At 71.9% G+C, this 57,671-nt stretch carries 47 protein-coding genes and 2 pseudogenes (2 of these 49 cut by a window edge); 20 read left to right on the forward strand and 29 right to left on the reverse strand.

Annotation, left to right across the window (positions count from 1 at the left end):
* From tal to pgl, 5 genes are all read left to right on the forward strand, one after another.
* Nucleotides 1-498, forward strand: partial view of a transaldolase gene (tal, locus tag ACN28G_RS15900; protein WP_091440729.1) — the 3' end only. It extends 681 nt beyond the left edge of the window; 498 of the gene's 1,179 nt are visible here — the last part of the coding sequence; its start codon lies beyond the left edge, outside the window; the stop codon is at nucleotides 496-498.
* Nucleotides 499-609: 111 nt separating this feature from the next.
* Complete coding sequence (locus ACN28G_RS15905; protein ID WP_421479538.1) at nucleotides 610-2,259, forward strand: glucose-6-phosphate isomerase; 1,650 nt, start codon at nucleotides 610-612, stop codon at nucleotides 2,257-2,259.
* 2 nt (nucleotides 2,260-2,261) lie between these two features.
* A complete protein-coding gene (gene zwf, locus ACN28G_RS15910; protein ID WP_091440735.1) occupies nucleotides 2,262-3,812 on the forward strand; it encodes a glucose-6-phosphate dehydrogenase in 1,551 nt (516 codons plus the stop codon).
* A 31-nt stretch (nucleotides 3,813-3,843) separates the two neighbouring features.
* Nucleotides 3,844-4,857 carry a glucose-6-phosphate dehydrogenase assembly protein OpcA gene (locus ACN28G_RS15915; RefSeq protein ID WP_091440739.1) on the forward strand — a complete coding sequence of 338 codons (1,014 nt, stop codon included), beginning with the start codon at nucleotides 3,844-3,846 and terminating at the stop codon, nucleotides 4,855-4,857.
* 36 nt (nucleotides 4,858-4,893) lie between these two features.
* The gene (pgl, locus tag ACN28G_RS15920) at nucleotides 4,894-5,664 is read left to right on the forward strand and encodes a 6-phosphogluconolactonase (protein WP_091440742.1); all 771 of its coding nucleotides are present in this window, start codon (nucleotides 4,894-4,896) and stop codon (nucleotides 5,662-5,664) included.
* Between the two features lie 393 nt (nucleotides 5,665-6,057).
* On the opposite strand, the gene secG is transcribed toward pgl, so the two are convergent.
* The 8 genes from secG to ACN28G_RS15960 form a co-directional block, all read right to left on the reverse strand.
* The gene (secG, locus tag ACN28G_RS15925; RefSeq protein WP_091440745.1) at nucleotides 6,058-6,315 is read right to left on the reverse strand and encodes a preprotein translocase subunit SecG; all 258 of its coding nucleotides are present in this window, start codon (nucleotides 6,313-6,315) and stop codon (nucleotides 6,058-6,060) included.
* Nucleotides 6,316-6,410: 95 nt separating this feature from the next.
* Nucleotides 6,411-7,202 (reverse strand): triose-phosphate isomerase, encoded by a 792-nt coding sequence (gene tpiA, locus ACN28G_RS15930; protein WP_091440748.1) that lies wholly within the window; start codon nucleotides 7,200-7,202, stop codon nucleotides 6,411-6,413.
* Nucleotides 7,202-8,401 (reverse strand): phosphoglycerate kinase, encoded by a 1,200-nt coding sequence (locus ACN28G_RS15935; protein ID WP_421479539.1) that lies wholly within the window; start codon nucleotides 8,399-8,401, stop codon nucleotides 7,202-7,204. Before ACN28G_RS15935 ends, tpiA begins: the two co-directional genes overlap by 1 nt.
* 37 nt (nucleotides 8,402-8,438) lie before the next feature.
* Nucleotides 8,439-9,443, reverse strand: coding sequence for a type I glyceraldehyde-3-phosphate dehydrogenase (gene gap / locus ACN28G_RS15940; RefSeq protein ID WP_091440754.1), 1,005 nt, complete (start codon nucleotides 9,441-9,443; stop codon nucleotides 8,439-8,441).
* A 284-nt stretch (nucleotides 9,444-9,727) separates the two neighbouring features.
* On the reverse strand, nucleotides 9,728-10,708 hold the full coding sequence (whiA, locus tag ACN28G_RS15945) for a DNA-binding protein WhiA (RefSeq protein WP_091440759.1): 981 nt from the start codon (nucleotides 10,706-10,708) through the stop codon (nucleotides 9,728-9,730).
* A 54-nt stretch (nucleotides 10,709-10,762) separates the two neighbouring features.
* Nucleotides 10,763-11,725, reverse strand: coding sequence for a gluconeogenesis factor YvcK family protein (locus tag ACN28G_RS15950; protein ID WP_091440763.1), 963 nt, complete (start codon nucleotides 11,723-11,725; stop codon nucleotides 10,763-10,765).
* Nucleotides 11,722-12,636: an RNase adapter RapZ gene (rapZ, locus tag ACN28G_RS15955; protein ID WP_421479540.1), complete on the reverse strand. Its 915-nt coding sequence runs from the start codon at nucleotides 12,634-12,636 to the stop codon at nucleotides 11,722-11,724. The genes ACN28G_RS15950 and rapZ overlap by 4 nt, the downstream gene beginning before the upstream one ends.
* A gap of 373 nt (nucleotides 12,637-13,009) precedes the next feature.
* The gene (locus tag ACN28G_RS15960) at nucleotides 13,010-13,702 is read right to left on the reverse strand and encodes an NADPH-dependent F420 reductase (protein WP_091440770.1); all 693 of its coding nucleotides are present in this window, start codon (nucleotides 13,700-13,702) and stop codon (nucleotides 13,010-13,012) included.
* A gap of 199 nt (nucleotides 13,703-13,901) precedes the next feature.
* Here ACN28G_RS15960 and ACN28G_RS15965 point away from each other — a divergent pair, with 199 nt between their 5' ends.
* Complete coding sequence (locus tag ACN28G_RS15965; protein WP_139135720.1) at nucleotides 13,902-14,762, forward strand: hypothetical protein; 861 nt, start codon at nucleotides 13,902-13,904, stop codon at nucleotides 14,760-14,762.
* Here ACN28G_RS15965 and ACN28G_RS15970 read toward each other — a convergent pair.
* The 7 genes from ACN28G_RS15970 to ACN28G_RS16000 all read right to left on the reverse strand — a co-directional run bounded on the left by ACN28G_RS15970 (nucleotide 14,746) and on the right by ACN28G_RS16000 (nucleotide 22,522).
* The gene (locus tag ACN28G_RS15970; RefSeq protein ID WP_421479541.1) at nucleotides 14,746-16,470 is read right to left on the reverse strand and encodes an ABC-F family ATP-binding cassette domain-containing protein; all 1,725 of its coding nucleotides are present in this window, start codon (nucleotides 16,468-16,470) and stop codon (nucleotides 14,746-14,748) included. The genes ACN28G_RS15965 and ACN28G_RS15970 overlap by 17 nt on opposite strands.
* Nucleotides 16,471-16,657: 187 nt before the next feature.
* On the reverse strand, nucleotides 16,658-17,575 hold the full coding sequence (locus tag ACN28G_RS15975) for a hypothetical protein (RefSeq protein ID WP_421479542.1): 918 nt from the start codon (nucleotides 17,573-17,575) through the stop codon (nucleotides 16,658-16,660).
* A gap of 518 nt (nucleotides 17,576-18,093) precedes the next feature.
* A complete protein-coding gene (locus ACN28G_RS15980; protein ID WP_421479543.1) occupies nucleotides 18,094-20,484 on the reverse strand; it encodes an ATP-binding cassette domain-containing protein in 2,391 nt (796 codons plus the stop codon).
* Between the two features lie 63 nt (nucleotides 20,485-20,547).
* A complete protein-coding gene (locus ACN28G_RS15985) occupies nucleotides 20,548-20,958 on the reverse strand; it encodes a VOC family protein (RefSeq protein ID WP_175440593.1) in 411 nt (136 codons plus the stop codon).
* Between the two features lie 5 nt (nucleotides 20,959-20,963).
* Entirely contained in the window at nucleotides 20,964-21,410 is a 447-nt protein-coding gene (locus ACN28G_RS15990) for a helix-turn-helix transcriptional regulator (RefSeq protein WP_091440786.1), read from the reverse strand.
* Between the two features lie 49 nt (nucleotides 21,411-21,459).
* A complete protein-coding gene (locus ACN28G_RS15995; protein ID WP_091446726.1) occupies nucleotides 21,460-21,645 on the reverse strand; it encodes a DUF397 domain-containing protein in 186 nt (61 codons plus the stop codon).
* Nucleotides 21,646-21,667: 22 nt separating this feature from the next.
* The gene (locus ACN28G_RS16000) at nucleotides 21,668-22,522 is read right to left on the reverse strand and encodes a DUF5753 domain-containing protein (RefSeq protein WP_091446727.1); all 855 of its coding nucleotides are present in this window, start codon (nucleotides 22,520-22,522) and stop codon (nucleotides 21,668-21,670) included.
* Between the two features lie 179 nt (nucleotides 22,523-22,701).
* Between ACN28G_RS16000 and ACN28G_RS16005 the strand changes: the two genes are divergently transcribed.
* From ACN28G_RS16005 to ACN28G_RS16020, 4 genes are read left to right on the forward strand one after another with little or no spacing between them, the layout of a single operon-like run.
* On the forward strand, nucleotides 22,702-23,196 hold the full coding sequence (locus ACN28G_RS16005) for a hypothetical protein (protein ID WP_229688201.1): 495 nt from the start codon (nucleotides 22,702-22,704) through the stop codon (nucleotides 23,194-23,196).
* Between the two features lie 9 nt (nucleotides 23,197-23,205).
* A complete protein-coding gene (locus ACN28G_RS16010) occupies nucleotides 23,206-23,694 on the forward strand; it encodes a Uma2 family endonuclease (RefSeq protein ID WP_229688240.1) in 489 nt (162 codons plus the stop codon).
* 37 nt (nucleotides 23,695-23,731) lie between these two features.
* Nucleotides 23,732-25,642, forward strand: coding sequence for a DNA helicase RecQ (gene recQ / locus ACN28G_RS16015; protein WP_421479544.1), 1,911 nt, complete (start codon nucleotides 23,732-23,734; stop codon nucleotides 25,640-25,642).
* 34 nt (nucleotides 25,643-25,676) lie between these two features.
* The gene (locus ACN28G_RS16020) at nucleotides 25,677-26,777 is read left to right on the forward strand and encodes a hypothetical protein (protein WP_091440799.1); all 1,101 of its coding nucleotides are present in this window, start codon (nucleotides 25,677-25,679) and stop codon (nucleotides 26,775-26,777) included.
* A gap of 12 nt (nucleotides 26,778-26,789) precedes the next feature.
* On the opposite strand, the gene uvrC is transcribed toward ACN28G_RS16020, so the two are convergent.
* Entirely contained in the window at nucleotides 26,790-28,721 is a 1,932-nt protein-coding gene (gene uvrC, locus ACN28G_RS16025; RefSeq protein ID WP_091440802.1) for an excinuclease ABC subunit UvrC, read from the reverse strand.
* A gap of 166 nt (nucleotides 28,722-28,887) precedes the next feature.
* Here uvrC and ACN28G_RS16030 point away from each other — a divergent pair, with 166 nt between their 5' ends.
* Nucleotides 28,888-31,737: a penicillin acylase family protein gene (locus tag ACN28G_RS16030; protein ID WP_421480922.1), complete on the forward strand. Its 2,850-nt coding sequence runs from the start codon at nucleotides 28,888-28,890 to the stop codon at nucleotides 31,735-31,737.
* Between the two features lie 76 nt (nucleotides 31,738-31,813).
* On the opposite strand, the gene ACN28G_RS16035 is transcribed toward ACN28G_RS16030, so the two are convergent.
* The 3 genes and pseudogenes from ACN28G_RS16035 to rsgA all read right to left on the reverse strand — a co-directional run bounded on the left by ACN28G_RS16035 (nucleotide 31,814) and on the right by rsgA (nucleotide 36,876).
* Entirely contained in the window at nucleotides 31,814-32,287 is a 474-nt protein-coding gene (locus tag ACN28G_RS16035; protein ID WP_091440806.1) for a Rieske (2Fe-2S) protein, read from the reverse strand.
* Between the two features lie 347 nt (nucleotides 32,288-32,634).
* A pseudogene (gene uvrA / locus ACN28G_RS16040) lies at nucleotides 32,635-35,589 on the reverse strand (excinuclease ABC subunit UvrA); the annotation flags it as partial.
* A gap of 216 nt (nucleotides 35,590-35,805) precedes the next feature.
* Nucleotides 35,806-36,876: a ribosome small subunit-dependent GTPase A gene (rsgA, locus tag ACN28G_RS16045; protein WP_091440808.1), complete on the reverse strand. Its 1,071-nt coding sequence runs from the start codon at nucleotides 36,874-36,876 to the stop codon at nucleotides 35,806-35,808.
* A gap of 179 nt (nucleotides 36,877-37,055) precedes the next feature.
* Between rsgA and ACN28G_RS16050 the strand changes: the two genes are divergently transcribed.
* On the forward strand, nucleotides 37,056-37,772 hold the full coding sequence (locus ACN28G_RS16050; RefSeq protein WP_091440811.1) for a maleylpyruvate isomerase family mycothiol-dependent enzyme: 717 nt from the start codon (nucleotides 37,056-37,058) through the stop codon (nucleotides 37,770-37,772).
* A gap of 8 nt (nucleotides 37,773-37,780) precedes the next feature.
* Nucleotides 37,781-38,434, forward strand: coding sequence for an MBL fold metallo-hydrolase (locus tag ACN28G_RS16055; RefSeq protein WP_091446736.1), 654 nt, complete (start codon nucleotides 37,781-37,783; stop codon nucleotides 38,432-38,434).
* Between the two features lie 40 nt (nucleotides 38,435-38,474).
* On the opposite strand, the gene ACN28G_RS16060 is transcribed toward ACN28G_RS16055, so the two are convergent.
* Nucleotides 38,475-39,164, reverse strand: a complete 690-nt coding sequence (locus tag ACN28G_RS16060; RefSeq protein ID WP_091440814.1) for a class I SAM-dependent methyltransferase — start codon at nucleotides 39,162-39,164, stop codon at nucleotides 38,475-38,477.
* A 159-nt stretch (nucleotides 39,165-39,323) separates the two neighbouring features.
* Between ACN28G_RS16060 and ACN28G_RS16065 the strand changes: the two genes are divergently transcribed.
* Complete coding sequence (locus ACN28G_RS16065) at nucleotides 39,324-39,527, forward strand: cold-shock protein (protein WP_091440819.1); 204 nt, start codon at nucleotides 39,324-39,326, stop codon at nucleotides 39,525-39,527.
* Between the two features lie 215 nt (nucleotides 39,528-39,742).
* On the opposite strand, the gene ACN28G_RS16070 is transcribed toward ACN28G_RS16065, so the two are convergent.
* From ACN28G_RS16070 to ACN28G_RS16080, 3 genes and pseudogenes are all read right to left on the reverse strand, one after another.
* On the reverse strand, nucleotides 39,743-40,603 hold the full coding sequence (locus ACN28G_RS16070) for a hypothetical protein (RefSeq protein WP_091440823.1): 861 nt from the start codon (nucleotides 40,601-40,603) through the stop codon (nucleotides 39,743-39,745).
* A 261-nt stretch (nucleotides 40,604-40,864) separates the two neighbouring features.
* Nucleotides 40,865-41,365, reverse strand: a pseudogene (locus tag ACN28G_RS16075) (MarR family transcriptional regulator); the annotation flags it as partial.
* 162 nt (nucleotides 41,366-41,527) lie between these two features.
* On the reverse strand, nucleotides 41,528-42,043 hold the full coding sequence (locus ACN28G_RS16080; RefSeq protein WP_091440828.1) for a MarR family winged helix-turn-helix transcriptional regulator: 516 nt from the start codon (nucleotides 42,041-42,043) through the stop codon (nucleotides 41,528-41,530).
* 135 nt (nucleotides 42,044-42,178) lie between these two features.
* On the opposite strand from ACN28G_RS16080, the gene ACN28G_RS16085 reads away from it, so the two are divergent.
* Nucleotides 42,179-44,350 carry an MMPL family transporter gene (locus tag ACN28G_RS16085; RefSeq protein WP_091440833.1) on the forward strand — a complete coding sequence of 724 codons (2,172 nt, stop codon included), beginning with the start codon at nucleotides 42,179-42,181 and terminating at the stop codon, nucleotides 44,348-44,350.
* A gap of 31 nt (nucleotides 44,351-44,381) precedes the next feature.
* On the opposite strand, the gene ACN28G_RS16090 is transcribed toward ACN28G_RS16085, so the two are convergent.
* Nucleotides 44,382-45,797 (reverse strand): VTT domain-containing protein, encoded by a 1,416-nt coding sequence (locus ACN28G_RS16090; protein WP_091440835.1) that lies wholly within the window; start codon nucleotides 45,795-45,797, stop codon nucleotides 44,382-44,384.
* A 132-nt stretch (nucleotides 45,798-45,929) separates the two neighbouring features.
* On the opposite strand from ACN28G_RS16090, the gene typA reads away from it, so the two are divergent.
* Nucleotides 45,930-47,798, forward strand: a complete 1,869-nt coding sequence (typA, locus tag ACN28G_RS16095; RefSeq protein WP_091440838.1) for a translational GTPase TypA — start codon at nucleotides 45,930-45,932, stop codon at nucleotides 47,796-47,798.
* Nucleotides 47,799-47,865: 67 nt separating this feature from the next.
* Nucleotides 47,866-48,711, forward strand: a complete 846-nt coding sequence (locus ACN28G_RS16100) for a serine hydrolase (RefSeq protein ID WP_421480923.1) — start codon at nucleotides 47,866-47,868, stop codon at nucleotides 48,709-48,711.
* 17 nt (nucleotides 48,712-48,728) lie between these two features.
* Here ACN28G_RS16100 and ACN28G_RS16105 read toward each other — a convergent pair whose 3' ends face one another.
* The 3 genes from ACN28G_RS16105 to pnuC all read right to left on the reverse strand — a co-directional run bounded on the left by ACN28G_RS16105 (nucleotide 48,729) and on the right by pnuC (nucleotide 51,950).
* Nucleotides 48,729-49,727: a TerC family protein gene (locus ACN28G_RS16105; RefSeq protein ID WP_091446747.1), complete on the reverse strand. Its 999-nt coding sequence runs from the start codon at nucleotides 49,725-49,727 to the stop codon at nucleotides 48,729-48,731.
* Nucleotides 49,728-50,145: 418 nt separating this feature from the next.
* The gene (locus ACN28G_RS16110; RefSeq protein WP_421479545.1) at nucleotides 50,146-51,300 is read right to left on the reverse strand and encodes an AAA family ATPase; all 1,155 of its coding nucleotides are present in this window, start codon (nucleotides 51,298-51,300) and stop codon (nucleotides 50,146-50,148) included.
* A complete protein-coding gene (gene pnuC, locus ACN28G_RS16115) occupies nucleotides 51,297-51,950 on the reverse strand; it encodes a nicotinamide riboside transporter PnuC (RefSeq protein ID WP_091440842.1) in 654 nt (217 codons plus the stop codon). The genes ACN28G_RS16110 and pnuC overlap by 4 nt, the downstream gene beginning before the upstream one ends.
* A 156-nt stretch (nucleotides 51,951-52,106) precedes the next feature.
* Between pnuC and ACN28G_RS16120 the strand changes: the two genes are divergently transcribed.
* Together ACN28G_RS16120 and ACN28G_RS16125 are read left to right on the forward strand one after the other, a co-directional pair.
* Nucleotides 52,107-52,400 carry an antibiotic biosynthesis monooxygenase family protein gene (locus ACN28G_RS16120; protein WP_091440845.1) on the forward strand — a complete coding sequence of 98 codons (294 nt, stop codon included), beginning with the start codon at nucleotides 52,107-52,109 and terminating at the stop codon, nucleotides 52,398-52,400.
* 181 nt (nucleotides 52,401-52,581) lie between these two features.
* The gene (locus ACN28G_RS16125; RefSeq protein ID WP_091440849.1) at nucleotides 52,582-53,343 is read left to right on the forward strand and encodes an SDR family oxidoreductase; all 762 of its coding nucleotides are present in this window, start codon (nucleotides 52,582-52,584) and stop codon (nucleotides 53,341-53,343) included.
* A 12-nt stretch (nucleotides 53,344-53,355) separates the two neighbouring features.
* On the opposite strand, the gene ACN28G_RS16130 is transcribed toward ACN28G_RS16125, so the two are convergent.
* Both ACN28G_RS16130 and uvrB read right to left on the reverse strand, forming a co-directional pair.
* Nucleotides 53,356-54,249, reverse strand: coding sequence for a helix-turn-helix domain-containing protein (locus ACN28G_RS16130; protein WP_091440852.1), 894 nt, complete (start codon nucleotides 54,247-54,249; stop codon nucleotides 53,356-53,358).
* 171 nt (nucleotides 54,250-54,420) lie between these two features.
* Nucleotides 54,421-56,526, reverse strand: a complete 2,106-nt coding sequence (gene uvrB / locus ACN28G_RS16135) for an excinuclease ABC subunit UvrB (protein ID WP_091440853.1) — start codon at nucleotides 56,524-56,526, stop codon at nucleotides 54,421-54,423.
* 300 nt (nucleotides 56,527-56,826) lie between these two features.
* On the opposite strand from uvrB, the gene ACN28G_RS16140 reads away from it, so the two are divergent.
* Nucleotides 56,827-57,671: the 5' portion of a hypothetical protein gene (locus ACN28G_RS16140; protein WP_091440856.1), read on the forward strand. It continues 775 nt past the right edge of the window; 845 of the gene's 1,620 nt are visible here — the first part of the coding sequence; its start codon is at nucleotides 56,827-56,829; the stop codon falls past the right edge of the window.

Here is a 57,671-nt window from a genome sequence, read left to right on the forward strand (position 1 = left end):
GGCAAGGCCGCCGTGGCCAACGCCCAGCTCGCCTACGAGCGCTACGGCGAGGTCTTCTCCTCCGACCGGTGGCAGGCCCTGGCCGACGCCGGCGCCCACCCGCAGCGCCCGCTCTGGGCATCCACCTCGACGAAGAACCCGGACTACCGGGACGTCATCTATGTCGAGGAGTTGATCGCCCCGGGCACCGTCAACACCATGCCCGAGTCGGTGGTGCAGGCGTACGCCGAGCACGGCGAGACCCAGGCGGACACCATCACCGGCTCGTACGACGCGGCCCGGCAGGTCTTCGACGACCTCGCGTCGGTCGGCGTCGACATGTCGGACGTGATCGCCACCCTGGAGCGCGAGGGGGTGGAGAAGTTCGAGGCGAGCTGGCAGGAGCTGCTCGACGGGGTCCGCAAGTCGCTGACCGCCGCGGCCCAGGGCACCGGTGCGCCGAACCAGGCCGCCCAGGACAACGCCGCCGCCGCCCAGCAGGCCGGAGGCAACGCATGAGCGAGCGCAGCGAGCGAATCATCAACGTCGCCTTCGATGTGGACGCCGAGCGAAGCGAGGTGGCCGCATGAGCGAGCGCAGCGAGCGAATCATCAGGGCCGGAGGCAACGCATGAGTGACCTGCTCGACGGGCCGGTCGAGGCCGCCGCGGGGCTGTCCGTGCACGGCGCCGACACGGTCGACCGGTCCGCCCCGGCCTCCACCCGGGACGCGCTGGTCTCGGCCGGGGTGCCGGCGAAGCTGGCCGCCAAGGACCCGACGCTGTGGGGTCCGGACGCCCAGGCCGAGGCGCAGGTCCGGCTGGGCTGGGTGGACACCTGGCGGCAGAGCCGGGAGCTGCTCCCCCAGCTCGCCGAGCTGCGGGCCGAGCTGGCCGACCTGGACCACGTGGTGCTGGCCGGGATGGGCGGTTCGTCGCTGGCCCCCGAGGTCATCGCGCGGACCCTCGGCAAGTCGCTGACGGTGCTGGACACCACCGACCCCGGGCAGGTCCGGGCGGCGCTGGCCGACCGGCTGGAACGTACGGTCGTGGTGGTGGCCAGCAAGTCCGGCTCCACGGTCGAGACGGACAGCCACCGCCGGGCGTACTGGCAGGCGTTCCTGGACGCGGGGCTGAGCGAGGCGGAGGCCGGCCGGCACTTCGTCATCGTCACCGACCCGGGCTCGCCGTTGGCCGACACCGCGGCCGAGATGGGCGCCTTCACGGTGCTCGCCGACCCGAACGTGGGCGGCCGGTACTCCGCGTTGACCGCGTTCGGGATGGTGCCCGCCGCCCTGATCGGCGTCGAGGTGGCCGAGCTGCTCGACGAGGCCGAGGCGCTCGCCGGTTCCTTCGGCGCCGACCGGGACAACCCCGGGCTGGCCCTGGGCGCGGCGCTGGGCGCGGCGGCCACCATGGGCCGGGACAAGGTCGCGCTGGTCTCCGACGGCACCGGCATCGAGGGCCTGGGTGACTGGGCCGAGCAGCTGATCGCCGAGTCGACAGGCAAGGCCGGAATCGGGATCCTGCCGGTCGTGGTGGAGTCGCCGCAGAGCCCCGGCGCCACCGGCGCGGACGTGCTGACCGTGAGCTACGGCGGCGCGCTGACCGCCGGTGCGGTGCCCGGCGGCGGGGCCACCCCGGACGTCGCGGTCAACGGTTCGCTCGGCGCCCAGTTCATGACCTGGGAGTACGCCACCGCGATCGCGGGCGTGGTGCTCGGCATCGATCCGTTCAACCAGCCGAACGTGACCGAGAGCAAGGAGAACACCAACAAGATCCTCGCCTCGGGTCCGCCGGCCGAGCGGCCGTCGTTCACCGACGGCGCGATCGAGGTGTACGCACCGGACGGCGCCCCGGGTGACCTGGTAGGCGCGCTGCGCTGGCTGCTGGACGGGCTGGGCGCGGAGGGCTACCTGGCCGCGATGGCGTACCTGGACCGGTTCGCCGATGCCGAGGCGGCCCGGCTGCGACCGCTGCTGGCCGCGGCGGGCGGACGTCCGGTGACCTTCGGCTGGGGGCCGCGCTTCCTGCACTCCACCGGCCAGTACCACAAGGGTGGTCCGCAGGTGGGCAGCTACCTGCAGCTGACCGGCTCGGTCGGCGACGACCTGCCGGTGCCCGGCAAGCCGTACACCTTCGGGCAGTTGCAGGCGGCGCAGGCCGCCGGTGACCGGCAGGCGCTCGCCGGCCGGCAGCGGCCGGTGCTGCGGCTGCACCTGACCGACCGGGCGGCGGGCGTCGCCCAGCTGCTGGATGCGGCCGGACGGCTGTCGACGTGACGATGAACGACGTGGACCGAGCGGAGCGAGGAGGCGGCGTGAACCCCCTACGCGACGCCCAGGACCGGCGGCTGCCGAGGATCCCGGAGCCGTGCGCTCTGGTGATCTTCGGCGTCACCGGTGACCTGGCTCGCAAGAAGCTGTTACCCGCGGTGTACGACCTGGCCAACCGGGGGCTGCTGCCCCCGGGCTTCGTGGTGCTGGGCTTCGCCCGGCGCGACTGGGCCGACGGCGACTTCGAGTCGCTGGCCCACGAGGCGGCCAAGGAGCACTGCCGGACCCCGTGGCGGGAGGAGGTCTGGGCCCGGCTGGCCGGCAACATCAAGTTCGTCGGCGGCTCGTTCGACGATGACGCGGCCTTCGACCGGCTCGCCCGGACCCTGGACGACCTGCGCGACAGCCACGGCATCCACGGCAACGCCGCGTTCTACTTCTCCATCCCCCCGGCGGCGTTCCCGGTGGTGCTCAAGCAGCTCGCCCGCACCGGCATGGCCGACAACGAGAAGTGCGGCGGCTGGCGTCGGGTGGTGGTGGAGAAGCCGTTCGGGCACGACCTGCCCTCGGCCAAGGAGCTCAACGACCTGGTCGACGACGTCTTCACCGGCCAGGACGTCTTCCGCATCGACCACTACCTGGGCAAGGAGACGGTCCAGAACATCCTCGCCCTGCGGTTCGCCAACAACCTGTTCGAGCCGCTGTGGAACTCGCACTACGTCGACTCGGTGCAGATCACCATGGCCGAGGACGTCGGGATCGGCAGCCGGGCCGGCTTCTACGACTCGGTGGGCACCGCCCGGGACGTGGTGCAGAACCACCTGCTCCAGCTGCTCGCCCTGGTCGCGATGGAGGAGCCGACCAGCTTCGACGCCGACGAGATCCGGGCCGAGAAGCTCAAGGTGCTGCGGGCCATCACCATCCCGGCCGACGTGGCCCGGGACACCGTCCGGGGTCAGTACCTGCCCGGCTGGGTGGGCGGTCAGCGGGCTGTCGGCTACCGGGACGAGGACGGTGTCCCGGCGGACTCCACCACCGAGACGTACGTGGCGGTCAAGCTCGGCATCCAGAACCGCCGCTGGGCCGAGGTGCCGTTCTACATCCGGGCCGGCAAGCGGTTGCCCCGCCGGGTGACCGAGGTCGCCATCATGTTCAAGAAGGCGCCCCACCTGCCGTTCAACGACGCCGACATGGAGATGCTCGGCAACAACCAGCTCGTCATCCGGGTCCAGCCGGACGAGGGCGTGGTGCTCAAGTTCGGCTCCAAGGTACCGGGCACCACCATGGAGGTCCGCGACATCGCGATGGACTTCCAGTACGGCGAGGCGTTCACCGAGTCCAGCCCCGAGGCGTACGAGCGGTTGGTGCTGGACGTCCTCATCGGTGACCGGACGCTCTTCCCCGACGCCGCCGAGGTCGAGCAGAGCTGGGCGGTGGTCGACCCCCTGGTGCACGCCTGGGAGGACACCAAGCCGAAGCCGTACCGCTCCGGCGAGTGGGGCCCCCGGGCCGCCGACGAGATGCTGGCCCGCGAGGGCCGGGCGTGGCGGCGGGCGTGACCAGGCGCAGCGAGCAGACCAGGAGGCTCCATTGATCGGCCTGTGGGACACCACCGGTAACGAGGTGGTCAAGGCGCTGGCCGCCGAGCGGCGCAGCGCCGGCGGAGTGGCCAGTGGGATGGCACTCACGCTGATCGTGGTGACGGACGAGAAGCGGGTCCGCGACGCGGAGGCGGCGGCGACGGTGGCCGCCGCCGCCCACCCGTGCCGGCTGCTGGTGGTGGTCCGCGCCGACGTGGAACGCAACCGGGACCGGCTGGACGCGGAGATCGTCGTCGGCGGGCGGCTCGGCCCGTGCGAGGCGGTGGTGATGCGGATGTACGGGCGGCTCGCCCTGCACGCCGAGTCGGTGGTGATGCCGCTGCTGGTGCCGGACGTACCGGTGGTGACCTGGTGGCACGGCGAGCCGCCGACGGAGATCGCCACCGACTTCCTCGGGGTGGTGGCCGACCGGCGGATCACCGACACCGCCCAGGCTCCCGACCCGCTCGCGGCACTGCGCCTGCGGGCCGAGGACTACGCACCGGGTGACACCGATCTGGCGTGGACCCGGATCACCCCGTGGCGCACCCTGGTCGCGGGGGCGTTCGACACCACCCAGGCGCAGGTCACCGAGGCGACGATCGTGGCGCCGCCGAAGGATCCGACCGCGGCGCTGATGTCCGGCTGGTTGAGCAGCCGGCTGGGCATCACCCCGCGGTGGGAGGCCACCGAGGAGTTCCCCCGGATGCGTCAGGTGCAGCTGCGCTGCGCCAACGGTGACGAGTTGACCCTGACCCGGGACGACAGCCGGGCCACCTTCCGCCGTACCGGGCAGCAGGACCGGACCCTGCCGTTGGTCCGTCGGCCGCTCGGCGACGAGCTGGCCGAGGAGCTGCGCCGGCTCGACGCCGACCAGGTGTACGCCGAGGCGCTGGGTGCCTCGGCCGGCCTGGCCGACCTGGACCGGCGGCCCGCTCAGCGGGTGCACATCTGGAAGGACCCGACCACCGCCGAACGGACCCGGGCCGGCGCCACCGCGCACGCCGGCCCGGCCGACAACTGATGGCCCCGACTGTGACCGCAGAGACGAAGGCAATCCATGAGTGAGGCGAGTGTCGCCGTACACGCCGACGCCGACCTGCTGGCGCAGGCGGTGGCGGCCAGGTTGGTGGTGAAGCTGCTCGACGCCCAGGCCGAACGGGGTCAGGCGTCGGTGGTGTTGACCGGTGGGCGGATCGCCGCCGCGGTGTACCGGGCGGTGGGCGCGCTGCCGGCCCGGGACGCCATCGACTGGTCCCGGGTCGACGTGTGGTGGGGCGACGAGCGGTTCCTGCCCGCCGGTGACCCGGACCGCAACGAGACCCAGGCCCGGGCGGCCCTGCTCGACCAGGTGCCGCTGGACCCGGCCCGGGTGCACCCGATGCCGGCCTCCGACGGCCCCGACGGCGCCGACCCGGAGGCCGGTGCCGCCCGGTACGCCGAGGAGCTGGCGGCGGCGGCCCGACCGGGGCACGCCGCCCTGCCCCACTTCGACGTCCTGATGTTGGGCGTCGGCGAGGACGGGCACGTCGCGTCGGTCTTCCCGGAACATCCGGTGCACCACGACAACCGACCGGTGAGCGCCGTGCGGGGCAGCCCCAAGCCGCCGCCGGTGCGGACCACCCTCACCCTGCCGACGATCAACACGGCGGAAGAGGTGTGGCTGGTGGCCGGCGGGGCGGACAAGGCCCAGGCGGTGGGCATGGCGCTGGCCGGGGCAGGTCCGCAGCAGCTGCCGGCGGCCGGGGTGCACGGCGTGAGCCGTACCCTCTGGTTGCTGGACCGGGCGGCGGCGGCCAACGTGCCACCCCGCTTCCGCAGCCTCCGCTAACCCCGGTAAGGAAGGGCCCCCTCTTAACGCCTGGGGTAGAGAAGGGAACCCTTCTCACCGCCTCTCACGGGAGGCGGCGCAGCTGGTGAACGTCGAGGGCCCCCGCCGTCCATGGACGGCGGGGGCCCTCGAACCTTCGGTACACCGGACGCGCGCCGGCCGTGGAGACGACGGCACCCGGCGACCGCGCCCGCACGGACCTACGGCGACCACGCACCCGCGACGGCCGTGGGAGACGACGCCCGGCGACCGCGCCCGCAACGGACGCGCCGCAGCGGGTAGGCGACCGCACCCCGCGGCCGGGCCCGCAACGGACGCGGGGCGGCGGGTAGACGACGACGCGCGCGGCCCGTCTGAGGACGGGCCGCGCGCGGTCTGGTCAGGTACGGCTACTCAGGCGCTGTTCATCGCGAGCCGGAGCCAGAGCCCCAGCCCGACGATGCAGGCGAACCAGACGATCCCCACCAGGACGGTGTACCGGTCGAGGTTCTTCTCGGCCACCGACGAACCGGCGAGGCTGGAGCTGACCCCACCGCCGAACATGCTGGACAACCCGCCACCCTTACCTCGGTGCAGCAGGATCAGCATGACGAGCAACACGCTCGTGATGACCAGCAACACGATCAACGTGTATGCGAATGCGATCGGCATGGCTGGGGTCAGTCCTCTCGTTACGATCCTCGCCCGGACAGCTCGGGCACGGGGGCACCGGCCGGTGGACGGGCGGGATCCAGGATAGCGAGCCTTCAGCGGGCGATGTGCTCCGGGAACCGACAGATCTGAGAAAACTCGTCGGCGTCCAGGCTCGCCCCGCCCACCAGCGCGCCGTCCACGTCCGGCTGGGCCATGATCGCGGCGACGTTCGAGGACTTGACCGACCCGCCGTAGAGGATCCGTACCTGGTCGGCGGTGGTCGGGTCGAACCGCTCGGCCAGCCGCCTACGGACCGCCCCGCACACCTCCTGGGCGTCCTCGGGGGTCGCGGTCTTGCCGGTGCCGATCGCCCAGACCGGCTCGTACGCCACGACGACCTTGGTCACCTGCTCGGCGGTGAGCCCGGCCAGGGCCGCGTCGAGCTGGTCGCAGCAGTGCGGCACGTGCCGCAGCTCCTCGCGGACCTCCAGTCCCTCCCCCACGCAGAGGATCGGCGTCAGGCCGTTGGCCAGCGCCGCGCCCACCTTGGCGTTGACCAGGGCGTCGTCCTCGTGGTGGTACGCCCGCCGCTCGGAGTGCCCGACGGTGACGTACGAGCAGCCGAGCTTGGCCAGCATCGCCCCGGAGATGTCCCCGGTGTACGCCCCCGACTGGTACGGCGACAGGTCCTGTGCGCCGTACCGGATGAGCAGTTTGTCCCCGTCGACGAGGGTCTGCACGCTGCGCAGGTCGACGAAGGGTGGCAGTACCACCGTCTCCACCGCGGTGAGCTGGTCCTCGTTGAGGCTGAACGCCAGCTTCTGGACCAGTGCGATGGCTTCCAGGTGGTTCAGGTTCATCTTCCAGTTGCCGGCCATCAACGGCCGGCGTTGCGTTGCCGCCATCAGTCCTCCAGCGCCGCGATGCCGGGGAGGGTCTTGCCCTCCAGGTACTCCAGCGAGGCTCCCCCGCCGGTGGAGATGTGTCCGAACGACGACTCGTCGAGCCCGAGGGCCCGCACCGCCGCGGCGGAGTCCCCGCCGCCGACCACGGTGAACGCGTCGGCCTTGGTGATGGCCTCGGCCACCCCCCGGGTGCCGGCGGCGAACGCCGGCATCTCGAACACACCCATCGGGCCGTTCCAGAAAACCGTCCGGGCCGTCCCGATCACCTCGGCGAACGCCGCGACCGTACGCGGCCCGACGTCCAGGCCGAGCCGCTTGCTCGGGATGGCGTCGGCCGGCACCGTGTCGTGCGCGGCGTCCGGGGCGAACGCGTCGGCGGCCACCACGTCGACCGGGAGCAGGATCTTGCCGTCGGCCCGCGCCAGCAGATCGGCACAGGTGCCGACCATCTCCTCCTCCAGCAGCGAGGTGCCCACCTCGTGGCCCTGGGCCTTGAGGAAGGTGAAGCACATCCCGCCGCCGATGAGCAGCTTGTCGACCTTCGGCAGCAGCGCCTCGATCACGGCCAGCTTGTCGGAGACCTTCGAGCCGCCGAGGACCACCACGTACGGCCGCTCCGGCTCGCCGGTCAGCCGGGACAGCACCTCGACCTCGCGCAGCACCAGCCGGCCGGCCACGTGCGGCAGCCGGGCCGGTACGTCGTGGACGCTCGCGTGCTTGCGGTGCACCGCACCGAACGCGTCGTCGACGTACGCCTCGCCGAGGGCGCCGAGCTGGTCGGCGAAGGCACCCCGCTCGGCGTCGTCCTTGCTGGTCTCGCCCTTGTTGAAGCGCAGGTTCTCCAGCAGGGCCAGCTCGCCGTCGGCGAGCGCGTCCACGGTGGAGCGCGCCGAGTCACCGACGGTGTCCTCGGCGAAGCTCACCGGGACCCCGAGCAGCTCACCGAGGCGCCCGGCGACCGGACGCAGGCTGTACTGCGGGTCCGGGGCGCCCTTGGGGCGGCCCAGGTGGGAGAAGACCACGACCTTCGCGCCGGCCTCGGTCAGCGCCCGCAGCGTCGGCAGCACCGCCCGGATCCGGCCGTCGTCGGTGATCGCACCGGTCTGCTTGTCGAGTGGGACGTTCAGGTCGGCGCGCACCAGCACGCGCCGACCCGACACCCCCTCGGCGAGCAGGTCGTCGAGGGTACGGATGCTCACCGAGCCAGCCCTCCATTCATGACCACGGGGCTCGCGATCACAGGGACTTACCCACCAGCTTGACCAGGTCGACCAGGCGGTTGGAGTAGCCCCACTCGTTGTCGTACCAGCCGACGACCTTGACCTGGTTGCCGATCACCTTGGTCAGCGGCGCGTCGAAGATGCACGACGCCGGGTCGGTGACGATGTCCGAGGAGACGATCGGGTCCTCGTTGTAGACCAGGATGCCCTTGAGCGGGCCCTCGGCGGCGGCCTTGATGGCGGCGTTGACCTCGTCCACGGTGGTCTCCCGGCCGACCTCGACGCTGAGGTCGGTGGCCGAGCCGGTCGGGATCGGCACCCGCAGCGCGTACCCGTCGAGCTTGCCCTTGAGCTCCGGCAGGACCAGGCCGATGGCCTTCGCGGCGCCGGTGGAGGTCGGCACGATGTTCAGCGCGGCGGCGCGGGCCCGACGCAGGTCGGAGTGCGGCGCGTCCTGCAGGTTCTGGTCCTGGGTGTACGCGTGGATGGTGGTCATCAGACCCTTGTTGATGCCGAACGTGTCCTGCAGCACCTTGGCCATCGGGGCGAGGCAGTTGGTGGTGCAGGAGGCGTTCGAGATGATCGTGTGCTTGGCCGGGTCGTACTGGTCCTGGTTGACGCCCATGACGACCGTGACGTCCTCGTTCTTCGCCGGAGCGGAGATGATGACCTTCTTGGCCCCGCCGTCGACGTGCGCCTTGGCCTTGGTGGCGTCGGTGAAGAAACCGGTCGACTCGATGACCACGTCGACACCCAGGTCGCCCCAGGGCAGCTTGCCCGGGTCCCGCTCGGCGTACGCCTTGATGGTCTTACCGCCCACGGTGATCTCGTCGGCGGTCGCCTTGACCTCGTGCGGCAGACGACCCAGGATGCTGTCGTACTTGAGCAGGTGGGCGAGCGTCGCGTTGTCGGTCAGGTCGTTGACCGCTACTACCTCGACGTCCGCTCCGGACGCCAGGACGGCCCGGAAGAAGTTACGGCCGATGCGGCCGAAGCCGTTGATGCCAACCCGGATGGTCACAGGTCCCATCTCCTCGCGTTGTGATCCGCCGGCGTCGGTGTCGGACCGGCGGGATGGTGTGCGCCGACCGTTGGGCCGGCCGCTGACAGTTCATCTCGGCCGCCCCGCCGCGGTCCCCGAGGGACCTGACCGCCAAGGGCGGTGAATGCGGCGAGATGGGCCGGTTGTCGGCCCCCTTGCCGTACGCTTCGAGCCTATCCGAGCGGGCGACACGCCGCTGCGCCGGGGCGTGAACCCGCCCCCGCACCGCTGTCCCGCAGGTCGCTCCGGCCCTCACCGTCTCATCAGACCACGAGCATGTCGGGCGTGACGGCCGCTTCCGTATCCGGGATGCCCAGGTCGCGGGCCCGCTTGTCGGCCAGGGCGAGCAGTCGCCTTATCCGGCCGGCGATGGCGTCCTTGGTAAGCGGCGGGTTGGCCAGCGCGCCCAGCTCCTCCAGCGAGGCCTGCCGGTGCTCCAGGCGCAACCGGCCGGCGTCGGTCAGGTGGTTCGGCGCGTCGTCGGCCAGTATCTCCAGCGCCCGGGTGACCCGGGCGGCGGCGGCCACCGCGGCCCGCGCTGAGCGGCGCAGGTTCGCGTCGTCGAAGTTGGCCAGCCGGTTCGCGGTGGCCCGCACCTCACGGCGTACCCGACGCTCCTCCCAGGCCAGCACGCTGGAGTGCGCGCCGACCCGGGTGAGCAGCGCGGCGATCGCGTCGCCGTCCTTGACCACCACCCGGTCCACCCCCCGCACCTCGCGGTTCTTGGCGGTGATGCCGATCCGTCGGGCGGCACCAACCAGGGCCAGCGCCGACTCCGGGCCTGGACAGGTGATCTCCAGCGCGCTGGAGCGGCCCGGCTCGGTGAGCGAGCCGTGCGCCATGAACGCGCCCCGCCAGGCCGACACCGCGCAGCAGACGTTGGCGGCCACCACGTGCGGCGGCAGACCCCGCACCGGCCGGCCCCGGACGTCCAGCAGGCCGGTCTGGCGGGCCAGCATCTCACCGTCCTTGACCACCCGGACGATGAAGTGGCTGCCCTTGCGCAGGCCACCGGAGGCGAGGACGTGGATCTCACTGGGGTAGCCGTAGACCTCGGCGACCTCCCGCCGCAGCCGACGGGCCACCGAGCCGGTGTCGAGTTCGGCCTCGACCACCACCCGGCCGGAGACGATGTGCAGCCCCCCGGCGAAGCGCAGCAGGGCCGCCATCTCCGCTCGCCGGCAGCAGGGCTTGGGCACGTCGACCCGACTCAGCTCGTCCTTCACCGCAGCCGTCATCGCCATTGTGCGTCCCCTCACGGACCGGTTCCGGCGTGTCGCCGGTGATTACGTACGTGTCTAACGATCGGCGCCCAGGACAGGCACCAGTGCGGCGCCCAGGGCGTCTGGATCATGGCGAGGTGTGCCGTCGGCGACGGCGACCGGGGCGAGGACCAGCCGGGCCCCCAGGGATTCTGCCGCACCCTCGACCGGTCCCGGATCGCCCACCGCCTTGGCGTCGGCCAGCACCAGGTCCACCGACAGTTCGGGCAGGTACCAGCGCAGCGCGGCGAGGTGGTCGGCGAGGGAGAGCCCGAGCGTCTCCTGCTCGGTGGCGAGGTTGAGGGTGACCAGTCGCCGGGCCCGGCAGGACACGATCGCCTCGGCCAGCCCCGGCACCAGCAGGTGCGGCAGCACGCTGGTGTACCAGCTGCCGGGGCCGAAGATCAGCCAGTCCGCCTCGTGGATCGCCCGGACCGCCTGCGGGCAGGCCGTCGGGGCGGTCGGGGTGAGCCGCAGCGCCTCCACCCGGCCACCGGTCACCGCGACCTGGTGCTGACCCCGCAGGGTCTGCACCTCGTCCGGTCGGGCCGGGTCGACGCCGCGTACCCGGGCCTCGATGTCGACCGGCTGGCAGGACATCGGCAGCACCCGGCCGACCGCGCCGAGCATCGACCCGGCGTGTTCCAGGGCGGCGACCGGGTCGCCGAGCAGCTCGATCAGGCCGGCCAGGACCAGGTTGCCGACCGCGTGCCCGTCCAGGCCGTGCGGGGAGTCCCCGGCGAAGCGGTGCTGGAACAGGCCGGCGCTGCGCCGGGCGGCCGGCTCGTCGGCGGCCAACGCGACCAGCGCCTGCCGCAGGTCACCGGGGGGCAGGCCGCCGCGCTGGGCGCGCAGCCGGCCGCTGGAGCCGCCGTCGTCGCCGACGGTCACCACCGCGGTGATGTCCAATGCCAGATCGGGTACGCACCGCCGCAGCGCCCGCAGCGACGCCGCCAGCCCGTGTCCCCCGCCGAAGGCGACGACCCGGGTCGGCGTCATTCCCGCCCCAGGTCGCGGTGCTGGGCGTTGGCGGCGAGACCGGACCGACGCAGCCGGTCGGCCAGCTCCTCGGTGATCGCCACGCTGCGGTGCTTGCCGCCGGTGCACCCCACTGCCACGGTCAGGTACCGCTTGCCCTCCCGCTCGAACCCGCCGGTGGTGGCGTTCACCAGGTCGGCGTAGGAGGACACGAAGGCGTCCGCGCCCTCCTGACCGAGCACGTACGCGCTCACCGCCTCCTCACGACCTGTGTGTTCCCGCAGTTCGGGCACCCAGTACGGGTTGGGCAGGAACCGGGCGTCGAGCACGAAGTCGGCGTCCGGCGGCAGGCCGTACTTGAAGCCGAAGGAGAGCACGGTCACCCGCAGCCGCCGGGCGTCCTCGGCGCCGAACAGCTCCTCGATGCGCCGCCGGAGCTGGTTGACGTTGAGGTGGCTGGTGTCGATGATCACGTCGGCCTGGTCGCGGGCCTCCTCCAGCAGGCCACGCTCGACGGCGATGCCGTCGGCCAGCCGCCCGTCGCCCTGCAACGGGTGCGAGCGGCGCACGCTCTCGAACCGCCGGATCAGCACCTCGTCGTCGGCGTCGACGAAGACCACCCGGGGCGAGAAGCCCCGGTCCTTGAGCTCCCGGATCGCCCCGGCCAGGTCGGTGGAGAAGGCCCGGGAGCGCACGTCCAGCACCATCGCCGTACGCCGGGCCGCGCCGCCGGCCTTGACGGCCAGCTCGGCCATGTCCAGCATCAGCGCCTGGGGCAGGTTGTCGACGACGTAGAAGCCGACGTTCTCCAGGGCCCGGGCGACCGTGCTGCGCCCCCCGCCGGACAACCCGGTGACCACCACCAACGTGGTGTCCGGCTCGGCCGGGTGGCCGGTCTGCGGTGTCGTCTCGACTCTTCGCGCCTCGCTCAATCCGCTACCCCCAAGCCGTGGCGCGCGGCCGTTGCCGACCGCCGATGGTCAGTCAGCGACTCTATCCCGCCGGAGGAGGTCGATCGGTGCGCGGCCACGGGCAGCGCGGCCCCGGTACCGCAGCGCGACCGGCCGGACCGCGTTTTCGGACCTTCCGTCATATTCCCGATAGATCAACCACTTGCTGACGATCAGTGATCGTACCTAACCTCTCGGCGACAACCGCAGGTGGAGGCGGTACGAACGCGGTGGGTGCGAGGCACGAGCTGGCCGCCCGCGGCACCGTGACAGCCGACCGGGCGACCCGTCCAGGCCGCCCGGTCGTGTCCCGGTCACGCCCGCCAGCAGCCGGGCGCCGGGTGCGGTCCGGCGGTCAGGCGTCGGCGTACCGGCGGGCGGCGGCCAGGGCGGCGCGTAGCTTCTCCGCGTCGACCGGCGCGGGTCCCGCCTCGAAGAAGTTCGCCGGGTCCGTGGCGTAGAGGCCCGCGTACGCGGTGGTGTCGCGCTGGAACCGCCAGCCCTCGGCCAGCGGACCGGCGTCCACGGTGTCGTACCCGATGCTGTCGAGAAAGGCGGTCACGGCGGCCTTCGCGGCGGCGTCGTCCCCGGCGATGGCCAGGACGCTGCGGTCGGCGGCCCCGGCCGGGCGGGCCAGCGCCCGCAGGTGCGCGAAGTAGATGTTGTTGAACCCCTTGACCACGTACGCCTCCGGCAGGTGCGCCTGGAGCAGCTCACTGGTGGTCGTGGACTCGTCGTCCAGCTCCGCGATCCGCCCGTCGCGGTCCGGGTAGTAGTTGTTGGTGTCGATCACGATCTTGCCGGCCAGCTCCTTGACCGGCACCTGCCGGTAGGCGTGCAGCGGCACGGTCACCACCACGATGTCCCCGGCCGCTGCGGCCTCCGCCGGGGTGGCCGCCCGCGCCCGCGGCCCCAGCTCGGCCACCAGTTCCGCGAGCGTCTCCGGACCACGCGAGTTGCTCAGCACCACGTCGTGACCGGCGGCGACCGCCAGCCGGGCCACGGTGCCGCCGATGTTGCCGCTTCCGATGAGTCCCACAGTCGTCATGCCCGGTGCCAACCCCATCGACCCCGCCCGAATTCCCGGACCGGTGCGCCCCCGTCGACTCCCTGCGGGCGGCGCCACAATCGCGCGGTGCGGTCGAACCGGACCGGGGCGTCCCGCGTAATACGGTCCGGCGCGGGCCGACCACATCTGGGCGGACAGCGCCGACCCGACCACCGGATCCACGCGGGAGGAAACCGACATGTCGCCAGTTCCCACGGACCAGAAGAGACCGACACAGGTACGGCACACATTTTCCACGGCAGAGGTCAAGGAGGGCCTGGAAAAAGCGGCGGAGCTGAGCGTGTTTCCCGGTTTCAGGATCAATCATCCGATCGACCTTCAGAACGGGAAGTCGTTCAATCCGAAAATCTGGCTGAGCAACAAGATGACCCAGCAAGCCCCAATCGACGAGAGCCTGTGGACCGTGGTGGGAAAATTCCGCCACCTGGAGCACCTCCCGGACGGAACGGCAATCATCGTCGCCAAGCCCGGCCCGGACAGCAGCAAGACCCCCTATCAGAAGTTACCGCACCCCGGTCCGCTCCGGTCAAGGCACCCACTCTCGGATACCGACATCCGGGAGGGTCTCGAAAAGGCCCATGAGAAAAGGCAGACGAAGCCCAATTTCAGGTTGGCCGAGGACATCCTGCTCCAGAACGGCAGGAGATTCAATCCTGAGGCCTGGCTGAGTAGCGCACAACAGGCCGGAAGAGCCATCCCCGAAGAATTGCGGCCGGCGGTCGCCAGATTCCGAAACCTGGAATGGTCCGGGCCGCTCATGGTGATCGCCAACTCCCGGCGGGGCCAGGACAGCACCGCACCTACCGACGCCCCGAGCGGTCAGCTGACCGCCGCCGCAGCCGGAGCCCGGATCACTGCCCCGGTCCAGCCGCCACCGGAACCATCGGACCTCCTCAGCCCGGCCAACGCCGCCATGGCCCGGATAGCTCCCGCTGCCCCGCCTCCGCCGGCACCGGCGGATCGCTCGGCCACCAGGCCCGCGGCGGGTGGCCGGGCGGCGTCACCCGACCCGGACGTGCCCGTCAAACGCCGCCGTTGACCGGCTCCGCCTGCACCTGCCCGGTGGGTGCGGCACCCAGGTGCAGGCGGGGCCAGTCCGCCAGGTCCCGGAGGAGTTGCCGGTCGTGGGTGGCGAGGACGACCGCAGCTCCGGTGCCGCGTAGGGCGGCGGTGAGTTCGTCGACCAGGGTGGCCGAGAGATGGTTTGTCGGTTCGTCGAAAATGATCAGCTCGGGGCGACCGGCGAGTTGGACGGCCAGGTCGAGGCGGCGCTGCTGACCCTGTGACATCCGGGACACCGGCACCCGCAGCGCGTCCCGGTCGAGCAGACCGAGGCCGCTCAGCGGGAGCACCGCCCCGGCGCTGACCGTCCCGGCGGCGGCCAGCCGCCCCACCTGCCGGTCGTAGACGTCCCGCGCGGTCCGCTCCGACTCCCACCGGGGCACCTCCTGGGTCAGCACCGCGACGCGTACCCGGTTGGCCCGGGTCACCGTGCCGGTGGTGGGGGCGAGCCGCCCGCCGAGCACCGACAGCAGGGTGGACTTGCCGGCACCGTTGCCCCCGGTGACCAGCAACCGGTCGCCGGCGGTGACGGTGAGCGAGATCGGTCCCGCCAGCCGGCCGGTCACCTCGACGTCGACGGCGCGCAGCAGCGACGCGCCCGCCCGCGCCCCGAGGTCGGGCCAGCGCAGCGTCAGCGGCGGAGGCGGGACGGTGATCCGGTGCGCGTCGAGCGCCTCCTGCTGCCGGTGGAAGGCCTGCACGACGCCGGGGGCCCGGGACTGCCGCTGGTGCTTACCGGTGCCCTTGTCCGGCCGCCATCCGGTGTGCAGCCGGTCGCGGGCCTGGGCGACGGCCTCCGTGAGTCGGCGGCGCTCACCCTGCTGCCGCTCGTACTCCTGCTCCCAGCGCTGCCGGTCACGGCGGCGTTCGTCCTGCCAGGCGTCGTACCCGCCGGCGTACAGCTGGGCCTGGCCGTCCTGGCTGGGGTCGAGGTCGAGGAACTGGTGGGCCACGTCGCGCAGCAGCGCCCGGTCGTGACTGACCAGCGCGAAGCCGCCGGGATGCTCGCGCAGGCGACGGGTGAGGAACGCCAGCCCGTCCGCGTCGAGGTGGTTGGTGGGTTCGTCGAGCAGCAGGATGTCGTGGCTGGCCCCGAGCAGGCAGGCCAGCCGTACCCGGTAGCGCTGCCCCACCGACAGGGTGGCCAACTCCCGGTCGCGGTCGGTGCAGGCACCGAGCGCCGCCAGCGCGATCTCCACCCGGCGCTCGGCGTCCCAGGCGTCCAGGCGGGTCGCCGCGTCCAGGGCGACGGCGTACCGGTCGTCGGCGCCGGCGGCCCCCTCGGTCAGCGCCAGGGTGGCCGACTCCAACGCGGCCAACGCGGCCAGCGGGGCCCGCAACGCGGCCGAGGTCAGGGTCCCGACGGTCGCGCCGGCGGCGACCGTCAACTCCTGCTCGACCAGACCGACCGTGCCGGTCCGCGCGACGCTACCCCGATCGGGTACGAGCAGACCGGCGAGGACGTGCAGCAGCGTGGTCTTGCCACGGCCGTTCTCGCCGACCACGGCCAGCCGGGACCGGGCGGAGACGGTGACCGAGACGTCGTGCAGGACCCGGCGGCCTCCCCGAATGACGGAGACGTCGTCGGCCCGCAGGTGGGCGCTCGGACCGGCCGGAAGGTCGTCGACCGCTACCGGGCCGGACGGGGTCGACGGGGACAGGGAGAGGTCAGGGGTGTGGGACACGAGGCGCTCCGCAGCTCGGGATCGAGCCGGGCAGCCGGAAACAGCCGCCCGGCGGGGAAGCCGGGACGGCGAGCGCGGATCAGGTCAGAGGTGCGCCGCCGTCAGCGGGCGGAACGCACCTTCTGCGACCACAGGCCTCTACTCATGCCGGGAACGATAACAGGAAGCAACCTCCGTACGTCAGCCGTCAGTACCGACGCCACCCCATGATCCGCTCACGACCGAGCACACCGACATAGTCCCAGGGTTCATCGAGGCAGGACGCCGTGTCGGCCGCACGGATGATCCCGGTCAGCCGTTCCATCAGCTCGTCCGGGTCGGGCTGCGCCTGCTCACAGAGCTGGACGTGCACCGCGCGGATCGCGCCGCCGATCTCAGCCGGCTCTTCCTCGTACGTCTCCCAGGCGTCCATGAGGTGCCCGGCGATCCCGTCCCAGGCGCGGGCCGCCCGTTCGACCACCAGCAGCGTGGCCTCGGTCACCGGGCGGGCGGCCAACGTCTGCACCTCCTCCACGATCGCCTGGCCGGCCTTCGCCACGTCGTGCAGGTCCCAGCGGTATCCGCTGGTCGACTCGTCGGCCAGCCTCTCGACAGTCCGGGCGATGTCCGCCAACTCGGCATCGGTCGGCGGTGCCAGCCGGCCGGTGTGTGCCCGCAGCCGAGCCTCCAACACCCGGTCGGTGGCCGCGTACTCCGCGATCAGGAAGGCCAGCCGGCGGGCAGGCAGCGTGCCCGCCAGGTCGGCCAGCTCGGCCACCTTCGGATCGACGGTCACCGCGGACGGCGGGGTGGCAGCCGACGAGAAGGAGAAGTTGTCGGCCAGGGCGACCGTGGTGACGGCCACCGCGTGTGCGCAGAGTTCCTGCTCGTCCGGGCAGTCACACTCGACGGTGAAGCCCTCCGAGGTGACCCCGACCCAGACCTCGTACGGCGGCTCGCCGGCCGCCCGGAGCACGGCGGACACTCCCCCGCCGGCCGAAACGACCGTTGCCGGCTCACCGGCGGCCCGAAGACGGTCGGCCACCTCGCAGGCCGACGGACCGGCGATGTCGCGCAGGGATTCGATGTCGATGCGTACGGCCATCCCGACATCCAACCCGGTCACCCGATGCCACCGGCATCCGGGGCGACGTCACGGGTGGAGAATCGCCCAGGGCCAGCAGGTCGACATCCTCCAGCGGCCGGGCCGACCACCAACCTGAGCCCCGACCTCGCCGCTCCTGGCTACGGAATCCTGGTCACGGCCGACCTGCACCAGTTGCAGCGCGAAGAGGAACGCCGAGAAAGTCCGGCTTCCACCACGTGCGCTTTCCACAGGTCGGCAACGGGCTGCCGGCGGTGGCCAGCGTGATCGCCACCATCGTGACAGGTCTACCGGCTGTCCTTCCAGAGCTTCAAGCGGACACAACTTCCTTGTTGTAGTGGTCTCCGGAGGGTGCGTGGGGACAACATCCTGGTTGTTGTGGAACATCTGTGACGGACATCGGCCTGGGGCGACGGTGGACGTTGCATCTCAGTTTTCCGGGCCGGGACCTGACGGAGGCTCGCGAGCCGGCGGTGATCGACACGGAGGGGTTGACCGTGCTGCGGTCGGTGACCGCGCCCCCGGGTGCGGGAAGTCGGTCAGCGGCCCACGTACGCGGCGAGGTGTTCGCCGGTCAGGGTGGAGCGCGCGGCGACCAGGTCGGCCGGGGTGCCCTCGAAGACGATCCGGCCGCCATCATGGCCGGCGCCGGGGCCGAGGTCGACGATCCAGTCGGCGTGCGCCATGACCGCCTGGTGATGCTCGATGACGATCACCGACTTGCCGGCGTCCACCAGCCGGTCGAGCAGGCCGAGCAGCTGCTCGACGTCGGCCAGGTGCAGGCCGGTGGTCGGCTCGTCGAGGACGTACACGCCGCCCTTGGCGGACATGTGGGTGGCGAGCTTGAGCCGCTGGCGCTCACCGCCGGAGAGGGTGGTCAGCGGTTGGCCGAGGCTGAGGTAGCCGAGCCCGACGTCGACGAGCCGGTCGAGGATGGTGTGCGCGGCCGGGGTGCGGGCCTCGCCGGTGCCGAAGAACTCCTCGGCCTCGGCCACCGACATCGCCAGCACCTCGCTGATGTTGCGCCCGCCGAGCCGGTACTCCAGCACCGAGGCGTCGAACCGGCGGCCCTCGCACTGCTCGCAGACGCTGGCGACGCCGGCCATCATCGCCAGGTCGGTGTAGATCACCCCGGCCCCGTTGCAGGTCGGGCAGGCCCCGGCGGAGTTGGCGCTGAACAGCGCGGGCTTGACCCCGTTGGCCTTGGCGAACGCCTTGCGGATCGGCTCCAGCAACCCGGTGTACGTCGCCGGGTTGCTGCGCCGGGAGCCCCGGATCGCACCCTGGTCGATCGAGATCACCTCGGCCCCGGCCGGGATCGACGAGTGGATCAGGGAACTCTTGCCGGAGCCGGCCACCCCGGTCACCACGACCAGCACGCCGAGCGGGATGTCGACGTCGACGTTCTGGAGGTTGTGCGTGTCGGCGCCGCGGATCTGCAGCGCCCCGGTGGGCCTACGGACCTGCTCCTTGCAGCTGGCCCGGTCGTCGAGGTGCCGGCCGGTCAGGGTGTCGCTGGCCCGTAGCCCCTCGACGGTGCCCTCGAAACAGACGGTGCCGCCGGCCGTGCCGGCCCCGGGGCCGAGGTCCACGACGTGGTCGGCGATCGCGATCGTCTCCGGCTTGTGCTCCACCACCAGCACCGTGTTGCCCTTGTCCCGTAGCCGCAGCAGCAGGTCGTTCATCCGGGCGATGTCGTGCGGGTGCAGGCCGGCGGTGGGCTCGTCGAAGACGTACGTGACGTCGGTGAGCGAGGAGCCGAGGTGCCGGATCATCTTGACCCGCTGCGCCTCGCCACCGGAGAGGGTGCCCGCGGGCCGGTCCAGCGAGAGGTAGCCAAGCCCGATCTCCACGAACGAGTCGAGGGTCCGTCCGAGCGTGGTCAGCAGCGGCGTCACCGACGGCTCGGCCAGGCCCCGGATCCAGTCGGCCAGGTCGCTGATCTGCATCGCGCACGCGTCGGCGATGCTGATGCCGGCGATCTTCGACGAGCGGGCGCCGGGGTTGAGCCGGGTGCCGGCGCAGTCGGGGCAGGTGGTGAAGACGACCGCCCGGTCCACGAACGCCCGGATGTGCGGCTGCATCGCCTCCCGGTCCTTGGCCAGGTACGACTTCTGGATCTTCGGGATCAGCCCCTCGTACGTCAGGTTGACGTTGTCGACCTTGATCTTGGTCGGTTCCTTGTGCAGCAGGTCGTGCAGTTCCCGCTCGGTGAACTCGCGGATCGGCTTGTCCGGATCAAAGAAGCCGCAGCCGCTGAAGATCCGGCCGTACCAGCCCTCGACGCTGTAACCGGGCACGGTCAGCGCGCCCTCGTTGAGCGACTTGGTGTCGTCGTAGAGGGCGGAGAGGTCGAAGTCGCTCACCCGGCCCAGGCCCTCACAACGCGGGCACATCCCGCCGGTGATGCTGAAGGTACGCCGTTCCTTCGTCGGGCTGCCGCCGCGCTCGACGGTGACCGCGCCGCTGCCGCTGGCCGAGGCGACGTTGAAGGAGAACGCCTGCGGCGAGCCGAGGTGCGGCTGCCCGAGCCGGCTGAACAGGATCCGCAGCATGGCGTTGGCGTCGGTGGCGGTGCCGACGGTGGAGCGCGCGTTGGCCCCCATCCGCTCCTGGTCGACGATGATCGCGGTGGTCAACCCGTCGAGCACGTCGACCTCGGGGCGGGCCAGCGTCGGCATGAACCCCTGCACGAAGGCGCTGTACGTCTCGTTGATCATCCGCTGCGACTCGGCGGCGATGGTGCCGAACACCAGCGAACTCTTGCCGGAACCGGAGACACCGGTGAAGACCGTCAGCCGACGTTTGGGGAGCTCGACGCTGACGTCCTTGAGGTTGTTCTCCCGGGCGCCCTGCACCCGGATCATCTCGTGGCTGTCGGCGACGTGCCGACCGGACGCCTGCGGCGCGCTGCTCGGGGCCTTGCTCATGGTGTCTCCAGGGTCAGCCACGGGTGCCGACGAGGCACCGTTGATGCAGGTCAGGGCGGTGGGTCAGCCTAGCTGCTGGATCCGGATCAGGTTGCCCGCCGGATCGCGTACGGCGCAGTCGCGCACCCCGTACGGCTGGTCGGTTGGCTCCTGGACGACATCGGCGTCACCGGCCTGCAACCGCTCGAAGGCGCCGGCCAGGTCTTTGCTGGCCAGCAGAATACCGGCGTACGTCCCCTTTGCCATCATCTCGGCGATGGTCCGGCGCTCGTCGTCGGTGACACCGGGGTCGGCCGCCGGCGGGTGCAGCACGATGGAGACGTCGGGCTGTCCGGCGGGGCCGACGGTGAGCCAGCGCATCCCGTCGTAGCCGACGTCGTTGCGGACCTCGAAGCCGAGGGTGTCGCGGTAGAAGGCCAGGGAGGCCTCCGGGTCGGTGTGCGGCAGGAAGCTCGCGTTGATGGTGATGTCCATGCCGGTCACGCTAACTGCGGTTCGGCGGCCCGCGCTTCTCGATTCCTGATCGGTCTGGTGACCTGTCTGGCCAGGCAGGGCGGCAGCTCCGCGGTCGCCCGGTGCCGGTTGCGGTAGACGCCGGGCGGCACCCCGACCAGCTCGGTGAAGCGGGTGCTGAAGGTGCCCAGCGAGGCACAACCGACGGCGAGACAGACCTCGGTGACGCTCAGGTCGCCCCGGCGCAGCAGCGCCATCGCCCGCTCGATGCGCCGGGTCATCAGGTACGCGTACGGCGACTCACCGTAGGCGGCCCGGAACTGGCGACTGAGATGCCCGGCCGACAGGTGCACGCCCCGGGCCAGCGACTCGACGTCCAGCGGCTGCGCGTACTCCCGGTCGATCCGGTCGCGCACGCGCCGCAGCCGGGCCAGGTCGCGCAGGTGCTGCGCCTCGGCGGAATTCCTGCTCACCTGCCCGATCGTGCCACGTCCCGCACCGCCTGACTCCTGGGCATGCCGCTCAGAGTCCGCCGACGAAGGACCGCCAGGCATCCCGGCCGAAGCGGAGCACGGGCCCGTCCGGATCCTTGGAATCCCGAACCGCCAACCCGCCGGACAGGTCAGCCACCTCGACACAGTTCGACCCGCTTGCGCTGCTCCGGCTGCTCTTGCGCCACTGCATCGCGTGGACATCGAGAGCAGTCATCGCCTCGCCCCTAATCTGCAGGTCAATCCGGATAGCCCTCGGCCACCCGGGCAAGGAAGGCTGTCGACTCGTCCGGGTCGAGCGCCTTCGCGCGCAGGTGGTCGAACACGAGTCTATATCGCACCACCTGCTTCTCCTCCTCCAGAAGCAGCGTGCTGGAGTCGTTGTCGAGGTAGACCACGGTCGGGTCCAACAATGGGTCGGCATAGTCCAGCAGGGTGAAAGGACCGCCCATGGCCGCATGCGCCCCGGCGGCGAACGGCAGGATCTGCAGCTCGACGGTTGCCAGCTCGGAAACGTCAATCAGGCGTCGGAGTTGCGCCTTCATGACTCTCGGCCCACCGACGACACGACGCACCACCGCCTCGTCGAGCACGACCCACAGCCGGGGCGGTGCGTCTCGGGACAGGAGCACCTTGCGGCTGAGGCGAGCTGCCACCCGTCGGTCGACCTCGTCGTGGTCGGCGGTGGTGCGGCCGGCCTTGACGATGGCGCGGACGTACTCCTCGGTCTGCAGCAGACCGGGAACGTAGAGGCTCTCGAAGGCACTGATCGACGTCGCCTCGGCCTCGAAGCCAACGTAGTCGTCCGGCAGCACGTCGCCGTACGCACTCCACCAGCCCTTCTGCCGCGCCTGTCGGAGCAACCCGGTCAGCGACTCACGCTCCCCCTCGGAGGCGTCGTAGAGGTCGAGCAAGGACTGCATGTCCTTGGGCATCACCCGGGAGTGCCCGAGTTCGAAGCGGATCACCTTGGTCCGGTGCCAGCCCAGGATCTTGGCCACTTCCTCCGCCGTACGCCCGGTCCGGTCGCGTAGCCGACGAAGCTCGCGACGGAGCCGACGTGCTCGGATCGTCGGACTGGGCACCTGAGCCATCGCAGCCACCTCCACCAGGAGTCATCGATTCTTACCACACGGCTAAAAAAGAGTTCAAGCATCTCCGTCAGTAAACACAACGTTGCATTTTCTCTCCTCACGACGCAGACTGTCGGTAAGCGGTAGCACACAGAGCGGAAGGGGTGGGAGTGGACAGCAACGGATCTTCGTGCCGGAGGGTGCCCGGTGGCGGGTTCCAGGAGGAACTGGCTGCCGTGCTCGACCGGGCGGACGTCTCCGAGCAGGTGCGGGCCGCCGTCGCACACGCGCTGACCCGACGGGACCCGCTCTCGTCGTACGTCGAATCGTTGGTGGGCCGGTATGCGACCGAGCGGGAGCGGCGCTCGGGTCCGCCGCTGGTTCCCGCCTCGGTCGCGGACGCGCACCGACGGTGGACCCTGCACCTGAGTTACCTCGCCGACGACCTGCAGGCGGCCCGGGAGCAGGCGGTGGTCTACACGGAAGGGCTGATGATCCTGCGCCCGGAGCTACCCGGCGACGCCGCGCTGCTCTCTCGTGCCGACGCCTGGAACCAGGTCGAGCCGCTCTTCTGCGGCCTGCCCGGCCCGGACGGCGAGGTCTGCGCCGACGTCACCGGTCATCCCGGCTTCCACAGCGCAGCCGGCCTCGGCGGACTCTGCTGGGGCCACGGCGACACCCCGACCACGTCCTGACCGATGAGGATGCCAGCGGACGAACATCACCGATACGAGATCAGTCCTGACGGATTTCTCTCGATCAGGCTGCCGTCAGGGTTCACCGATGCGGTGATCGCGACCCGGTTGACGGTCTGGTTGGCCGCCGCCGGCCTGTCGGCGGACCGGATCGCCCAGGCCGTCGGGTTGGCGATCCCCGGCCGGGACGGTGGTGTCGGCGGACGGATTCCCGACCTGGTCGTGTGGAGCAAGGGCCAGGCCGACGGGGTGTGGCTGCCGGTCACCGACGTACGGCTCGTCGTCGAGATCGTCTCCCCCGGTTCCGAGGGCGTCGACACGGTGACCAAGCGCAACGAGTACGCCTTCGCCGGCATCCCGCAGTACTGGCTGGTGGAGCAGGACTCGACGCAGACCGTCACCATGCACCGGCTGGTCGGCGACCGGTACGTGACGCACGCCAGCATGCCGCTCGCCTGGCTGCTCAACACCGCCCCGGCCGAACACGACCTCGACTGAGCGCGGAGGTGTCGGTGCCCGCTCGTAGAATTCGCGGATGGTCTCCCCCACCGACGTGAGCGACCCCGCCGTGAACGACCCCGGCACGACCGGCGCCGACGCCAGCGACCCCGGCACCGGCGGCCCGACAGCGGCGCTGGACACCCTGCGGCGGGTCTTCGGCTACGACGAGTTCCGGGGCTTCCAGGCCGAGGTCATCGACCACGTGGTGGCCGGCGGGGATGCCCTGGTGCTGATGCCCACCGGCGGCGGCAAGTCGCTGTGCTACCAGATCCCGGCGCTGGTCCGCGACGGCGTCGCGGTGGTGGTCTCGCCGCTGATCGCGCTGATGCAGGACCAGGTCGACGCCCTGCGCGCGGTCGGGGTGAAGGCCGGGTTCCTCAACTCGACGCTGGACCTGGACACCCGGCGGCTGGTCGAGGCGGAGTTCGTCGCCGGTGAGATCGACCTGCTCTACCTCGCCCCGGAGGCGCTGGGCAGCCAGGCCACCCTCCGGCTGCTGGAGCGGGGCCGGATCGCGCTGTTCGCCATCGACGAGGCGCACTGTGTGTCGCAGTGGGGGCACGACTTCCGCCCCGACTACCTGACCCTGTCGATGCTGCACGAGCGCTGGCCGGACGTCCCCCGGATCGCCCTGACCGCCACCGCGACCAGCGCCACCCGGGCCGAGATCGCCACCCGGCTCCAGCTCACCGAGGCCCGGCACTTCGTGGCCAGCTTCGACCGGCCCAACATCCAGTACCGGATCGTGCCGAAGCGGGAGCCACGCAAGCAGCTGTTGGCGCTGCTGCGCGACGAGCACCCCGGCGACGCGGGGATCGTCTACTGCCTGTCCCGGGCCTCGGTGGACAAGACCGCCGAGTTCCTGGTCGCCAACGGGGTGGCCGCGCTGCCGTACCACGCGGGGTTGGACGCGGCGACCCGGGCCCGCAACCAGCAGCGGTTCCTGCGGGAGGACGGCCTGGTCATGGTGGCCACGATCGCCTTCGGGATGGGCATCGACAAGCCGGACGTCCGCTTCGTGGCCCACCTGGACCTGCCCAAGTCGGTCGAGGGCTACTACCAGGAGACCGGGCGGGCCGGCCGGGACGGGTTGCCGTCGACCGCCTGGCTGGCCTACGGGCTGCAGGACGTGGTCCAGCAGCGCAAGATGATCGACACCTCCGAGGGCGACCTGGCCCACCGGCGTAACCTCGCCGCGCACCTGGACGCCATGCTGGCGCTCTGCGAGACGGTCCGCTGCCGCCGGGGCCAACTGCTGGAGTACTTCGGCCAGCCGGCGACGGTGGCCTGCGGCAACTGTGACACCTGCCTGGAGCCGCCGGAGTCCTGGGACGGCACGGTGGCCGCGCAGAAGCTGCTCTCCACGGTGTTCCGGCTGGACCGCGAGCGCAACCAGCGCTTCGGCGCGGGGCACTGCGTGGACATCCTGCTCGGCAAGCAGAACGACAAGGTCACCCAGTTCCGGCACGACCAGCTGAGCGTCTTCGGCATCGGCACCGAGCTGCGGGACACCGAGTGGCGCGGGGTGGTCCGGCAGCTGCTCGCCGAGGGGCTGCTGGCCGTGGAGGGTGACTACGGCACCCTGGCGTTGACCGAGGCCAGCGCCGAGGTGCTGGGTCGCCGCCGGACGGTGATGATGCGCCGGGAGCCGGAGAAGCCGGTCCGCACCGCCAAGCCGCGCGGGTCGGCCACCGTCGTCGCCGAGCTGCCGGCCGGGGCCGCGCCGGTCTTCGAGCGGCTGCGGGCGTGGCGGGCGGCGACCGCCAAGGAACAGGGCGTACCGGCGTACGTGATCTTCCACGACGCCACCCTGCGGCAGATCGCCGCCGACGCCCCGACCTCCCTCGCGCAGCTGGCCACGATCAGCGGCGTCGGCGAGAACAAGCTGGCCAAGTACGGTGAGCCGATTCTCGCCGTGCTCGCCGAGGGTGATCACGCCGGCTGACCGTGGCTTGATCAGCTTTACTATCCTGCCCGCCATGCGACGCCGACAGCTCATCACCGCCACCCTGCTCACCCTCGGCCTGGCCGCCGCCGGCTGTGGAAGCAGCGACGGGGGTGCCGCGCCCGACGGGGGTGGTGACGGCGGCGCAGCGGAGACCGGCTCGTTCGTCGACCGGCTCGCCCTGCTGCCCGGCGCGGTGGCCCAGGGCGACGGCGGCATCCTGGTCACCATGGCCGACATCGAGGCGGCGGCGCGGGCGGCCGGGGTGAGTCCGCCCAGCGGCCCCGAGGACCAGGCGGCGGTGAGCGCCTACGTCAACGCGCTGACGAGCACGGGCACCCCCGGTGGGCCCACGCCGGCGGTGGCCGCCCTGTTGCCGCAGGGGGTCGGTCGGGGCGCGCTCGCCCGGGCCGGGGAGTTCCAGGCCGAGTTGGGCTGGTCGGTGCTGGACCTACGCTGGTTCGTGGAGTACCCGACCGCCCCGAGACCGCTCACCGTGGCCGGTGGCACCTTCACCACGGAACGACTCAGCGCCGCCATGGGCGAGGCCGACGGCGGGCGGTGGCGGGTCGGCGACGGCGAGGACCTGTCGATCGACCCGGGCGCACGCACCGTCGCCCGCCCGCTGGGCCAGCCGCTGACGCTCGCCCTGGACTCGGGCCGGCTCTACGTCTCCCCCGTCTCCGGGCACGTCCAGGCGGCGGTCGGGTCCACCGGCGACACCCTGGCCGACCTGCCCGAACTGCGGGCGCTGGCCGGGGCGATGGACACCCAGGGCGCGTACGCGACGATGCTCAGCGCCCGGGACAACTACCGGGGCGGCGGCGACAACCCGCTGCGCCCGTTCACCGGGGTCGCCACCGGGCTGGCCCACGACGGCGGGCCGGTCCTGCTGCTGGCCTACGCGCACGCCGACGCCGGCAACGCCGAGGCCAACGCGACCGCGCTGCGGACCCTGCTCACCGAGGGCAGCTCGGCGAGGACCCGTCAGCCCTGGTCGGAGTTGCTCTCCGTCACCGACATCACGGTCGACGGCAGCACGGTGGTGGCCCGGTTGACCCTGGGTCAGAGCCACCCCCAGCTCGCCTGGCAGCTGCTGACCAGCCGCGACTCCCTGGTCCAGCACGGCGGCTGACGGCTCGGGCACTCAGGCTTCGGTCTCCGTGCCGGTGAGGGCCTGGATGATCGCCTCGGCGGTGCGGCGGCCCACCCCGGGAACCTCGGTGATCTCCTCCACGGTGGCCGCCGAGAGCCGTTTGAGCGAGCCGAAGTGCCGCAGCAGCGCCTGCCGGCGCACCTCGCCGAGGCCGGCCACGCCGTCCAGCGCCGAGGCGGTCATCCGCTTGGAGCGGCGCTGCCGGTGGAAGGTGATGGCGAACCGGTGCGCCTCGTCCCGGATGCGTTGCAGCAGGTAGAGCGCCTCGGAGGTGCGGGGCAGGATGACCGGGAACTCGTCGTCGGGCAGCCACACCTCCTCCAGCCGTTTGGCCAGCCCGCAGAGCGCCACGTCGTCGACGCCCAACTCGGCCAGGGCCTGGGCGGCGGCGGCGACCTGCGGCGGGCCGCCGTCGACCACGACCAACTGCGGCGGGTACGCGAACCGGCGCGGCCGGCCGGTGGTGGGGTCGATGCCGGGGCGGTCCGGGTCGGCGGCGGTCTCCTCGCCCAGCTCCCCGGTCTCGGCGCGGGCGTCGAGGTAGCGGGCGAAGCGGCGGCGCAGCACCTCCGACATCGCCGACAGGTCGTCGGTGGCGCCCCGGACGATGAACCGGCGGTACTCGCTCTTGCGGGGCAGCCCGTCCTCGAAGACGACCATGCTGGCCACCACGTCGGTGCCCTGGATCTGGGAGACGTCGTAGCACTCGACGCGCAGCGGGGAGGTGCGCATGCCCAGCGCCTCGCCGATCTCGTCCAGGGCCTGGCTGCGGGTGGTCAGGTCACCGGCCCGCTTGAGTTTGTGCCGGGCCAACGCGTCACGGGCGTTGCGGGCGACGGTCTCCAGCAGGTCCTTCTTGTCGCCGCGCTGGGGCACCCGCAGGGTGACCCGGCTGCCCCGGCGGGTGGTCAGCCAGTCGGCCAGCGCCTCGGCGTCCGTCGGAAGCGCGGGCACCAGCAGCTCACGCGGCACGTCGGTCTCGCCCCGCTCGCCGCCGTAGACCTGGGTGCAGAAGTGGTGCACCAGGTCACCGGTGGTCAGCTCCTCGGTCTTCTCCACCACCCAGCCCCGCTGGCCCCGGATCCGCCCGTCCCGGACGTGGAAGACCTGCACTCCGGCCTCCAGCGGGTCGTCGGCGAAGGCGACCACGTCGGCGTCGGTGCCGTCGCCGAGCACCACGGCCTGCTTCTCCATGGCCCGGCGCAGCGCGGCGACGTCGTCGCGCAGCCGGGCCGCCCGCTCGAACTCCAGCGCCTCGCTGGCCTGTGCCATCTCGCGTTCCAGCCGACGGACCATCGGGTCGGCCCGGCCACCCATGAAGTCGCAGAACCCGTCCACGATGCGCCGGTGCTCAGCCGCGGAGACGCTGCCCACGCAGGGTGCCGCGCACTTGCCGATGTAGCCCAGCAGGCACGGGCGGCCGACCTGCCCGGCGCGCTTGAAGACCCCGGCCGAGCAGGTCCGCGCGGGGAAGACCCGCAGCAGCAGGTCGAGGGTCTCGCGGATCGCCCAGGCATGCGAGTACGGCCCGAAGTAGCGCACCCCCTTGCGCTTGGCCCCCCGCATCACCTGCAGGCGCGGGTACTCCTCGTCGACGGTGACCGCGAGGTACGGGTACGACTTGTCGTCGCGGTAGCGGACGTTGAACCTGGGGTCGTACTGCTTGATCCAGGTGAACTCCTGCTGGAGCGCCTCGACCTCGGTGCCGACGGTGATCCAGTCGACCGACTCGGCGGTGGTGACCATCTGCCGGGTCCGCTCGTGCAGGCCGAGCGGGTCGCCGAAGTAGGAGCTGAGCCGGGCCCGCAGGTTCTTCGCCTTGCCGACGTAGATGACCCGACCGGTGCCGTCGCGGAACCGGTAGACCCCCGGGGACTCCGGGATGGTGCCGGGCGCGGGGCGGTAGGTCGACGGATCTGCCACCCTGCCGACACTAGCCCCCACCACCGACAACCTCTCGCACGGTTCCCGGGGTATCGACTTCTTCCGATATCGACAGGCGTCGCTTACCATCCGGTAAGTGAAGGTTCTTCACGTCACCGCCGGTCACCCGTCCCGCGTCATGATCCCCAGCCGCCGGAGGATCACCATGCCCCGTCCCACCACCACCCGACTCCTGGCCGCCGCGACCACCGCCGTCGGCGTGGCCGCCCTGCTCGTGGCCACCCCCACCCCGTCCACCGCGACACCCGCCGATGCGACGCCCGCCGCAGCGCCCGCCACCGCCGCCGCGCCCGTGGACTACTGCCTCGGGCAGTGCGCGGAGATCCTGCCGCCGGGCCAGAACGGCAACGCGACCCTGGTCGAGATCCTCGCCCACCAGACCCTCGGCACCCTCCCCCGGCACTCCGCCGACCAGCTCGGCCGCTACGCCGACCTGGTCTACGGCTACGCCGGGCTGCGCGAGGACCAGATCGGCCAGTTCTTCCACGACGCCTCCTTCGGGGTCCCGGCCGGACAGGTCGAACGCTCCTACTCACCCCGCGCCGACGTGCGCATCGTGCGGGACCGGGCCACCGGCGTACCGCACGTCACCGGCACCACCCGGGGCGGCACCATGTACGGGGCCGGGTACGCCGGCGCCGAGGACCGGCTGTTCACCATGGACCTGCTCCGGCACGTCGGCCGGGGCACGTTGACCCCGTTCGCCGGTGGCGCACCGGGCAACCGGGCCCTGGAACAGAGTGTCTGGCGCACCTCGCCGTACACCGAGGCCGACCTGACCGCCCAGGTCGAGGCGCTGCGCGCCAAGGGCCCGCGCGGCCAGCAGCTCTACGCCGACGTGCAGGAGTACATCGCCGGCATCAACGCCTACATCGGCGTCTGCATGTCCCGCCGCAACTGCCCAGGCGAGTACGTGCTGACCGGGCACCTCGACGCGATCACCAACGCCGGCGGCCCGGAGCCGTTCCAGCTGACCGACCTGATCGCCATCGCCGGGGTGGTGGGTGGCCTCTTCGGCGGCGGAGGTGGCACCGAGATGCAGTCCGCGCTGGTCCGCATCGCCGCCCGGGCCCGCTACGGGCCGGCCGAGGGCGACCGGGTGTGGGCCGGCTTCCGCAACGAGAACGACCCCGAGACGGTGCTGACCCTGCACGACGGGCAGAGCTTCCGCTACGGCGACGCCGACCCGGACGCGCCGAGCGTGGTGCTGCCCGACGCCGGCACCGCCACCTTCGAACCGATCTTCACCGACCCGACCGGCTCCGCCCGTACCACCGCCGGCACCGGACGCGGCTCGGAGCTGGCCGCCGCGCTGTCCGGGCTGACCATCGACCCGGCGCACCGGGGAATGTCCAACGCGGCCGTGGTCTCCGCCGCACACTCCGCCACCGGCCACCCGATCGCGGTCTTCGGCCCGCAGACCGGCTACTTCTCGCCGCAGCTGCTGATGGTGCAGGAACTGCAGGGCCCCGGCATCAGCGCCCGGGGGGCCGCGTTCGCCGGGCTCAACCTGTACGTGCTGCTCGGCCGGGGACAGGACTACGCCTGGAGCGCCACCTCGTCGGTGCACGACATCACCGACACCTACGCGGTGCCGCTCTGCACCGCCGACGGCAGTACCCCCACCCTGGCCAGCAACCGGTACCGGTACCGGGGGCAGTGCCTGGCCATGGAGGAGCTGTCCCGGGTCAACCGGTGGACCCCGACGGTCGCCGACGGCACGCCGCCCGGGTCGTACAAGCTGGTCGCCTGGCGGACCCGGCTCGGCCTGGTCGGCTGGCGGGCCATGGTGGACGGACAACCGCACGCCTTCACCCAGCTGCGCTCCACCTACCGGCACGAGGCCGACTCGGCGATCGGCTTCCAGATGTTCAACGACCCCGCCCAGATGGGCTCCGCGGCGGCCTTCCGCACCTCGGCCCAGAACGTCGAGTACGCGTTCAACTGGTTCTACGTCAACTCCACCGAGTCGGGGTACTACAACTCGGGCCTCAACCCGTTGCGCGCCGACGGTACGAACCCGAACCTGCCGATGCGGGCCGACCCGGCGTACGAGTGGCAGGGTTTCGACCCGACGACGAACACTGCCCGCTACGCGCCCGCCGCCGCCCACCCGCAGTCGACCGACCAGGACTACTACGTCAGCTGGAACAACAAGCAGGCGAAGGACTTCGGTGCGGCCGACGGCAACTTCAGCTTCGGCGCGGTGCACCGCGCCGACCTGCTCGACCGGCCGTTGAAGGCGGCGATCGCGGCGGGGCGCACCTTCGACCGGGCCTCGTTGACCGAGCTGGTGCAGCGGGCCGGCCTGACCGACCTGCGCGGGGCCGAGGTGCTCGACGAGCTGATCCGGGTGCTGGAGAGCCAACCCGTCGGTGACCCCGCGCTGGCCGCCGAGATCGGTCGACTCAGGGCGTGGCGGGCCGACGGCGCGCTGCGGGTGGAGACCGCCAAGGGCAGCCGGGTGTACCGGCACGCCGAGGCGATCCGGACCTTCGACGCCTGGTGGCCGCTGCTGGTCCGGGCGATGTTCCGGGCCCCGCTCGGCGCGGAGCTCTACCAGGCGCTCGTCGACACCCTCCAGGTCAACGAGTCACCCTCCGGCCACCAGCGGGGCGACACCTCCACCCTGCCCACCTCGGCCAGCACCGCCCAGACCCACAAGGGCTCGGCTTTCCAGTACGGCTGGTGGGGCTATGTCGACAAGGACCTGCGTGCGGTGCTCGGCGAGCCGGTGGCCGGCGGTCCGGGGCGTACCCACTGCGGTGGGGGCAGCCTGACCGGCTGCCGGCAGCTGCTGCTCGACACCCTGGCCACGGCGGCGGCGACCCCGGCGACCGTCACCTACCCCGGCGACGACAGCTGCCCCGCGGGCGACCAGTGGTGCGCCGACGCGATCGTCCAGGCGCCGCTGGGCGGCATCACCCACGCCACCATCGCCTGGCAGAACCGCCCCACCTACCAGCAGGTCGTCTCCTTCCCCACCCAACGGTAAGGAAGGGCCCCTGCTTAACGCTTTCGGTATAGCAGGGGCCCCTTCTTAACCTGAGGGGAGCGCGGGACCGGCTCGGCTAGGCCAGGGTGATGTCCTCGCCGGAGACGGTGACCTCCTTGGCGGCCAGCGGCCTGGTGGCCGGGCCGCCCTGGACCGAGCCGTCGGTGATGGAGAACTTGCTGCCGTGGCAGGTGCAGTTGATGGTGCCGCCGTCGACGTTGGACACCGGGCAGTTCTGGTGGGTACAGATCGGGTCGAAGGCCTTGAACTCCCCCGCGGTGGGTTGGGTGACGACCACGCCCTGCGGGGCGAAGACCTTCCCGCCGCCGACCGGGATGTCGGCGGTCTTGGCCAGCACCGCCGCGCCGTCGCCGGGGGAACCGTCGCCCCCGGTGGAGCCGTCGCCGTCGGGCTCGTTGTCGGTGGTCGCGGTGGGCCGGTCGCTGCCGCAGGCGGTCAGCACGACGGCCGCCCCGAGGGCACCGGCCCCCGCCAGCAGGGTCCGCCGCGTCTGCGTGACCGGGGCGTCGAACACCTGGTCGTCACTCATGTCTGGCTCCCTCTCTCGGCTGCCGCACCGTGGTGATCGCGGCCTCTCCTGCGTACACGGATGGTGATGGGACCCAGTTCACCCCGAAAGCCTGGGAAATGCCTGAGTGGCCCGTGGTTGTCCGGTCAGCGGGCCTTGGCGGGAGTCCGGCGGGTCGACCGCGACGGGCCGTTGGCGGCACCGGCCGCCTTGCCGGCGCCGTCGGCCGCCGCACCAACCGTCTTACCGGCACCGTCGACCACCGCGGCACCAGCGGCCTTGCCGGCACCAGCAGCCTTGCCGGTGCCATCGGCCTTGCCGGCACCAGCAGCGCGGCCGGCCTTGGTGCCGGTGGCCTTGGTGCCGGTGGCCTTGGTGCCGGTGGCCTTGGTGGCCTTGGTGCTGGTGGCCTTGGTGGCCTTGGTGCCGTTGGCCCTGGCCGCCCGGGTGGTGGCCGCCGCCGCGCCCCGGGCTGCGCCGTCGAGCTTGAGCACCGGACGCAGGAACTGACCGGTGTGGCTCTCGGCGACCTCGGCGACCTCCTCCGGGGTGCCGGTGGCCAGCACCAGACCGCCCCGGTGCCCACCCTCGGGCCCCATGTCGATCAACCAGTCGGCGGTCTTGATCACGTCGAGGTTGTGCTCGATGGTGATCACCGTGTTGCCCTTGTCGACCAGGCCCTCCAGGACCATCAGCAGCTTGCGGATGTCCTCGAAGTGCAGCCCGGTGGTCGGCTCGTCGAGCACGTAGACGGTCCGCCCGGTGGAGCGCTTCTGCAGCTCCGAGGCGAGCTTGACCCGCTGCGCCTCGCCACCGGAGAGCGTCGGCGCGCTCTGACCCAACCGGACGTAGCCCAGACCGACGTCGACAAGCGTCTTCAGATGCCGGTGGATGGCCGGGATGGCGGAGAAGAACTCGGCCGCCTCCTCGATCGGCATCTCCAGCACGTCGGAGACGGTCTTGCCCTTGTAGTGCACCTCCAGGGTCTCCCGGTTGTACCGGGCGCCCTTGCACACCTCGCAGGGCACGTACACGTCGGGCAGGAAGTTCATCTCGATCTTCAGGGTGCCGTCGCCGGAGCAGGCCTCGCAGCGGCCACCCTTGACGTTGAACGAGAACCGGCCCGGCCCGTACCCCCGGACCTTGGCCTCGGTGGTCTCGGCGAAGAGCTTCCGGACGTGGTCCCAGACCCCGGTGTAGGTGGCGGGGTTGGAGCGCGGGGTCCGGCCGATCGGCGACTGGTCCACGCCGACGACCTTGTCCACGTGCTCCAGGCCACTGACCCGGGTGTGCCGGCCGGGCACCAGCCGGGCGCCGTTGATCTGGTTGGCCAGCACCGCGTAGAGGATGTCGTTGACAAGCGTCGACTTGCCGGAGCCGCTGACCCCGGTGACCGCGATCAGCTGACCGAGCGGGAACGACACGTTCAGGTTGCGCAGGTTGTGCTCCCGGGCGCCGTGCACCACCAGCTCCCGGCCGGCGGTCTGCGGACGCCGCCGCGCCGGGGTGGGGATCTCCCGCCGCCCGGACAGGTACGCCCCGGTCACCGACTCCGGGTTGGTCAGCAGCTCCGGCACCGAGCCGGAGTGCACGATCCGACCGCCGTGCTCGCCCGCGCCGGGGCCGATGTCGACGATCCAGTCGGCGGTGCGGATGGTGTCCTCGTCGTGCTCCACCACGATCAGCGTGTTGCCGAGCCCGCGCAGCCGGATCAGCGTCTCGATCAGCCGGTGGTTGTCCCGCTGGTGCAGGCCGATCGACGGCTCGTCGAGCACGTAGAGGACACCGACCAGGCCGGAGCCGATCTGGGTGGCCAGCCGGATGCGCTGGGCCTCCCCGCCGGAGAGGGTGCCGGCCGCCCGGTCCAGGGAGAGGTAGTCCAGGCCCACGTCGAGCAGGAACCGCAGCCGGGCGTTGATCTCCTTGAGCACCCGCTCGGCGATCATCTTCTGCCGGTCGGTCAACTCGATGCCGGCCAGCAGGTCGGCCGCCTCCCCCACCGACAGGTTGCAGACCTCGGCGATGCTGCGGCCGGCCAGGGTGACCGCGAGCACCTCCGGCTTGAGCCGGGCCCCGCCGCAGGCCGCGCAGGGCACGTCACGCATGTAGCCCTCGTACTTCTCCCGGGACCACTCGCTCTCGGTGTCGGTGTGCCGGCGTTCGATCCACTGCACCACGCCCTCGAAGCCGGTGAAGTAGGAGCGCTCGCGGCCGTACTTGTTGCGGTACCGCACGTGCACCTGGTCGTCGGAGCCGTGCAGGATCGTCTTCTGCGCCCGCGACGGCAGCGCCCGCCAGGGCGTGTCCAGGTCGAAGTGCTCGGCGTCGCCGAGGGCCTCCAGCAGCCGGAGGAAGTACTCCAGGGTCTGCCCGCCGGACCAGGGCTGGATGGCGCCCTCCCGCAGGGACCGCTCCGGATCGGGAATGAGCAGCTCCGGGTCGACCTCCTTCTTGGTGCCCAGACCGGTGCACTCCGGGCAGGCGCCGTAGGGCGCGTTGAAGGAGAAGACCCGGGGTTCCAGGTCCTCGATCGCCAGGGGATGGTCGTTGGGGCAGGCCAGGTGCTCGGAGTAACGCCGCTCCCGGTCCGGGTCGTCCTCGGCCAGGTCGACGAAGTCGAGCAGTACGATGCCGCCGGCGAGCCCGAGGGCGGCCTCCACCGAGTCGGTCAGCCGCTGCTTGGCGCTGGCCTTGACGGTGAGCCGGTCGATCACCACCTCGATGGTGTGCTTCTCCTGCTTCTTGAGCTTCGGCGGCTCGGTCAGCGGGTGCACCACCCCGTCGATGCGGGCCCGGGCGTAGCCCTTGGACTGCAGCTCGGCGAAGAGGTCGACGTACTCGCCCTTGCGGCCCCGGATCACCGGGGCGAGCACCATGAACCGGGTGCCCTCGGCCATGGCGAGGACCCGGTCGACGATCTGCTGGGGGCTCTGCCGGGAGATCAGCTCCCCGCAGACCGGGCAGTGCGGCACCCCGACCCGGGCGAAGAGCAGCCGCAGGTAGTCGTAGACCTCGGTGATCGTGCCCACGGTGGAGCGCGGGTTGCGGGAGGTGGACTTCTGGTCGATGGACACCGCCGGGCTGAGGCCCTCGATGAAGTCGACGTCCGGTTTGTCCATCTGGCCGAGGAACTGCCTGGCGTACGACGACAGCGACTCCACGTACCGACGCTGCCCCTCGGCGAAGATCGTGTCGAAGGCCAGGCTGGACTTGCCCGAGCCGGAGAGCCCGGTGAACACGATCAGGGCGTCCCGAGGCAGGTCGAGACTCACGTCACGCAGGTTGTGCTCGCGCGCGCCACGGATGATCAGACGGTCGGCCACGGTACGTGTGCTCCCGGGTGCAGAAGATGAGGCGGGTCTGTGCCGCTCTGGCGGGATCTGTACGGCTCTGATGGATCCGTACGGCTTTGTGGACTCCGTACGGGGGATCCGCGAGCGGTTGTCGGGGCGCAGGAAGACGCCTCGGCAACTCTAGCCCCGAGGTACGACACTTTCCCGCACGCCGCCATTCCCCCAGCTCAACCCGGTCGGGCGGGGTCAGAAGCCGCCCGGGGTGGCCGGGCGGGGCGCCCGGCGTCGCCCGTTGCGCCAGCCGCCGCGCCGCTCGGCGGCCAACCGGGCCTGGCGGCGACCCGACTCGAAGGCCACCTCCCCCCGCAGCCGACGCCAGCTCTCCCAACGCCGGACGCTCAACTCACCGCTGTCCACCGCCGCCCGCACCGCGCAGGCCGGCTCGGCCTCGTGGGCGCAGTCGCCGTACCGGCAGCCGGTGGCCAGCTCGGCGATGTCGGTGAAGGCGCGGTCCAGCCCGGCCGAGCCGTCCAGCAGACCCACCGCCCGTACCCCGGGGGTGTCCACGACCGCGCCACCGCGCGGGACGGGCACCAACGCCCGCCACCCGGTGGTGTGCCGACCCTTGCCGTCGACCCGGCGGATCGCCTGGGTCGGCATCACCGTCGCCCCGGCCAACGCGTTGACCAGGCTCGACTTGCCCGCACCGGAGGGCCCCAGCAGCCCCAGGGTGCGGCCGGCGGCGACCAGCGGGCGCAGCGGGCCCAGCCCGGTGCCCCGCTCGGCGCTGACCGGCAGCACCGGCACCCCGGGGGCGACCTCGGCGAGCTGCCGGGCGATGGTGGCGGCGTCGGCGGCCAGGTCGGCCTTGGTGAGCACCACCACCGGCCGTGCCCCCGACTCGTGGACCAGGGCGAGCAGCCGTTCGATCCGGCCGTTGTCCGGCTCGGGGTGCACCGGCTCGACCACGGCGGCGGTGTCCAGGTTGGCGGCGAGCACCTGACCGCTGGCGTCCTTGCCGGCGGTCCGACGGATCAACGCGGTACGGCGCGGCAGCACCGTCTCGATGGTGGCCCGGCCGTCCGGCCAGGCACCCAGCAGCACCCAGTCGCCGACGCAGGGCAACCGGGTCAGGTCCCGGGCGGCGTCGGCCAGCACCGCGCCACCGAGGGTGGCGCGCACCGGACCGTCCGCGCCGAGCACGGTGCAGACCCCCCGGTCGACCCGGGTGACCCGGCCGGGCCGCCGACCGGTACGCCGGTACGGAAGGCTCGCCCATCCGGCGTCCCAGCCGAGGGCGGTCAAGTCGACGGTCATCGCATCCTCATCACGGTCGAGAGCTGGTCGTGGCGGTGTCCGCGTGCTGCCACCGGCATGCCACCACCCCCCTGTGCCGTCGCGGTGCCGCGTACCACGCCGACGGTAGGGGCCGGACCGCCGCGCCGAAAGCGATTTCCCCGACGACACGGGCCGGCCCGGACCGATAGGGTCGACGGGTGACCACCGATCCGCTCCTGCTGACCGGAGCGGTGGCCGAGGCCACGGCCCGCCTGCTGGACACCGCAGCCACCTTCGACACCGCCGGCGTCACGGCCGGATCGGCGCTGCCCGGCTGGACCCGTGGCCACGTGCTGACCCACCTGGCCCGCAACGCCGACGGCTTCGTCAACCTGCTCACCGCCGCCCGCACCGGCCAACGCATCCCGATGTACGCCAGCGCGGCGAGCCGTACCGCCGACATCCAGGTCGGTGCCGCCCGACCGCCCGCCGCCCACCTCGACGACCTGCGCCGTAGCGCGGACCGGTTCACCGAGGCGGTCGCCGCGATGCCGGTACGGGCATGGGCGGCCACCGTCGAGACCCGGCGCGGCCCGTGGCCCGCCGCCCAGCTGGTCTGGGGGCGGCTGCGCGAGCTGGAGGTGCACCACGTCGACCTGGCGGCCGGCTACCGGCCGACCGACTGGACACCTGCCTTCGCCCACCGGCTCCTGCACGACGTGACCACCACCATGGCCGACCGGACGGACGTGCCGGCCATGGTCCTGCGCGTCGACGGCAGCCGGCACGAGCTGGCGCTCGGCGACCGCGCCGGGGCACCCACCGTGCGGGGCCCCGTCCACGACCTCGCCGCCTGGCTGATCGGCCGGTCCGGTGGCGACCTGCTCACCGTCGATCCCGACGGCCCGTTGCCCATCCCACCGGAATGGATCTGAAGAACACGATGACCTACCGCGGAGACGTCACCGTCGGCGGCGCGCCGGCCGTACGCGAACTCGACCAGCTCACCATCACCAAGGTGGCGGTCGGGCCGATGGAGAACAACGCCTACCTGCTGCGCTGCCGGTCCACCGGTGAGCAGGCGCTGATCGACGCGGCGAACGAAGCGCCCCGACTGCTCGACCTGGTCGGCGACGCCGGGCTCGCCACCGTGGTCACCACCCACCAGCACATGGACCACTGGGTGGCCCTGGAGGAGGTGGTCGCCAAGACCGGCGCCCGGGCGCTGGCCCACGTCGACGACGCGGCCGGCCTGCCGATCCCCACCCAACCGCTCACCGACGGCGACACCGTCACCGTCGGTGACTGCACCCTGGAGGTCATCCACCTCGTCGGCCACACCCCCGGCTCGATCGCGCTGCTCTACCGCGACCCGGCCGGCAGCCCGCACCTGTTCACCGGGGACTCACTTTTTCCCGGTGGCGTGGGCAACACCGACCGGGACCCGGAGCGTTTCGGCAGCCTCATCGACGACGTCGAGCAGAAGCTCTTCGCCCGGCTGCCGGACGAGACCTGGTTCTATCCCGGGCACGGCCGGGACAGCACGATCGGCGCGGAGCGGCCCTCGCTGCCGCAGTGGCGTACCCGGGGCTGGTGACCCGGGTCGGTGCGCCGGGTGCCGCCCGGCGCACCACCGGTCAGCCGCCCCGCAGCACCTGCACCCGGCGCACCGGCGAGTCGACGAACGGTTCGGTGGTCGGTACCGAGTAGCTGGCGACCACCGACAACCGGTGCGGTGGCAGCTCGCCACGGCCGGGATCGCCGACCAGCACCTCGACCCCGGCGGCGGAGATCCGGTCCAGGAAGGCCAGCATCCGGGCGGTCATCGCCGGGGTGTAGAAGACGTCCCCGGCCACCAGCAGGTCCGCCGCCGGTCGGGGTGCGTCCAGCAGGTCACCGCTGCTGGTCACGACGGTGACCCCGTTGGCCCGGGCGTTGACGGTCGCGGCAGCCAGCGCGTACGGGTCGATGTCGTTGGCCTCGACCCGCTCGGCCCCGGCCAGGGCGGCGGCGATGGCGACCAGCCCGGAGCCCGTGGCCAGGTCCAGCACCCGACGCCCGGCGACCAGCTCGGGGTGGTCGAGCAGGTGGCGGGCCAGGGCCTGACCGCCGGCCCAGGCCGAGGCCCAGTACGGCGCCGGCAGCGCGTTGCCGGCACTGGCCTCCATCCGGGCCCACCAGACGATCGCGTCCTCGGCCAGGTGTAGTCGCACCTCCGGCACGAACGGGGTGGGCATCAGCCGGAGCCGGTCCATGCCCGCACCGGGCACACCGATCTCGTTTTCCAGCTCCGTCAGTGCGGCACCTGTTCTCACCGGGGCAAGCATGCCCCACCGGAGGGCCGGCCGGAGGCAGATCCCCCTTCGTCGGCGCGGCCTGCGGCACTTCGGCCAGCGAATCGGGCCTCGGCCGGCTACTGTTCGGGGTGGAACAGGCGATCATCGACCAATGGCCGGTGGTCAGCCGCAGGAAACAGGGAGAGATGCATGGCAACCGGCACGGTCAAGTGGTTCAACTCGGAAAAGGGCTTCGGCTTCATCGAGCAGGACGGCGGAGGCCCCGACGTCTTCGTGCACTACTCGGCGATCGCTTCGAGCGGCTACCGGGAACTGCATGAGGCGCAGAAGGTCGAGTTCGAGGTGACCCAGGGGCAGAAGGGTCCGCAGGCGGACAACGTCCGTCCGCTGTAAGTCTGTGTGCCGGTGGCGGCGGCCGGGTTCCGACCGTCGCCACGGCTCGGACTCGCCGCCGGCACCCGGCTCAGGTCACGTCACCGCCCGGGTGACGATCGCGACAAACCCGTAGTCGCCGCTGACGCACAGCCGCAGCGGCCATCGCGCAACGGGTGTTGCGCAATGCTCGCTGCCGACTGCGCCCGACCGTGGTCACCCGGTCGGCCGTGGTGTCACGCCATCCGGCGGTCGATCTCGTCGGCGACCTGGGTGACCAGGCTCGACGGGAGCAGCGCGGCGAGCTTCTCGGGGGTCAGCCCGGCGAGGACGCCGGCGATCACCGCCTGCTCGTTGACTGCCTGCCTGGGCAGTTGGCTGACCTGCGCCACGAGCGCGTCCAGCCGCAACATCGTGTAGTCCAGCTTGGCGACCATGCTGTTGGCTGCCTCAGCGCCACCCGGCCCGTCCGGGTCGACCTTGCGCCCCATGCTCGTACCGCCGTAGAACATCCCGAGGTAGACGTTGTGGATCTCGTTCTCGGCCTGCTCGCTCATGTCTTCCTCCAGTAGTCCGATGCTGGTCAGGTAGCGGCGGAACAGCGGGGTCTGGTCCCGCCCCGCCTTCGTGGCGTCCCGGAAGAAACTGACGTGGGTGTGCCAGAGATGGGAGTTGTCGCCGGTGGTACGCCGGCCCAGCCGGTCCCACCGCCGCACGACCCGCCCGTCCGGGGAGTAGATGATTTCGCGGATGTCGCGGGTGTCGGCCGCGCCGGCAACGCACTGGGAGACGCACCAGACCGAGAAACTTCGCAGGTCATGGGTACGTCCGCGGGACGTGACGCGGAACATGCCGACGTCCAGCGCCGAGGCGTCGAGGGTCAGGCCGTTGCGGTCGCGCGTCGACTCGACCACCGAGTAGTCGTTGGTCACCACCCGGTCCGAGCCACAGTGGTAGCCACCCCGGTGGTTGGCGTCGCCGACGATACCGACCTCGTTGGGCTCCAGGTCGTCGTCCCGAACCCGGTCCGGATCGGTGTTGAGATGTCGTAGCAGCAGGCTGCGCACAGCCAGCAGATTCGCCGGTGCCCGAGTCATCGATTACCTCCTCTGGTGCGGCCGGAGCGGCACGGGGAACCACCCCTGGCCACCGTGGAGCTCCGGTACGGATGCCCGATCAGGATCATCAGGCGATGACCCAAAGTTACTTACGGGCATCGAAAGGTAACAACGTCAAATGTCCGTTTTTCTCACCGAAGCACCCCGCGAGTCCCGCTCACGAACCACCGCACCCTGATCCGCACCGGAAGCGGGCTGAGCTGGGATTATCTCGGACACTCGCGAGGGTGCCCGGCCGCTGCGGCCACGCCGGGCGGCATCCCGCTGCGCCCGTAGACCATCCGCCACGGCGGCCAGGAAACGACTCACCACTACCAACTCATCGTCACTCAAGGTAGCCATAGCCGCGTCTGCGGCGGTGTCCAGCGGCCGGCGGAACTCCTCGGCGAGGCTGGTCCCCTGCACCGCGTCACGCAGCAGCAGCCGTCGCCGGTCGGCGCCGTCGCGGTCGCGGCGCAGGTGTCCGGCCCGTTCCAGCCGGTCGAGCAGGGCCGTCACCGACCCCGGGGAGAGGTCCAGATGGTCGGCGAGACGGCCGGGGGTGAGCGGATCGGCGGCCGATTCGGCGTCCCGGACCGCGATCAACGCCCGCAGATCGGTGTCGACGAGGCCGTGCAGCTGGGCGAAGGCAGCCCCGGCCTGCTGCCCGTGGGTCAGCAGCCGGCGCAGACCGGCCACGGCCTCGCCGGTGAGCCGCGCCCGGGCCGCGCCCTGCGACGGACGGCTGCCGGACGCTGCCACCCTGGCCACCTCCGGGTGACGTCGGACCCCTCACGGGCATGGCATCCAGCATAAAACCGGCAACGCGGATTCCGGTCTCTTCCCGGCCGCGCCACGGCGCGCAATTGCCCGGCCGCCTGCTGCCGAGCGAGTCGACCGGGCGCCCGGCCAGCGGTGGGCCGGTCAACCGGTGCGGTGGCGGGGCTGCTCCGGTCGGGCGGTGCGCACCGAGTCGCGGTGCTCGGCCATCGAGGTCACCATCGCGGCCAGGAACCGGTGCACCACCTCCAGCTCGGCGTCACTGAAGGCGTCCATCACCTGGTCGGTGCGGCGGCCCAGCGGACGGAAGAAGTCCATGGCCAGGGCGGCACCCCGGTCGGCGTACCGGAGGAAGACCTTGCGGCGGTCGGCGGTGTCCCGGTCCCGGCGGACGTGACCGCCCCGCTCCAACCGGTCGACCAGGGCGGTCACCGAGCCCGAGGAGAGGTTGAGGTGCTCACCCAGGCGACCCGGGGTGATCGGGTCGTCGGCCAGCTCGGCGTCCATCACGGCGAGCAGGGCCTGCAGGTCGGTGGCGTTGAGGCCGTGCAGGTTGGCGAAGGCGTGCCCGACGTGCTGGGCGTCACCGCTGTAGCGCCGCAGGTCGGCCGCGATCTCCGCGACGAGGTGCGCCCGCCGGGTGTCCCTGCGCCGGTACATGCCGTGCCCTGCCACGTCCGTCACCCCCTCGCCGCGGGTTGCAGCATAACTCAACTGCCGATAATCTCGCCTATCAAGATATTCGACTGTCGGGAGATGCCAGGTGGCCTCCTGCGAGAGACCTTGAGGCATTGGATGTCCGTGTTCACCCGCGTCGTGCGCGGCCGGTTGGCCGCCTGGCTCACCGTGGCCGCCGCGATCGCTCTCGGCGCGGCCGTCTTCGCGCTGCCCACGCCCGACAACCCGGCCCCGGTCTCCTCGACCGGGCTCTCCACCCAGTGGCAGTCCACCCAGGTCCAGCGCCTCCAGGACGAGTTGCCCTCGCGCGACGTCCAACCGGCGATCGTCGTGGTCAGCCGCGCCGACCGCGCCGCGCTCACCGAGGAAGACCGCGCGGCGGTAGCCGGCACCACCGACCCGCTGAACTCCTTCGCCGTCGGCGGCCGGACCAGCTCACCCCAGTTCTCCCCGGACGGCACGGTCGCCCTGGTCGCCGTGCCGTTGTCCACCAGCGGCGGCCAGGAGCAGGTCGCCGACACCGTCAAGGAGCTACGGGCCGGCCTGACCGGACTGCCCGACGTCCTCACCGTCGAGGTGACCGGTCCCCCGGCGTTCACCACCGACCTCACCAACGTCTTCGAGGGTGCGGACACCACCCTGCTGGCCTTCACCGCCGCCGTGGTCGCCCTGCTCCTGCTGGTCACCTACCGCAGCCCGTTCCTGTGGATCGTGCCGCTGCTGGTGGTGGCGGCGACCGAGCAGCTCACCCTGCGGGCCATCGAGACCATCGTGCCGGCCGTCGGGATCCACTTCGCCGGTGGCGCCGTCACCGGCATCGCCAGCGTCCTGGTCTTCGGCGCCGCCACCAACTACGCCCTGCTGCTGATCGCCCGCTACCGGGAGGAGCTGCGCCGCGAGGAGGACCGCTTCGTCGCCATGCGCGCGGCGCTGCGCCGCACCGCCGAGCCGATCCTCGCCAGCGGCTCCACCGTCGTGCTCGGCGTGCTCACCCTGCTGCTGTCCGAGCAGGAAACCAACCGGGCCCTGGCGGTGGCCTGCGCCACCGGTGTCGTCTTCGCCATGGCGTCGGCGTTGTTCGTCCTCCCCGCCGCACTGGTGATCTTCGGCCGGGGGCTGTTCTGGCCCTTCGTGCCCCGCGTCGGCGGACCAGCCCGCGAGGGTCGGCTCTGGGGCCGGCTCGGCGCGCTCGTGGAGCGCCGCCCGGTCCCGGTGGCGCTGCTGGCCACCCTGCTCCTGGCCGGCCTCGCCCTGGGCGGCCTCGGCATCCGCACCGGCCTGTCCGAGACCGAGCAGTTCCGGGTCAAACCGGAGGCGGTCGCCGGCGCGGAAACCCTCGCGCGGGCCTTCCCGGCCGGGACGACCCAACCCGTCACCGTCCTGACCACCCCCGCGGCGGCGCAGGCCGTCACCGCCACCGCCGCCGAGGTGGACGGGGTGGCCTCCGCCCGCCCCGGCGACGCGGGCGACACCGTCGCCCAGATCGACGTGGTGATCGAGGCCGAGCCGGGCACCGCCGCCTCCGACCGGACCATCGAGGCGCTGCGCGACGCCGTCGCCGCCGTACCCGGCTCCGCGCCACCGGCGGTCGAGGGCGCCGGGAGCTTCGACGGCGCCCTGGTCGGCGGCACCGTCGCCGCCACCTACGACTCCGCCCAGGCCGACCGCAAGGACCTGCAGCTCATCCTGCCGCTGATCCTGCTCCTGGTCGGCAGCGTCCTGGTGCTGCTCCTGCGCGGCATCGTCGCCCCCATCCTGCTGGTGCTCACCGTCATCGCGTCCTTCTTCGCCAGCATCGGCGCGGGCTGGCTGCTCTTCGACCACGTGCTCGGCTTCCCCGCCCTCGACAGCGGGGTGCTCCTGCTGGGCTTCGTGTTCCTGGTCGCCCTCGGCGTGGACTACAACATCTTCCTGGTCACCCGGGCCCGGGAGGATGCCCGGCGCACCGGCACCCGCGCCGGCATGCTCTCCGCGCTCCGGGTCACCGGCGGGGTCATCACCAGCGCCGGCGTGCTGCTCGCCGCGGTCTTCGCCGTCCTCGGCGTACTGCCGCTGCTCACGCTCACCCAGATCGGGATCATCGTCTGCATCGGCGTCCTGCTCGACACGCTGCTGGTCCGCACCGTGCTCGTACCGGCGCTGGTGTTCCTGCTCGGTGACCGCTTCTGGTGGCCGGGCCGGATCAACCGCACCGCCTCGGCAGCGCACCCGGCTGACGAGCCGGGCCCACCAGCCAACCGGCCCGACCAGACAGCCGGTGCGCCGGCGCCGGTGACCAGCCGGGATTGACCGGACGACCACCGTGGGGCGGGGACGGACCTCATCCGGCCCCGCCCCGCTCCCTCTCCCCCTGCCGGGCGGCGTCCTCGGCACCGACAGCCAGCTGCCGCGGCGGCGTCGGGCCCGGGGTGAGCCGCGCGCGGGTCGCCCAGGCGACCATGAACACCGCCGGCCACGCCGCCCCGAGCAGGACCGCCGTCGCCGTGCCGCTGGCCGTACTGACCCCCAGGTACAGGCGGGCCAGCCCGATGCCGACCACGCCGGCCACCGCCGCGGTCCAGACCGCCACCGCCACCGGCCACCGGGTGCCCCGGGCCAGCAACCAGGCCAACGTGCACAGGCTCGCGGTCGTCACCGCGCCCTGGGTCGGAAACCACAGCTCCGCCCCGTCCGCACCGATGGTGTCGGTGGCCACCGCCAGGACCAGCAGCGGCACGAACGCCCCGACGGTGCCCAGGAGCCCGAGCAGATCCGCCCGCCACGTCCGGTGCCGCCAGGCCAGCACCGCGGCCACCAACGCCACCACCACGATCAGGTACGACCCCCGCAGCACCGACACCACCAGCATCGTCACGTCGACCGCCCCCGGGGTCCGCCGCTGGGCGAACCAGGCGGCGATCGCACCGTCGACCAGCGCCAGCCCGCTGTTGCGGACCACCACCCCGAGCAGCCAGGTCACGGCGAACCCGGCGGCCACGACCAGCGCCAGCCCGGCGGTCAGGTTCAACAGGAACGTCCAGACCGGCCCGACCCGCATGGCGACCAGGAAGAACAACACCCCGTACCGGTCCCGCAGCCAACGCACCGGGGGCAGCGCCACGGCCCGGGACAACAGGGCCCGCGCCGGATCGGGATTGCGCCCCAGCCACCGGCCGGTCAACACCACCGCCACCAGGCAGACCACCAACAGCAGCAACGCACCGGTGGCCTGCCCCAGCAGCCGGGACACCGTCTCGTAGGACTCCCCGGCCAGATACCCCACCAGCACCGACCCGCCCACCCAGGTCAGCACGCCACCGACGTTCCAGGGCAGGAACCGCCGGTACGGCATGCCGGAGGCGCCCGCCAGGCGGGGCACCAGGGTACGGGCGAAGGCCAGCCACCGGGCCCCGAAGATGCCGCGCCCACCCAGCCGGCCCAGCATCGCGTCCGCCCGGTCCCACCGGGCCGCCCCGACCCGGGTGCCCAGCCCGCTGGCCCGCAGCCTCGGTCCGTACCGGCGACCGGAGCGGAAGGCCAGCGTGTCACCGGTCACCGCTGCGACAATCATCACCAACAGCGCCGGCCCCAGCCGCAGCGTGCCGGCGTAGGTGAGGAAACCGACAAGCAGCAGCGTCGCCTCGGCCGGCACCAACAAACCGAAGATCACCGCGGTCTCCCCGGCCACCAACACCGCGGCGATCACGTAGATCGCCAGGGACGGCAGTCCCTGCAGGGAATTCAGCAGATCGTGCACGACGGCTTCCGCATCACGCGGCCAGCATGCCAGCCGCCGTACCGATGACGGCAGGAGTTACGACAGAGATCCGGGGGAACCGGGGGTGACCCCGATTCGGCCTCGGAACCGAGCAGGCGGGAGGATGGACCCATGCAGCTTCGCACCGACCTCCGCAACGTCGCCATCATCGCTCACGTCGACCACGGCAAGACCACCCTGGTCGACGCCATGTTGCGGCAGGCCGGCGCCTACGGCGCCCGCGGCGAGACGACCGAGCGGGTGATGGACTCGATGGACCTGGAACGGGAGAAGGGCATCACCATCCTGGCCAAGAACACCGGCGTGCGGTACCTGCCGGCGGACGGCTCGGAGCCGGTCACCATCAACATCATCGACACTCCCGGGCACGCCGACTTCGGTGGCGAGGTGGAGCGGGGCCTGACCATGGTCGACGGGGTGGTGCTGCTGGTCGACGCCAGCGAGGGACCGCTGCCGCAGACCCGGTTCGTGCTGCGCAAGGCACTGCGGGCCCGGCTGCCGATCATCCTGGTGATCAACAAGGTGGACCGTCCCGACGCCCGGATCAAGGAGGTCGTGGACGACACCTACGAGCTCTTCCTCGACCTGGACGCCGACGAGACCCAGATCGACTTCCCGATCGTCTACGCCTGCGCCCGCGACGGCATCGCCTCGCTGACCCAGCCGGCCGACGGGGCCGTACCCGACGACAGCAACTCCCTGGAGCCGTTCTTCCGGACCCTGCTCGACACCATCCCGCCCCCCGCCTACGACCAGGACGCCCCGCTGCAGGCGCACGTCACCAACCTCGACGCCTCCCCCTTCCTGGGTCGGCTCGCGCTGTGCCGGGTCCGGCAGGGCACCATCGCCAAGGGCCAGTCCGTCGCCTGGTGCCGCACCGACGGCAGCACCCAGCGGGTCCGCATCTCCGAACTGCTGATGACCGAGGGACTGGAGCGCAAGCCCGCCGAGTCCGCCGGCCCCGGTGACATCATCGCCGTCGCCGGCATCCCGGAGATCATGATCGGCGAGACCCTCGCCGACGCCGAGGACCCCCGGCCGCTGCCCCTGATCACCGTCGACGAGCCGGCCATCTCGATGACCATCGGCACCAACACCTCGCCCCTGGTGGGCCGGGTCAAGGGCGCCAAGGTCACCGCCCGGATGGTCAAGGACCGGCTCGACAAGGAGCTGATCGGCAACGTCTCGCTGCGGGTGCTGCCCACCGAGCGCCCCGACGCGTGGGAGGTGCAGGGCCGGGGCGAGCTGGCCCTGGCGATCCTGGTCGAGCAGATGCGCCGGGAGTCCTACGAGCTGACCGTCGGCAAGCCGCAGGTGGTCACCCGGGAGATCGACGGCAAGGTCTGCGAGCCGGTCGAGCGGCTCACCATCGACTCCCCCGAGGAGTACCTCGGCGCGATCACCCAGCTGCTGGCCACCCGCAAGGGCCGGATGGAGCAGCTGGTCAACCATGGCACCGGCTGGATCCGGATGGAGTGGCTGGTCCCGGCGCGTGGCCTGATCGGTTTCCGCACCGAGTTCCTCACCGACACCCGGGGCACCGGCATCCTGCACCACGTCTTCGAGTCCTACGAGCCCTGGTTCGGTGAGCTGCGCACCCGGCAGAACGGCTCCCTGGTGGCCGACCGGGCCGGCGCGGTGACCTCGTTCGCGATGATCAACCTGCAGGAGCGCGGCCAGCTCTTCGTCGAGCCCACCACCGAGGTCTACGAGGGCATGATCGTCGGAGAGAACTCCCGTTCCGACGACATGGACGTCAACATCACCAAGGAGAAGAAGCTCACCAACATGCGGGCCTCGACCTCCGACGAGACCGAGAAGCTGATCCCGCCACGCAAACTCTCCCTGGAGCAGGCCCTGGAGTTCTGCCGGGAGGACGAGTGCGTCGAGGTGACCCCGGCCGCGGTGCGGATCCGCAAGGTCGTGCTCGACCAGACCACGCGGGGGCGGGCCGCCGCCCGCCGCAAGCACGCCGGCTGAGGTACCCGTCGAACGGGCCCCGCCACCACACCGGGGGTGGGGCCCGGCCAGGTCAGGAGTGGGCGTGGTGAACTTCGCCGAGGTCGACCGGGAACTCGACGGACTCGGCGGGAGCGTGTCGGCGTACCTGGGTCGACTCGACGCCCCACCCACCTGGACGCGGCGGGCCGACGCCACCCACTACGCGGCGAGCACGATGAAGGTCGCCGTGCTCGCCGCGCTGCACCGGGCCGCCGAGTCCGGCCGGCTCGACCTGGACGCCCCCGTCGAGGTGGTCAACGAGTTCGCCTCCGCCCGTCCGGACGCGCCCCGGTTCTCCTGCGCCCCGCACTTCGACAACGACCAGGCCGTCTGGGCCCGCCTCGGCACCGGGGCGACGCTGCGCTGGCTCGCCGAACGCATGATCGTCCGCTCCAGCAACCTGGCCACCAACATCCTGCTCGACCACGTCGGGCTGCCGGCGGTCGCCCGGGTCTGGGCGGCAGCCGGTGCCCGGCACAGCGTCACCGGCCGGGGCATCGAGGACTTCGCCGCCCGGGACGCCGGCATCGCCAACCTGGTCACCGTCGCCGATCTCGCCGCCCTGCTCGCGGCGATCGCCACCGGTGCCACCCGCCGGGGACCGCTGGCCTCCCCCGCCCACTGTGCGGCCATGCGCGACGTGCTCCTGGCCCAGCAGCACCGCGACGACCTCGCCGCCGGGCTACCCGAAGGTACCCCGATCGCACACAAGAGCGGCTGGGTACGCGGCGTCCGGCACGGTGCCGGGGTGGTCTACCCCGACGACGCCCCGCCGTACGTGCTGGTCGTCTGCACCACCACCGAGGGCCGCGACGTGGACGCCTGCCGGCTGCTCGCGGACCTCTCGGCCCGGTCGTGGCAGGCCCGGCAGCAACTGACCCCCGCCCACTGACCCCAGACGGCGACCGGTCAGTACGGGCTCTTGGCCAGCGCGCGGCGACGGTCCACGGAGGACTTGACCAGGCTGGCCACGGTGGCCACGGCGAGGGTGCTCAGGATCACCACCAGGGACAGCCAGATCGGCATGTGTGGGGCCCAGCCGACGTGCTCGCCACCGTTGATGAACGGCACCCGGTTGTCGGCCAGCGCCTCCAGCACCAGTTTGACGCCGATGAACCCGAGCACCACGGCCAGCCCGTAGGTCAGGTAGACCAGCCGGTCGAGCAGACCGCCGAGGAGAAAATAGAGCTGCCGCAGCCCCATCAACGCGAAGACGTTGGCGGTGAAGACCAGATACGGCTCCTGGGTGATACCGAAGATCGCCGGGATCGAGTCGAGAGCGAAGATCAGGTCGGTGGTGCCGATGGCGATCATCACGATCAGCATCGGGGTGAACAACCGGCGGCCGTGCTCCCGCTTGGTAAGCCTGGCGTCGTGGTAGTCGCCGGAGATGGGCAGCACCCGACGGCTCCAACGGATCAGGACGTTCTCCTTGAACTCGTCCTCCTCCTGCTCGCCCTGCCGGGCCAGGTTGACCGCGGTGTAGATCAGGAACGCTCCGAACAGGTAGAAGACCCAGGAGAACTGGGTGATCAGGGCCGCACCGGCGGCGATGAAGCCACCGCGCATCACCAGCGCCAGCACGATGCCGATCAGCAGCACCTTCTGCTGGTACTGCCGGGGCACCGCGAACCGGGCCATGATGATCACGAAGACGAAGAGGTTGTCGACCGAGAGGCTGTACTCGGTGAGCCAGCCGGTGAAGAACTCGCCGGCCGGGCGCGCTCCGGCGACGAACCAGAGCCCCGCGCCGAAGATCAGGGCCAGTCCGACGTAGAGGCTGACCCAGATGCTCGACTCGCGAATGCTCGGCTCGTGCGGGCGACGACCGATGATCAGCAGGTCGACCGCCAGGACGACGGCCAGCACGAGCAGCGTCGCCGCCCACACCCATACGGAAACGGTCACGTTCATCCTCCGGCAGACCCGCAACGTCGGGCACACCGTACTGCCCCGGCGGGGCTGGCATACCGGCGACGCTGACTCTGGTGGGTGGCGGAGGTCTCTTCCGTCACCGACGCGGGTGCGAGCCGGTGACCGACGACGCCGGGTCGGCCACCGGGACCGGCGACCGGCCGTGCTGACGACCTCGTCGTAGGGGAATACTCCCCTCCTCGCGGGCCATTGTTCACCATCGTTGGCTTCCGTCGCATCCCGGTGGCGTCGAATGCCGAACAGATCACGTGGTGCCGGTGCCGTACGGCACCACGCCTAGAGCATCCTAGGAGACTGGGCCGAGGCGACTGCCGGGGTGGCCCGGCGGCTGTCGTCGTCAGGGTGGACCGGGCCGCTGCGGATCGTCAGGCCGGGGCGGTGACTGCGGTCGTCAGGCCGGTGGGAGCAACGGATCGGCCAGCGACCAACCGGCGGCCAGCACCGCGTCGCAGGCCGCCACGGCCCGCGCCAACCGTTGCCGGTGGCTGCCGGTCAGCTCCACCACCGGTACGCCACTGGTCGCCAGCTCGGCCCGGAACCGCCCGGTCATCCAGACGCGCAGGTGTTCCCCGTCGCGCAGCCCGTCGTCGGTGAAGGGCACCTGCCGGTGATCGGTCAGCAGGTACAGCGCCGGACGCCGGGCCGCCGCCCGCACCTCTGCCGATGTCGAGCCGAGGTACCGCTCCTCCCACAGGGCGGTCGCCCGGGTGTCGGTGTCGCAGATCAACAGCGGGCCGGACGAGCGGGCGGCGGCGTCCTCGGCAGCCTGCTGTTCCCGGACCACCTCGGCGAAGTCGTCCCGGTCCCACGTCACGTCGGCGACCGTCGCCTCCGGTCGGTCCCGGCGCAGCCGGTCGAGCTTGCGGGCGGTCAACTCCCGGCCGTACTCGGGCACCCAGCCGGTGCCGTAGTGCTCGGCGAGGGCCCTGGCCATGGTGGTGGTGCCGGTCGACTCCGCGCCGAGAACCACCACCCGCCGCACGAACCACGCCCGCACCGGCGGACTCAGCCAACGCCAGTGCCCGACCGGGTCGGCCCGCACCGACGTACCGGAGACCGGCACGGCCCGGCGGTCCACGTCCACGCAGACCGGCACCGCGTCGAACCGGCGCGCCAGCTCCTCGCCGTACGGCTCGGAGGAGAAGACCGCGTCGACCGGGTCCGGCCCGACCGCCTCGCGGAACACCGCGCAGTGCGCGTCCCAGGCGACCGGATCGGTGTAGTCGACCGGATGGTCGTCGTACCGGCCGACCACCCGGACCCGCCCGGTGCTGGCGTGCACCTCGCGCAGCCACGCCACCCGCAGGTCCAGCGGGATCGACTCGCGCCGGGACGGGGCCACCACCACGGTCACCCGGGCACACCGGGCCGCCGCCGCCTCGATCAACGCGTGGTGCCCGGCGTGCGGCGGATAGAACTTGCCCACCACCATCGCGTGCCGGAACTCCAGGTCGGCCACCGCAGGCTGCCGGGCGATCGGCCCGCCGTCGGTACGCACACCGTCGGTGCTCACGCCGTCGGTACGCATGCCGCCGTCGGTGCTCACGCCGCCGCCGGAGCGGGGCCGGGCTGCACCGGGGTGGCCGGTGCCGCGGCCCGCAGGTCGGCCCGCCAGGCCCGCAGGCCCAGCACACAGAGGGCCAGGAAGATCAGGTAGAGCCCGGCGGTGAGCCAGAGCCCCTTGTACGCGTACAACGGGATGTAGATCAGGTCCGCAGCGATCCACACCCACCAACTCTCCACCAGCTTGCGGGTCTGTCCGTAGGTGGCCAGCAGGGACAGGGCGGTGGTCAGCGCGTCGGCCAGCGGCACGGTCGAGTCGGTGGCCCGTTCCAGCAGGGTCCAGAGCCCGCCGGTGAGCAGCGCGCCGGCCACCGCCAGCAGCAGCCACTCCCGCCGGCCGGTACGGCTGACCGTGAGCCGGCTGCGCTGCTCGCCGCCGAACAGCCAGTGCCACCAGCCGTACAGCCCCAGCCCGACGTAGACGATCTGCAGGCCGGCGTCGGCGTACAGACCGGCGGTCCAGAAGAGCACCATCAGCAGCAGCACGTTGGCGATGCCGACCGGCCAGTTCGCGATCCGTTGCCGGGCCACCAGCCAGACGTTGAGCACGCCGGTGACGAACCCGAGCACCTCGGCCCGGGTGGTGCCGACCCCGGCCACCTCGAACACCGGGACCGTCAGCCAGTCGATCATCAAACTCTCCCCATTCGCGCGAGCCCACCCTAGACGAGCTGCCCCTGGGGCGGCGATAGCCGTTTCGGCCCGTCGAGCACCGCCGCCTCGGCCCCTCCTGCGGGTGGGCGGACCCCGGCGGGCACGGTGGTCGGGTCCACGTGGGAGGCTTTCGACATGGTGCTTGAGGTCGCGCTCATCGACGTACTGCCCGGACACGAGGACGACTTCGCCGCCGCGTACGCCGAAGGTCATCCGGTTCTCGCCGGGGCCCCGGGCTGCCGGTCGGTGCGGATGACCCGGGGGATCGAGTCCCCCACCCGGTTCGTGCTGCTGGTGGAGTGGGACTCGGTCGAGGCGCACGAGGAGAACTTCCGCGCCACCGAGCGGTTCCAGCGGTGGCGCTCGCTGATCGGCCCGCACTTCGCCGGCCCGCCGGTGGTCGAGCACTTCGTCGACGTACCCGCCTGAAACTTCGACGGACCGGCCGGAACTGTCGTACCCCGGGGTACCGTCCGCCGGCGGTCGCCAGTCCCGGCGGGCTACGGGGGCGTCGGGCCCGGCGACCGCGCCCGGATGACATCGGCCGGCGTCGTGCCGACGCAGGCAATCGACTGGACTCGCCACGGCGAGAGGCGATTGACTGTCGACCATGACGGAGCGGGTCGTGCTGGTGACCGGGGTGAGCAGACGGATCGGCATCGGCGCGGCCGTCGCCCGGATGTTCGCCGCCGACGGGTGGCGGTTGCTGCTGACCGGATTGCCGGCGTACGACGACGCCCAGCCCTACGGCGGGGATCCCGATGGGGTGCCCGCGCTCCTGAGTGAGCTGGGTGACCGGGCCGGGTTCGTCCCCGCCGACCTGCTCGACGCGGCCGCCCCCGGCGAGTTGGTCACCGAGGCGGTCCGCCGGCACGGCCGCCTCGACGCGGTGGTGGCCGTGCACGCCTACTCCACCCGCACCGAGCTCGGGTCGCTGGACGCCACGGAGATCGACCGGCACCTGCTGGTCAACGTACGGGCCACGCTACTGCTCGCCGAGGCGTTCGGCGCGGCGTTCAGCGGCGACTCCGGTGGCCGGTTGGTGCTCTTCTCCAGCGGGCAGCGGCTCGGTCCGATGCCCGCCGAGCTGGCCTACGCCGCCAGCAAGGCCGCGGTGGAGAATCTGACCACCCAACTCTCCGTGCTGCTGACGCCCCGCGGGATCACCGTCAACTGCGTGAATCCGGGGCCGACCGACACCGGTTACGCCACGCCGGACGCGCACGCCGCCGTGGCGGAGCTCTTCCCCGGCAGGCGCTGGGGCACCCCGCAGGACGCGGCCCGACTGGTCCGTTTCCTCTGCTCGCCGGAGGCGAGCTGGATCACCGGCCAGGTGATCGACTCGGAGGGCGGTTTCCACCGGTACCGGTGACGGCCGTCGGGCTCACTCCGGGTCGGCCGGACGGTGGCCGTTGGACGGGTCGACCAGCTGCTCGCGCAGCCACGCCAGCGTCTCCCCCGCGTCCAGCGCGAGCGCGGCCAGCCACTCGGCCGTCCGCTGGTACCGCTCGACGTCGGCCTCCGTGCCCAGCCGCACGTCGGTGGTCAACGTCTCCAGCATCACGGTGCGCGGGTCGGCGGGGTCGGGAAACGAGTAGCAGGAGAACGGGGCGAGTGGATGCAGCCCGGCCCGTAGTGCGGCTCCCCGGGGCAGCACCCGTACCGTCACGTTCGGCCGGCCGGCGAGGCCGAGGAGGTGTCGCAGCTGCTCCTGCCACACCTCCTCGGGCACACCGAGCGGGTCGCAGGCGGCCTCGTCGAGCAGCGCTGTGTAGTCCGGCGGGTGGGGTCGGCCCAGCACCTCCTGGCGAGCGAGCCGGGCCCGCACGTCGGCCTCCACGTCGATGTCCGGGCTGACCAGCCGGCCCGCCTCGACCCGGAGGCGGGCGTACGCGGCGCTCTGCAGCAGACCGGGCAGCACCGCCGGCTGGTACTCCACGATGGCCGCCGCGCCGGCCTCCAGCTCGGCGTAGGTGCGCTGGCGCTCACTCATCTCGCTCAGCGACTTCCACCAGCCGCGGCCGGTCGCCGCGTCCCGGGCGATGACGATGAGCGCCTCCCGTTGGGCCGTCGGCACCTGGTAGACGTCGAGCAGGTCCAGCACGTCGGCGAGGTCCGGCCGGCTCTGCCCCAACTCGATGCGGGACAGCTTCGACGTCGACGCCCACCCCAGTCGGTCGCAGACCTGTTCCAGGGTGAGCGTCGCGTGTCGGCGCAGTTGACGCAGCTCGGCGCCCAGGCGCGCACGGCGGATGACAGGACTCGTTGGCAACGGCATGCGGCCTCCCCAGGTGGCAGACTACGCAGGTCCGTCACTCAGGGCAATACTTCCCTTGCTGTTAGCTACCGCCCTTAATGGGACGGTTACGTCGTTTCACCGGGAGCCCTCGGCCGCTCCCACGATCCGCCCCGACCCACCGGCGCTGCCGTCCGGGGGAACGCCCCGGCATCACGTCACCCCGGCGGCGTCCATGCCGCGCAGCTCCTTCTTGAGGTCGGCGACCTCGTCACGGATCCGGGCGGCCAACTCGAACTGCAGCTCCCGGGCGGCGGCGAGCATCTGGTCGTTGAGCTCCTGGATGAGCTGGGCGAGGTCGGCCCGGGCCATTCCCTCCCTCGACGGGGTGGTGTCCGTCCGGCTGCGGCTGCGGGTCTGGCCCACCGGCGCCTTGCCCCGGGACAACTGCCGGGCCGCGCCACCGACCCGGGTGTTCTCGGTGTCCTCGGCCTCGCGGTAGATGTCGTCCAGGATGTCGTGGATCTTCTTCCGCAACGGCTCCGGGCTGATCCCGTGCGCCTCGTTGTGCGCGATCTGCTTGGCCCGCCGCCGGTTGGTCTCCTCGATCGCGCCCGCCATCGACGGGGTCACCTTGTCGGCGTACATGTGGACCTGACCGGAGACGTTACGGGCGGCCCGACCGATGGTCTGGATCAGCGACCGGCCGCTGCGCAGGAAACCCTCCTTGTCGGCGTCGAGGATCGCCACCAGCGAGACCTCTGGCAGGTCGAGCCCCTCCCGCAGCAGGTTGATGCCGACCAGCACGTCGTAGTCGCCCTTGCGCAACTCGCGCAGCAGCTCCACCCGGCGCAGCGTGTCGACCTCGGAGTGCAGGTAGCGCACCCGGATGCCGTTCTCCAGCAGGTAGTCCGACAGGTCCTCGGCCATCTTCTTGGTCAGGGTGGTGACCAGCACCCGCTCGTCGCGCTCGGTGCGCAGCTTGATCTCGTGCATCAGGTCGTCGATCTGCCCCTTGGTCGGCTTGACGACGACCTCCGGGTCGACCAGGCCGGTCGGGCGGATCACCTGCTCGACGTACTCCCCCTGGGCCTGCTCCAGCTCCCAGGAGCCGGGGGTCGCCGACAGGAAGACCATCTGCCCGACCCGCTCCAGGAACTCGTCGAAGCGCAGCGGCCGGTTGTCGGCGGCGCTGGGCAGCCGGAAGCCGTGGTCGATCAGCATCCGCTTACGCGACGCGTCGCCCTCGAACATGCCGCCGATCTGGGGAATCGTCACGTGCGACTCGTCGACCACGGTCAGGAAGTCGTCCGGGAAGTAGTCGAGCAGACAGTGCGGCGGGCTGCCGGGCAACCGACCGTCCATGTGCATGGAGTAGTTCTCGATGCCGGAGCAGAAGCCGACCTGGCGCATCATCTCGATGTCGTAGGTGGTGCGCATCCGCAGCCGCTGGGCCTCCAGCAGCTTGCCCTGCCGGTCCAGCTCGGCCAACCGCTCGGCCAGCTCGGCCTCGATGTCGCCGATGGCCCGCTCCATCCGCTCCGGCCCGGCCGCGTAGTGGGTGGCCGGGAAGATCATCAGCCCGTCGACCTCACGGACCACGTCCCCGGTGAGCGGATTGAGGTAGTAGAGCTTCTCCACCTCGTCGCCGAAGAGCTCGATCCGGACCGCCATCTCCTCGTACGCCGGAATGATCTCCAGCGTGTCGCCCCGGACCCGGAAGGTGCCCCGGTTGAAGGCCACGTCGTTGCGGGTGTAACGGTTGTCGACCAGCCGACGGAGCAACTCGTCGCGGTCCAACTCCTGCCCGACGGCGATCCGGACGGCCTGGTCGAGATACTCCTCCGGGGTGCCCAGGCCGTAGATCGCCGAGACGGTGGCGACCACGATCACGTCCCGACGGGTGAGCAGCGACATGGTGGCCGAGTGCCGCAGCCGCTCCACCTCCTCGTTGATCGAGGAGTCCTTCTCGATGTAGGTGTCGGTCTGCGGAATGTAGGCCTCGGGCTGGTAGTAGTCGTAGTAGGAGACGAAGTACTCCACCGCGTTGTGCGGGAGCAACTCGCTGAACTCCTTGGCCAGCTGCGCGCAGAGCGTCTTGTTGGGGGCGAGCACCAGCGTCGGGCGCTGCAACCGCTCGACCAGCCACGCGGTGGTGGCGCTCTTGCCGGTGCCGGTCGCGCCGAGCAGCACCGTGTTGCGGTCACCGCGGCGGACCCGCCGCTCCAGATCGTCGATCGCCGCCGGTTGGTCACCGGCCGGCTGGAACTCGCTGACGACCTGGAAACGGCCGTCGAGCCGAGGAATGTCGAGCGCCATGACCCCACCGTACGCCGGGGGTCCGACACCCTCGGCCGGCTACCGAGAGTTGGTGATCGGCTTCTATATTCGCATTGTGTGGCGCATTTCACCGCGCTAGGGTATGAGCCGTAGGCCGCTCGCGGCGGCCGACCGGGCCGGCGGCCAGGCTTCATCGGCCGGCTGCCCCCGGCACAGAGGGTCGCAGCACCCGGTTCATCCCGGCGTGCGCACCGGACGTGGTCGCGCCTGGCGCGCAGACCGGCCGCCGCGGGCGCCCCTGCTCGTCACCCACCGGTCACCCCGACAGTTCAACCCTGCGTGACCAACTCAGCCCGATCCGGGCGCGTCAGCCCCCCGGCGTCCGCCGGCAACGGCACGGCGGTCAGCAGCCCCGCCGGCAACGGCACGGCGGTCCGTGGCCCGGCCGGCAACGGCACAACGGTCAGCAGCCCCGCCGCCGGCGGCGACCACGACCACGATGGCCCGGACGACGACGCCGGCACCCCGGCGGAGCTCGTCCGCCTGCGGCGGCGGATGCTGGTGGCCCTGACCACCACGGCTGCCGCCTCCGCCGTCGCGCTGGTCGCCGTCCTGCTGACCTGGGTGCCCGAACCGCCCGCCGCCGACCGGGCGGCCACCGCCGCCGAAGCCGAACGGCTCGCCGCGATGCGGGTCACCAACCACCGGGACGTCCGTGCCGGCCTGCGGGTCGTCATCGGCGCCGGTGGCAACCGCACCGACCTGCTCGGCTGGATCGACTGGGCCCGCCCACTTGTCTACCTCGATGTCGGCGGTCCCGGCGCCGGTGACGAACGAGGGCTGCTCCAGGCCACCCCCACCGTGGCGCTGACCCGGCCGGACCCCACCGCGGTGCCCACCCCCGCGCTGCCCCCGCTGCTGCCCCCGGCCGACCGCTGGCGGCTGCGCGAGCCGTCTGCCGAGCGTGCCCTGGACGTCGTGCTCCGCCTGGTGTTCGCCCTGGCCGCACCGCAACCCGACCCGGTCGCCACCGGCGACGAGGCCCGGTGGCTGGGCCGTGCCGACGCCGCCGGTGGACCACTGGACATCCTCCGGGCCGCGCTGCCCGGCGCCCCGGCGCTCGACGACCAGCCGCGCCTCTGGCTCGACCGGGACGCCCGCCTGCACCGCCTGACGACCCGCCT

Source organism: Micromonospora sp. WMMA1923 (assembly GCF_049179195.1).
Lineage (GTDB): Bacteria > Actinomycetota > Actinomycetes > Mycobacteriales > Micromonosporaceae > Micromonospora > Micromonospora yangpuensis.

Bases quoted from the DNA above. Each gene is read 5' to 3' on its own strand.
- ACN28G_RS15905 (WP_421479538.1), top strand. From the start codon at position 610: ATGAGTGACCTGCTCGACGGGCCGGTCGAGGCCGCCGCGGGGCTGTCC.
- zwf (WP_091440735.1), top strand. From the start codon at position 2,262: ATGAACGACGTGGACCGAGCGGAGCGAGGAGGCGGCGTGAACCCCCTA.
- pgl (WP_091440742.1), top strand. From the start codon at position 4,894: ATGAGTGAGGCGAGTGTCGCCGTACACGCCGACGCCGACCTGCTGGCG.
- secG (WP_091440745.1), bottom strand. From the start codon at position 6,315: ATGCCGATCGCATTCGCATACACGTTGATCGTGTTGCTGGTCATCACG.
- tpiA (WP_091440748.1), bottom strand. From the start codon at position 7,202: ATGGCGGCAACGCAACGCCGGCCGTTGATGGCCGGCAACTGGAAGATG.
- whiA (WP_091440759.1), bottom strand. From the start codon at position 10,708: ATGGCGATGACGGCTGCGGTGAAGGACGAGCTGAGTCGGGTCGACGTG.
- ACN28G_RS15950 (WP_091440763.1), bottom strand. From the start codon at position 11,725: ATGACGCCGACCCGGGTCGTCGCCTTCGGCGGGGGACACGGGCTGGCG.
- ACN28G_RS15960 (WP_091440770.1), bottom strand. From the start codon at position 13,702: ATGACGACTGTGGGACTCATCGGAAGCGGCAACATCGGCGGCACCGTG.
- ACN28G_RS15965 (WP_139135720.1), top strand. From the start codon at position 13,902: ATGTCGCCAGTTCCCACGGACCAGAAGAGACCGACACAGGTACGGCAC.
- ACN28G_RS15980 (WP_421479543.1), bottom strand. From the start codon at position 20,484: ATGAGCAAGGCCCCGAGCAGCGCGCCGCAGGCGTCCGGTCGGCACGTC.
- ACN28G_RS15985 (WP_175440593.1), bottom strand. From the start codon at position 20,958: ATGGACATCACCATCAACGCGAGCTTCCTGCCGCACACCGACCCGGAG.
- ACN28G_RS15995 (WP_091446726.1), bottom strand. From the start codon at position 21,645: ATGACTGCTCTCGATGTCCACGCGATGCAGTGGCGCAAGAGCAGCCGG.
- ACN28G_RS16000 (WP_091446727.1), bottom strand. From the start codon at position 22,522: ATGGCTCAGGTGCCCAGTCCGACGATCCGAGCACGTCGGCTCCGTCGC.
- ACN28G_RS16010 (WP_229688240.1), top strand. From the start codon at position 23,206: ATGCCAGCGGACGAACATCACCGATACGAGATCAGTCCTGACGGATTT.
- recQ (WP_421479544.1), top strand. From the start codon at position 23,732: ATGGTCTCCCCCACCGACGTGAGCGACCCCGCCGTGAACGACCCCGGC.
- ACN28G_RS16020 (WP_091440799.1), top strand. From the start codon at position 25,677: ATGCGACGCCGACAGCTCATCACCGCCACCCTGCTCACCCTCGGCCTG.
- ACN28G_RS16030 (WP_421480922.1), top strand. From the start codon at position 28,888: ATGCCCCGTCCCACCACCACCCGACTCCTGGCCGCCGCGACCACCGCC.
- ACN28G_RS16035 (WP_091440806.1), bottom strand. From the start codon at position 32,287: ATGAGTGACGACCAGGTGTTCGACGCCCCGGTCACGCAGACGCGGCGG.
- rsgA (WP_091440808.1), bottom strand. From the start codon at position 36,876: ATGACCGTCGACTTGACCGCCCTCGGCTGGGACGCCGGATGGGCGAGC.
- ACN28G_RS16055 (WP_091446736.1), top strand. From the start codon at position 37,781: ATGACCTACCGCGGAGACGTCACCGTCGGCGGCGCGCCGGCCGTACGC.
- ACN28G_RS16060 (WP_091440814.1), bottom strand. From the start codon at position 39,164: ATGCTTGCCCCGGTGAGAACAGGTGCCGCACTGACGGAGCTGGAAAAC.
- ACN28G_RS16065 (WP_091440819.1), top strand. From the start codon at position 39,324: ATGGCAACCGGCACGGTCAAGTGGTTCAACTCGGAAAAGGGCTTCGGC.
- ACN28G_RS16070 (WP_091440823.1), bottom strand. From the start codon at position 40,603: ATGACTCGGGCACCGGCGAATCTGCTGGCTGTGCGCAGCCTGCTGCTA.
- ACN28G_RS16080 (WP_091440828.1), bottom strand. From the start codon at position 42,043: ATGTACCGGCGCAGGGACACCCGGCGGGCGCACCTCGTCGCGGAGATC.
- ACN28G_RS16085 (WP_091440833.1), top strand. From the start codon at position 42,179: ATGTCCGTGTTCACCCGCGTCGTGCGCGGCCGGTTGGCCGCCTGGCTC.
- typA (WP_091440838.1), top strand. From the start codon at position 45,930: ATGCAGCTTCGCACCGACCTCCGCAACGTCGCCATCATCGCTCACGTC.
- pnuC (WP_091440842.1), bottom strand. From the start codon at position 51,950: ATGATCGACTGGCTGACGGTCCCGGTGTTCGAGGTGGCCGGGGTCGGC.
- ACN28G_RS16120 (WP_091440845.1), top strand. From the start codon at position 52,107: ATGGTGCTTGAGGTCGCGCTCATCGACGTACTGCCCGGACACGAGGAC.
- ACN28G_RS16125 (WP_091440849.1), top strand. From the start codon at position 52,582: ATGACGGAGCGGGTCGTGCTGGTGACCGGGGTGAGCAGACGGATCGGC.
- ACN28G_RS16130 (WP_091440852.1), bottom strand. From the start codon at position 54,249: ATGCCGTTGCCAACGAGTCCTGTCATCCGCCGTGCGCGCCTGGGCGCC.
- uvrB (WP_091440853.1), bottom strand. From the start codon at position 56,526: ATGGCGCTCGACATTCCTCGGCTCGACGGCCGTTTCCAGGTCGTCAGC.